The following is a 57,671-nucleotide window of genomic DNA, read 5'->3' as shown; positions in this document are numbered from 1 at the left end:
GTACCGCCTTCTGGCTGATCTTCGTCTCGATGATGTTGCCGATCGAGGTTCGCATCGTGCCGACGTATGAATCGGCGGCGAATATGGCATTGCCGCTGAACATCGTCTCTGAGTGGCTCGGCGTCGGCGTAGAGCTGAATTGGAATATGGTGAATACCTATTCCGGATTGATCTTGCCGATCATTGCGTCCGCGACGGCCACTTTCCTGTTCCGGCAATTCTTTCTGACCGTTCCAGATGAGCTATGCGAGGCGGCGCGCATCGACGGCGCTCGCCCGATTCAGTTTTTCCTGCGCATCCTGCTTCCGCTGTCCCGATCCAATATCGTGGCCTTGTCCATCATTCTGTTTCTGATGGGATGGAACCAATATCTGTGGCCGTTGGTCATGACCACCGACCCAAACATGACCACTGCAGTGGTCGGCCTGAAGAAGGTGATGCCGCAGCCTGACGGGCTGCCGACCTGGCACCTCCTCATGAACGCCTCGCTTCTGACGATGCTTCCGCCTGTCCTTGTCATCACCGTCCTGCAGCGCTGGTTCGTAAAAGGTCTTGTCGACAGCGGTAAGTGACAAATCGGAGATTTCTCGGATGATGAAGATTATTGGTCATCGCGGCGGTCGTGACCTCTGGCCTGAAAATAGCCTCGGCGGGTTCCGCAATGTGCTGACATTGGGCGTGGATGCGGTCGAACTCGATGTTCACCTCAGTTCCGACGGTGTTCCGGTGGTCATTCACGATCCCCTTCTCGACCGCACCACGAACGGTCGCGGCCCGGTGCAAGCCCAAAGCGCCGACGCTCTGGGGAAAATCGTGTTGAAAGACAGCAGAGGCGAGACAGTGCCGACGTTGGCGGCGGTCTTGGATATATTAGCGCCCTCCAGACTCGAGCTCGAACTGGAGATCAAGACCGACGAGCGCGGCTTTCCCTATCCCGATATGCCTGAAAAGATCATTGCTCTGGCGGAAGAGCGTGGCATGCTCGATCGGGTTTTCCTCACCTGTTTCGTTCCGGAGATTCTGGAGGATGTTCGGCGCAAGCACCCTGCTCAGCGGCTGCTCATGCCGATTGACCGTCGTTCCGCGGAGTTCTTCGGCGGCTTCAACAAGGTTCTTCAGCGGGGTATCGACGTCGCGAATGTGGTGGCCATCGAGAAGAGCCTGCTCGAAGAGGTGCTTGATCAATGTATCGCAGAGGCCGGCACGTCACGCGTGGGGTGTTGGGTGCCGAACACTGAATTGGAACTCGAGTACTGGTTGTCAAAGCCGATCGGCCAATTGACGACGGACCGCCCCGATCTGGCCCTGCTCGTAGCCGGCCGGCAGGGTCCCTTTGCAGTGCAGCAGAAAGGTTGAATTGATGGCGTCGGTTGAACTCCGTGCAATCCGCAAATGTTACGGCGCTACCGAAGTTGTGCCCAATATTGATCTGGCAGTCGCCGATGCGGAATTCGTAGCCCTTGTCGGTCCCTCGGGATGCGGCAAGTCAACTCTGCTCCGGATGATCGCGGGCCTTGAGGAGATGACCTCGGGCGATCTCTTCATTGGCGGGGAAAAAGTCAACCGGCTGAACCCAAGCGAACGCGATATTGCGATGGTGTTCCAGAATTATGCGCTTTACCCGCACATGTCCGTGTTCGACAACATTGCCTTCAATCTTCAACTCGCCGGTCGCCCCAAGGCGGAGATCAAAGAGCGGGTGGGCGAAGCCGCACGGATGCTGGATCTGACGGCTCTGCTCGATCGCAGGCCGCATCAACTGTCGGGGGGACAGCGCCAGCGCGTGGCGATGGGGCGCGCCATCGTTCGAAAGCCCGCGGTCTTTCTCTTCGACGAACCGCTGTCGAATCTCGATGCGAAGCTCCGAGTGCAGATGCGCGCGGAGATCAAGGAGTTGCATCAGAAGGTGCGCACCACCTCGATTTACGTCACACATGACCAGATAGAGGCGATGACCCTTGCGGATCGGGTGGTGGTTCTGAATAAGGGCAAGATCGAGCAGCAGGGTACACCTCTGGAACTTTACACACGACCCGGAAATGTCTTCGTCGCCGGCTTTATCGGCTCACCCGCAATGAATTTCCTGGACGCGGAGATTGACAACAACGAATCCGGTCCTGTTGTCCGGCTGCAGGGCGGAGCGGCGTTGCCCCTGCCGGACGCGGGCAATCTGCATCCTGGGAGCAAGATCATCCTGGGACTGCGTCCCGAACATTTGGAAACGCGCGCGGAAGGCTGTCTCCCTGGCAGAGTTCGGCTGGTCGAGCCGACGGGGGCCCAGACGCATGTGGCGCTCGACGTCGGCGGTACCACAGTGATGGCCGTCGTCGATGGCGAGCGACGCATCGCGGTAGGGGACAGCGTATCCCTGTCCATCGCGCCCGAGCGGATGCATATTTTTGAACGTTCCAGCGGCATCAGGCTCAATTGAAACCAACGGCCATTGCCTTCCATTGCCGTCGAGCGTCCGGCGAGACCCTATTCGCGGCAGACGAGCCTGTCCCAAGGCTGTGAATTCCGGGCGCGCGAGCATGGCGGATGGCGTCGGAACCAGCTCTCGGATCTTCAAACGAAAGGCACCCTGATGAGCGTAAATCTCTCCCTCTCAAACTTGGAGAGACTGCCGCCGGAGATGGCCCGACCTGCCTATGCCAGATCTGATCTCAAGGCAGGGATCCTGCATTTTGGGCTTGGGAACTTCCACCGCGCGCATCAGGCCGTTTACCTCGACGATCTCTTCAATTCCGGCAGCGACCGTGAATGGGCGATTGTCGGCGCGGGTGCCCTGGATGCCGAGAAGCCTGGCAGACAGCGCCTCAGGGAGCAGGACTGGTTAACTACTGTGGTTGAGCAGGATTCCGGGCATTCGAAGGCGCGGGTCATCGGTTCAATGGTCGATTTCATTGAACCGGGCAATGCGGAGGCCTTGATTGCGAAACTTGCGGATCCGGCCATCCGGATCGTCTCGATGACCATCACCGAAGGTGGCTATTTCATTGATCCCGCAACGCAGAATTTCGATGCCGGTCATCCTGACATCATCGCCGACGCAGCCCGTCCCGATCAAGCGAGAACCGTGTTCGGCCTGATCCTCGCCGGTCTGAAAACGCGGCGGAAGGCCGGGATACCGCCATTCACAGTCATGTGCTGCGATAACATACCGCACAACGGCCATGTCACCTCAAATGTCCTTGTCGGTTTAGCTGCGCTCTCCGACCCGGAGTTCGCGGCGTGGATCAAGGCCAACGTCGCGTTCCCGAACTCAATGGTCGATCGCATCACACCTGCCACGACCGATCGGGAACGCGCGGCCGTGCGGGACAATTTCGGGATCGAAGACAATTGGCCGGTGACGTGCGAACCATTCCGGCAATGGGTGTTGGAAGACAGGTTTTCGAGCGGGCGTCCTGGGCTGGAGAATGTCGGCGTCCAGTTCGTCCCGGATGTTGCGCCGTTCGAGTTGATGAAGGTTCGAATTCTCAATGGCGGCCACGCCGCCATTGCCTATCCTGCCGGTTTGCTGGATATCGATTTTGTGCACGAGGCGATGGCTCATCCGTTGATTGGAGGCTATCTCGCCAAGCTTGAAAGAAGTGAGATCATACCGACGGTCCCATCGGTCCCGGGAACAGATCTAAATGCCTACTTCGCCCTGATCGAGAAGCGCTTTTCCAATCCGACGATCAGAGACACCGTCCGACGTCTCTGTTTCGACGGCTCGAACCGCCAGCCGAAGTTCATCATTCCAAGCATTATGGACCGGCTCTCCGCCGGTCAGAGTGTGGACGGCTTCGCGCTCGTATCTGCGCTCTGGTGTCGTTACTGCTACGGCGTCTCGGACAGCGGCAAGATGATCGAACCGAATGATCCGAACTGGGCCAGGCTGACGTCAACGGCGAGACGTTCCAAAGACGATCCAACGGTGTGGCTTGCGATGCCCGATATCTATGGCGATGTTGGAACTTCGCCCGTCTTCACCGCGGCCTTCGCAACAGCCTTGCGTAACCTTTGGGCAAATGGAACGGGTGCCACGCTGAGTGCTTACATTCATTCTCCATTGCTTGCGTAGAGGCTCGCGTATTCGTAAGCAGGCCTCAACTCGCCTCGAACTCGTCGCAAATGCTTTGCTCCAGAGTTTCAACGATGGCTCCCTCGGTGCAGAAACGGAGGGTGGTTCGCTTCCTGAGCAGCATTGGATCGGAAGAGCAGGCTCCTTTGATACGGCTAATCTGAGCTTACGGGACAGGAGCAACCCTTCAGCGTTTTCACACAGCCTCCACCCGCAGTGGACCTCACGAGCGGGTAACAATCGTCAGATTTTGAGCACTGGTTCCATAGATGGCCTTACCCGAAATTTTGACCGCAAGCCATTGATGGATATAGCACGCATCGGGCGCCAAGCTCGGAAGGTCTCAAAATGGCACGAGGCAGACGAAAGTCGAGCTTCCGTAGTCATAAGGTAAGCTGACCTTCATAAGCTCATAACCAACGGCTCAGATTGGCCTCAGGCGGTCCTCCGCACGCAACCTCTCGTCATAATTGACGGCGCCTTAACACGCGACGCCGAACGTTCGGTTGCTGCGCGCGGCACTAATGGCGCGCAGCGGGGCGGCTGGGCTTAACCTCGTTGCTGGAGCTTCGTGCGCAGCTCCTGCATAGAGTGGTAGACCTCCTCAAGGTCTGCCACGTCGAAGCCCTCTGCCAATGCAGGTGAATGCTGAGCCAGGCGCTCGCGCAGGACGCCCGTGTAGCGCACGCGCCGATCTGGGCCAATGACGAGGCCGCTCTTGTCCTCGAAGCGTCTGTTCCATGCTACCGCTTCCACCTGCGACACGGACGATGGCAGGTTCAGAGATAGAACACCGTCGACAAGCTGCACTGGATAGCCTCCCGGCAGGCCGAAAGGCCCCGGAACATGGCCTGTCCATGAACGCCCTTCCGCGAGGGCGAGGATCATCGGAACGCCGCTGGCTCCCGAGATGTCGATCACCGGTTCCGGCGTCAGCTTCACATCGCGGAAGGTTCCGAACACATCGCCTATCTCCTCATCATCGATCCAGACCCGCGGGGCCGACCCGGTGCGCGTTTCGGGTGGCTGGCGCCATGCAGCGAGATGCTGGTAATGGGCAAGGACCTTGATGCGGTTCCTGTCGGACAAATTGTAGTCGGCTGCGAAGACATTGGACAAGATCGCGACATTGCCCATGCCGCAGATGACCTGATATCCGAGCGCGCTAATCAACCCGTTCACTACATCCGGGAAGCTGCAATTGATCAGGGGGGCGGTGATCCCCAAGCGCATCATGGCTTCTGCTACGCGGGAGCTGAGGACCGCCTGAAAGACGGCGGTCGCGCTTAGTCCCCCCTCCTGGACGAGCCTGCTCCATGCGTCATGCGATCCGGCAATCACGGATGAAGTTTGCACGGAAGCAGCCTGCACTACGACTGTTGGCCTCGATTCTTCCAGCAACTTGACAGCAGCATCCTCCGCAAGCAGATCCGCTTCAAGCACAACGACCGTTACAGGTGTGTTGAAGATCGCGGCCCGTGCGCCAGCTGCGACTTTCAACCATTGCAGGCGCTCCCGGTTGCGGCCCGCAAGAACCACGCGAGTGGGGGCGCTCGCCGTGGCTGCGATGTCAAACAGGATACGGGCGGCGAATGCGCCGGTTCCTGTCAGGAGAATGGTCGATTCCGTCGTCATCTCAGGTTCCTTTCGCGAGCCTGTCCCAACAATCGTCAAGGCTCTTGGAGAGCTTGTGCTTCATGATGCGCTGGCTCGGGGTGCGCTCGAACTCGTCAACGACGGCAATGTAGCGCGGGTTCTGGTAGCTCGCGAGGCGAGTCGACAGCCACGCGGAGATCTCCGCAGGTTGAACGCTTGCACCGGCCTTCGGCTTGATGAAGAGCTTGATATCTTGTTCGCCGATATCTGCCGCAACGCCGATCATGGCACAATCCTCTACGGACGGGTGGTCGGATGCGATGCGCTCGACTTCCCAGGCAGAGACGTTTTCGCCGCGAGAGCGGACGCTGTCGGTCATGCGGCCGTGGAAGATGAGATTACCTTCCGAATCGTACATGCCGAGATCGCCCGTGTACAAGGCGCCGTTCCGAAGCGTCTTCGCGGTCGCAGATGGATTGTCGAAATACCCTGACGAGATTGCACCCGGCAGCGACGTGCTAACCACGATTTCTCCACGCTCACCCTGAGGTACGGGCCTACCATCGGCATCGAGAAGTTCCACTGTGAACCACGGTACGGGATGTCCGACCGAGCCGACGACACCCTTATCGTTGAAGGTCGTGATGCTGGAAGCCTCAGTCATACCATAGCATTCACGGATCTGAACGCCAAAGCGGTTCTGGAATGCCTCCCAGATATCGCCGGGGCAGCCTCCGCCCCAGGCGATCCTTACGGCATGGTCACGGTCCAGCGGAGATTCAGGCTGCTTGAGAAGGATCTGCAAGATGCCGCCGAGATAGTGAATGTGCGTTGCATTGTATTCGCGTACCTGATTCCAGAAGCGGCTCGCGCTGAAGCGATCCACCATCGCAAGCACCACGCCGTGGGTCATCGGCAGGCTCAGAAGCTGGGCTCCGCCGATATGGTAGAGCGGCTCCCACACGAACATCACGTCGCCTGGACGAGAGGCTGCAACGAGGCTGACACCTTCTCCGGCCAACCGGATCATGCGGTTGGAGACGATCACGCCCTTTGGCTGTCCGGTCGTGCCGGAGGTATACATGATGGCGAAGGGCGCATCCAGGGCAGGTCCAGCTTCCGTGAAGGGGGCTCCGGTGCTCAGAGCCTGAGCCAGGCGCGGATGGCTCTCTGCTTCCCCATGAATGAGGAAGCCTTCGCGCGGATGCTTCGCTTCGCATTCGGCGATCGTCGGCAAGAGCTCGGCATCGGCGATCACGAGAGCCGGTCTCGAGTGATCGATGATGTACTGGAGGCCTGGACCGCGCTGCTGGGCGTTGAGGGGTACCCAGACAAGGCCAGCCTTGGCGAGACCGAAGACCACAGCAAGAGTTTCCACGCTGTTGCGCATCATTACGGCAACATGTTCCCCGGACTCCAAGCCGCGGGAGCGCAGCCAGGCAGCCAGGGCGGATGACTGGGAATCCAGCATGGCAAAGGTGACGGGATCGCCATTGAACCGAGCGAAGGTTCCATCAGGATTCTTGTCGGCATGCTGCCGCAGTAGATCGGTGAGACAGATATTATCGAGTGACATCGAAAGTACTCGGCTTGTGAGTTCTAAGTTGTACGACGGAAACGTTCCGCGAGGAGGAGGAGGATGGTGACGATCACGAAGACCACGACGGACACCGCAGCGAGCGTCGGATTGAGCTGCAGGATCATGTCGTCCCACATCTGCTTGGGCAGCGTCGTCTTAATGCCGCCGCTGACGAAGATCGCAATCGTGAGCTCGTCGAAGGAAGTGATGAAGGCAAACAGCAAGGCCGCGACCAACCCCCCCTTCACGAGAGGCACCGTGACGAGGAGCAGGGTCTTGAGCCGGTTGGCTCCAAGCACTGCCGCCGCCTGATCGAGACGCCAGTCGTAGTTCTTCAGGATCGCCGTGATGGTCACGAAGGCGAAGGGAAGGGCCAGGACGGTGTGACCGATCACGAGGCCGAGGTCCGTCGCGACGAGACCAATCTGGGCGAAGAGATAGAACAGGCCGACCGCTATGATGATGCGCGGGACGATCAAGGGAGCAAGGAACGTCGCGAAGACGAGGCCACCCCAACGAGTGTTGGCGCGGGCCAGCGCCAGTGCCGCAAGGCCACCGAGGAGGGTCGCGCAGATCGCTGTCGCGGCAGCCACGCCGAAGGAGCGCAAGGTGGCGGAGATCCAAACAGGCGACGAGAAATAGGTCTCGAACCACTGCAGGCTGTAACCCGGAGGCGGAAACTCCAGGAACTGCGAACTCGTGAAGCCTATCGGGATCACAAGCAGGGTCGGCAGTACCAGAAACATCAGGGCCAGTGTGCAGTAGATCGGCAGCAGCCGGCTCGTTCCACGCGTTCCGATCACCCGCCGGACCGCATCCGCCAACACGGCGCTTACCTTCGCGACGGCCCTGAGGATGCTGAGACCGAGCAGGCGTAGACGCCCGGCTCCGCCGTTCTGTGCCGAGATGTCGCCCGAGAGCGACGAGAGTCCGAACAGACGGTCATAGATCCAGACCGTGACGAGCGCTGCCACCAGCATCATCGCCGCAAGCGCGCCTGCGAATGCCCAGTTGAGGAGCTCCTGCACCTGCGTGATGATGAGCTGCGCCAGCATCGTTTCGCGTCGTCCGCCAAGGAGGGCTGGCACGATGAAGAAACCGAGAGACGAGATGAAGACGAGCAGGCCACCGGCGGTCACACCGGGCAGGGAGAGCTTGAAATAAACGAGCCAGAAGGATTGAGCCGGTGCTGCGCCCAGTGCTTGCGCAGCCTGGATCAAACGCCGGTCGATGCCGATCATGACAGGCAGCATGGTGAGCACGGCAAGCGGAACCATGGCATGAACCATGCCGACCATCACGCCGAACTCGTTGTAGGCGAGGGAAAGCGGCTGCGAGACGAGGCCGCTTCCGGTGAGCATGCTGTTGATCACGCCGGTGCGTCCAAGCACGACCATCCAGGCGAAGGTCTTTACCAGATAGCTCGTCCAGAATGGTACCATCACGAGCAGTACCATGCGCTCCCGCAATCCCCCCTTCAGTCCGGCGAGCCAATAGGCGAGGGGATATCCGAGCAGCACGGAGAACAGCGCCGTATTGGCGGCGATCTTGAACGTAATCCCCAGTACCTGAAGATAGACGTCCGTGTTCGCAATGCGGGCATAGGTTGCAACGCTGAGAGCGCCACTCGCCGGATCCTGCACGCTCAGGGCCAGAAGGCGCAGGACCGGGTACAGGAAGAAGATGGCCAGGAACGCTATTCCCGGCGCGGCGAGCCAAAGTGCATTGGGACGAAGAAGTCGCTGTCGGAGAGGGACTGCGGGAGCGGTGATTGCTGTCATGCTTGCGGTTCCCTTACCGTTCATGGCACCAGAACCGCCGCGTCCGGGTTCCAGCCTAAAGTTGCGCGCTCTCCATAGGCAGGAGCTGGCTGGCCCGGCGGCAGGCGCACGATCACCGTTTCGCCCTCGTCGAGATTGACGATGAGACGCGTCTCGGAGCCGGCGTAAACCGCATCGGAGACGCGGCCCGTTACGGTGTTGCCTTTGTCGCCTCCGAGGCTGATCTGCTCAGGACGGATCACGATGGCGGCCTCGGAGCCGGAATACGCGGCGCCCGCGGGCAGGCGGAATGTCCCATGCGGCGTCGCGAGACGGGTCTCTCCGTTGGAGGTATCGACCTGTCCACGGAAGATGTTCGAGATTCCGATGAAGTCCGCGGCGAAGGCTGTAGCCGGGCGCGCATAGATCTCGTGGGGAGAGCCGAGCTGCTCGATCCGGGCATGGTTCATCAGGCAGATACGGTCGGAGAGGGCGAGCGCCTCCTCCTGGTCATGGGTCACGTAGATGATGGTGGCGCCCGTCTCGCGATGCAGCTGCTTGATCTCGATCTGCATGTGTTCGCGCAGCTTCTTGTCGAGAGCGCCGAGAGGCTCGTCCATGAGGATGATCGATGGCTGATAGACGAAGGAGCGTGCGAGCGCGACACGCTGCTGCTGGCCACCGGAAAGCTCACGCGGGAAGCGGGCCGCAAGATGGTCGAGCTGCACCATCGTCAACACGTCTTTGACACGCCGCTTGATTTCCGAAGCGGACAAAGCTCGCATGCGCAGCGGGAACTCGATGTTCTCGGCGACGGTCAGGTGGGGAAACAGCGCATAGTGCTGGAACACGAGGCCGATATCGCGCTGGTGGACCGGAGTCTGCGTCTGGTCGTTTCCGTCGATGAGGATGCGCCCCGAGGTCGGCTCGACGAGGCCGCAGACCATCTGCAGCAGCGTCGTCTTTCCGGATCCGGACGGCCCAAGCAGGGTGAGGAACTCCCCAGTCGGAACGACCAGGTTCGTCGGTTCCAGCGCCGTTACGGAACCATATTGCTTTGACAGACCTTCAATGATCAGCTTCGGCGTGGTCACGCCAGTCTTCGCCACCGGTGTCATCGTAGCGTGTTCCTTCCTTCGTCTCGAAGCCGAGTGCGCGCGGTCTTGAACGGAGCCACGGCATCCGCCCAGTCGAGAAATGCGATAAAAATTCGCCCGGCAGGCCAAGGGGCAGCCGGAGACCATAGGCCGCGCAGGCGAACCATCGGCATCAGCGAAAGCTCACGCGCAACCGGCTGGTGGATCCCACCTCAGCCTTGCCGGAATGCGCCGCCGCCTCCGGCTTCACGGACCGAAGCGGCGGCGCTCGTCGTCAGGTCAGAAGCCAGCTGTTGAAGCGCTCGGTCACCGCGGCGCGGTTCTCGCTCCACCAGTCCTCGTTGGCGACGCGCATCTTCTTCAGGTTTTCGGGCGATGTCGGCAGGACTTTCGCGCGATCCGGGGAGATGCTCTTGTAGGCATCGAGGTTGGTCGGGCCGTAGGCCAGAACATCCGTAAAGGCAGCTTGACGATCAGGTGCAGAGCAGAACTTGATGAACTGCTTCGCGGCGTCCGCACGCGGGCAGCCCTTCGGAATAGCCCATCCTTCGATGGAATAGAGACCCTGATCCCAGACAATCGTCGCTGCAGTGCCGCCGTCGATGGCCGACTGCAGGCGTGCGTTCCAACCGCTGATGATGTCGACTTCACCGCTTTGCAGAAGTTGGGTCGATTGCGCGCCGCCCGTCCACCACACAGCGATGTGCTGCTTGATCTTGTCCAGGCTCTTGAAGGCGCGGTCGACATCCAGCGGGTAAAGCTGATCGATGCTCACGCCGTCTGCCATCAGGGCTTGCTCAAGGGAGTCGATGGGGTTCTTGCGCAGGGAACGGCGACCGGGAAACTTCTCAACGTTCCAGAAGTCAGCCCAGCTCTTCGGCCCGTTGTCCTTGAAGCGATCGTTCCGGTAAGCAAAGACCGTGGAATACACGTCCGTGCCCATCCAGTAATCGGTAATGGCTTCCGGCATCAGGCCTGGCGCGGCATCGCGGGTGAAGCCGATGGGCTCGAGAAGATTCTGCTTGACCAGGATGTCCCGCGCCGAGAGCGTCAGCGTGCAGACGTCCCAGGTGTAGGACTTCGTTTCGACGATGGCCTTGAACTGAGCCGTGGGCTCAGCCTCGCGGGCCACGTTGACGACCTTGATGCCGGTCGCCTTCTCGAACGGGTCGTAGAAGGCTTTACGGAATGCAGGGCCGAAGGGGCCGCCGGGATCGGCGACGGTAATCGTCGTCGCCGCGAAAGCCCGGCCGGTGAGCCCGGGCATTCCGAGGACCAGGGCTGCGCCACCTGCGGTTTTGAGCAGGTGTCTCCGATTGATGGTCAGATTGGTGTTGCTCATGTTCGTCCTCCAGTTTCGCAGATCGGTGACCTGCATTCCCTCGTGGTGTGGTGGGGCTTCAGCCCTTCTTTGCTGCGGCCTTGCGGGCCAGGAATTGTTCCATCATTCGCGCCGGTTCCCCGGATGCATAGGCTTCGCGCTGAATACGGATGCCGGCTGAAAGACAGTCACGGAACCCTTCCTCGGTCATTTCGCGGAAGCGCTGGCGATCCAGGCGCATTGCGACGGGAGGCTTGCTCGCGAGGAGTTCTGCCAGCGCAAGCGATTCGCTCATTACCTTGTCTTGCGGCACCAGACGGTTGATGACGCCGATGCGGTAACACTCATCCGCATCCATCATGCGGCCGGTGAGCGTGAGATCAATGGTTCTTGCGAGTCCGATGTGCTCGCGCATGATCCAGGGGCCGGTGGTGCTGGCAATTCCGGAGTTGATCTCCGGCTGGCCCATGGTCACGCCGGCGTGGCCGACGCGGAGGTCGCAGAGAAGGGCCACCTGAAAGGCCGAGCCGGCTGCGACGCCGTTCAAGGCTGCAATGATCGGCTTCGAGAGCGACCGGATCCGGTCGTAGAGGCGCTCCCACTCGCCCATCCACTGCTCGGCGCGGTCGGGATCGAAGGTCTTCGTCTCGTTGAGGTCCTGGCCCGCGCCGAAGGCGCGGTCGCCTGCGCCGGTGAGGATAATGGCGCGAATGTCCGCGTCCTCCTCCATGGCCATCAGGGTGGCGGTTAGCTCATCCCGCATGGCGGTGTTCCAGGCGTTCAGGACCTGGGGACGATTCAAGGTGATGATGCCGATGGCACCCCGCTTCTCATTCAAGACAAACTCAGCCATGGCCCGGAACCTCCTGATGTTTTATTGCTATGCAATAGTTATTATTGTATGTTCCGCCCAACTTACCATTATTGTCAACACCCATTGAGATTTTTATCGGGGCTGTTCAGATGCGAGAGAATTCAAGAATGGCAGCGAGCGGAATGAAGAACGTTGAAGATGAGGAGCCTGCGAAGCGCGGCCGTGCCACAGATCCGCTGATGGTGATGTCGGTGGAAAAGGCTTTCCGTGTGCTTTCGGTTTTCGATCAGCACGCCACGAGCCTCAGCCTTTCTCAGATCGCCGCCGCAACGGAAATGGATGTGAGCGCGGCGCAACGTTTCACGCACACGCTGGCCAAGCTGGGCTACCTGCGTAAGGACCGTGATACGAAGCGGTTCGAGCTGACCGCCAAGACCCTGCAACTGGGTTCCTACTACCTGCGCAGCAATCGCCTTGTGGAACGGGCGATGCCCTACCTGTTGCACCTGTCCAAAGAGACGGAGGAGACGGTCAACATGACTGTGCTCGATGACACGGAGATCATCTTCATCTCCCGCTTCATGAGCCGGCACATGCTGAACACGAACGTGATCATCGGCTCCCGAATGCCGGCCTATTGCACCGCTCCCGGCATGGCGATCCTCTCGCGCCTGCCCGAGGACGAGGCCGTCGCGATTCTCGAACGCTCAGACCGGAAGGCGTACACGCCTTCAACGACGTGGCAGCTCGACGATCTCGTAAAGAAGCTGCGCATTTCGCGCGAGCAGGGCTATGCCACTGCCTTCGACGAGTTTTATCGAGGCGATGCCTCCATCGCAGCTGCGGTCGTCGCGGCAAACAATCGCCCGGAAGGCGCAATCAACATCGCGGTTCCACTCTCGCGTTTCTCGCCCGAGTCAGTCGTGGAGCGCTTCGCGATGCACATCATTTCCGGAGCGCATTCGATCTCTTCCACATGAGGCGCGATCTCTGAGGGCTCGCATTTGAGCGCATTGCCCTAAAGATCTAATGGCTTTTTCTTGACAGCGGTTTTCCGACAATCTTACCATTCCACAAAAGTTATTGCATCGCGATAGAAACGTGGCGGTCAGAGATGTCGGGCGAGCCAAAGAAGGCGCATAGGGGACAGTTTGTAAGATCCGTTCCCCGTCACGGCGCGACGCTGCGCCTGACGATTGACGGGGATGCGGCCGAGGCCGTCGAAGGCGATAGTCTGCTCGCGGTGCTCCTTCTGAATGGAGGATCTGTCCGACATCTCGAATTCGGTGGCGCGCCGCGCGCCGGTTTCTGCCTCATGGGAGCCTGCCAGGACTGCTGGGTCACGCTCGGAGACGGCGATCGCGTGCGAGCATGCACGACCCTCGCGGCCGACGGCATGGTCATTTGGACCGACCCTCAGAAGGCTCACGCCGATGCATAATGTGGTGATCGTCGGCGGGGGACCGGCTGGCATACGCGCTGCATCCGTTCTGGCCGAGGCGGGCTTGAAGCCGGTTCTCGTGAACGAGGCAGGGGAGGTAGGGGGCCAGGGCTACCGTGCGCCGGCCAAGAGCCTTGCTCTGGACATCAAGTCTTTGATGGGCTCGGAGGCAGAGAAGTATCAGAGGCTGCATTCACTGTTCGCATCTCTCCGAGACAAGATCGATTATCGGCCCGGCACTCTGGTCTGGGGCGTCCATGAGAACGTCCTTCACACCTTGTGCGATGGTGTAGCGGGTACGATTTCATATGATGCGCTGATCCTCGCAACCGGCGCTACGGATCGGATCATGCCTCTGCCGGGATGGACATTGCCCGGCGTCTTCACCTTGGGTGGCGCACAGGTGATCCTCAAGGATCAGGGGTGCCTGATCGGCAGCCGCATCGTCTTTCTCGGAAGCTCTCCGTTGCTGTTTCTGGCGGCGCTGCAATACCATAAGTGCGGCGCATCGATTGCAGCTGTCGTGGATACGTCTCCGCTTTCCGCGAAATGGGCGGCCATACGGGACCTTGCGGCGAGCCCACGCACGCTGGCGCGAGGCATCATGTACCGTGCGGCGCTCCACAGGGCCGGTATTCCCGTCATCGATGGCGCAACGCCCCGTGGAATTGAGGGGGAGAGTCATGTCGAGGGCGTGCGGATCACAGATGGCCGAGGACGGGAAAGGCTCATCCTCTGCGATGCCGTCGCATATGGACATGGCCTCAAGCCGGAGACTCAACTGGCCGAGCTGGCCGGCGCCCGCTTCCGGTTCGACCCGATCTTCCGCCTATGGCTGCCGGAGACGGATGCCGACGGACGGGCGGGGGGCGACCTCTATCTCGCCGGTGATGGCGCAGCAATCGGCGGAGCGGACGCCGCAGAAGCCAGTGGTGCGCTCGCAGCCTACGCGCTGCTCGCAGACATGGGCCGGACCCAGCCGGAGGCCGAGCTGGCCCGACTGCGGCGGGACGTCGAACGCCTGCGACAGTTCCAACGAGGGCTCGCTAGAGCATTCGCATGGCCGGTCTCGCAATCGACGACACTTTCCGACGAAACCATCGCCTGCCGATGTGAGGCAGTGACGGTGGGAGAAATCCGAGCCGCCGTTCGTGCGCAGCTGGGACCACGTGAGGTCAATCGCGTCAAGGCCATCACGCGTTGCGGCATGGGCCGATGCCAAGGCCGCTTCTGTGGTCCGGCCCTGCAGGAGATCGTGGCGGGAGCCTGCGACGCGCCAATCGCTGAAGCCGGTCGATTGCGTATGCAGGCCCCGGTGAAGCCGATTCCTCTTCATGCCGCAGCGGAGCTGGAGCCATGACGACGAAGATGCGTGTTGTCGTTGTGGGGGGCGGACTCATCGGCACCTGGACATCTCTCTTCCTCGCGAGACGCGGCGTGGATGTGATCCTGATCGAGAAAGGCATCGTCGGCGCCCAATCGAGCGGAGTGAACTTTGGGAACCTGCGCCTTCAGGGACGTCATCCGGGGCAGTATCCGTTGTCTCTCAGATCCCAAGCGCTCTGGGAAGATATCGAGGAATTGATCGGCGACAGGTGCGAGTTCGAGAAGACCGGCCATCTCTATATCGCAATGAACGATGCCGAGCAGGAGAAGCTGGAACAGCATGCACGCGTCGCCGAGAGCCATGGCCTCGTGATCGAGCGGATCGGCCGTGACGAGCTTCGCCGCCGTTGGCCCTGGGTGGGAGAAGCACCACGGACGGCAACCTACTCGGCGCGAGATGCCACGGCCAACCCTCGTCTCGTGTCGGTGGCTGTCGCGCGAGCCGCGCAGCGCCTCGGCGTGGAAGTTGTCGAGCATAGCCGTGTGACCGAGGTGCATCGGAAAGGTGCCTGCTTTACTCTACAGACCGATACTGGTCGCGTGGTGGATTGCGATGCTGTGGTGAACTCCGCCGGGGCTTGGGCGCTGGCCATTGCGGAAGCCTTTGGCGAGACGGCCCCGATGTTTGCGGCCGGTCCTCCGCAATTCGTGACCGAACCCATTCCCTATCAGGTCACGCCTTCCGTGCAGGCTGTGGACGGTTCAGCGATCTTTCGACAGATCCCGCGCGGCAATGTGATTTTCGCAGGCTATCCGCGGACGGTGGCCGATCCGGTGCTCAATCGAGCTCCCGTGCCGCCGGTCAAGACGCTCAACGGCATGCGCAGCCTAGCGAAGATTGCCCCGTTCCTGAAATCAGCGCAGGTCATTCGGGTCTGGTCGGGCATCGAGGGCTATCTGCCCGATATGCTGCCGGTTATCGGCGAGAGCGAGACGACCCCCGGCCTCTTCCATGCCTTCGGGTTCTGCGGGCATGGTTTCCAGGTGGGTCCCGGAGTTGCTGCGGTGCTCACAGATCTCATCGTCGACGGTAGAACCGAGACACCGATCGATCTTTTCTCTATCGATCGCTTCAAAAATGCAGTTCAGGTCTCGGACAAGATCGCTCGTGAATTCGATGTCCCTGCTGCGCCCAGGAGTCGAGCAGGGTGAGGGCAATGAGCAAGCTGCTTTATCTTTCCAGCGCGGACATTGCCGCACTCGATATAAAGCCCAAGGCAGCACGGGAAGCGATTGCACGTGCCTTTCGCCTGCATGCTGAGGGTAGGGTCCACGTTCAGCCGAAGCTCACCGTGCCGGTCGGCCCCGGGCACTTTTTTCAATCACTCTGCGCTGCCATGCCCGACCCTCCATTCGCGACGACGAAATGGGTGGGCGTTGCCGCCGATAACGGCGAGCGCGGTCTGCCGAATGTCAACGGTCTGATTGTGGTGAGCGATTTTACGACGGGAGTTCCGGTAGCGGTTCTCGACGGAACGAGTCTCACGGTGCTACGTACGGCTGCCATGTCAGCGCTGGCGGCTTCCTATCTCGCACACCCAGAGAGTTCCACCATCGGCTTCATCGGATGTGGTGCCCAAGCCTACGGACATCTCGCCAGCCTTCGGGATGTGCTGTCCGGACTTCGCACGGTTGTGTGCAACTCGCGTGGACGCTCATCCGCTGAAAAGCTCGCGGCCTATGCACGTGAAAGCGGCCTCGATGCCGTGGTAACGGATACGCCGGATGAGGTGCTCGCCTGCGACGTAGTCATCTCGACGGTTCCCGCACAGCCCGGCCTCGAGCCGTTCCTTGATGCCTCGCTCCTGAGGCCCGGCTGCTTCGTCGCCGCGGTCGATCTGGGCCGTCCCTGGCGCGGCGAGGGGCTGCGCTCTCTCGATATTCTCGCCACCGACGATCATGTTCAGGCCGCGGATCCGTCGAACCGTGCCAAGCTCCGCTATCCGGGTCCTTTCGATGCGGACCTGGCGTCCCTCGTGGCTGGGACCGCTCCCGGCCGCACGGATGAGAAGCAGCGCGCCATGTTCCTGTTCCCTGGCTTCGCTCTCGGCGATCTCGCCATTGCAGCCGAGGTGATCGCCGAAGCCGGCCGTACCGGTTGCGGACTACGTCTTCCACTGTGAGGGAGAAGAGCCTTGGCTAACATCGCTATCGTCGGAGCAGGCGTCATCGGAGTTTCATGTGCAGCCTTTCTCCAGCGGGACGGACACTCCGTTACGATTTACGATCCCTTGCCGCCGGGAGAGGGATGCTCCTTCGGCAATGCCGGAAGCATCGGCCCGGGCTCCGTGGTGCCGCTGTCCACACCGGGCATCGTGCGACAGGCCGCATCCTGGATCACCGATCCTGATAGTCCCTTGTGGATAGACTGGCGCTATCTGCCTCGCGCCATGCCTTGGCTCGCTAGATTCATCGCGGCGGGAGCAGGCCCGCGCATCGACGGCATTGCAAGGGCGCTTCGTTCGCTCCATGCCGATAGCTTCACACACTACCGGACGCTTCTAGGTGTCGATGCTGGAAGCCTGCTCAATGTCTCCGGTCAGCTCTACCTCTATGAGAGCGATGCAGCTTTCGCCAAGGATGCGCTCGGTCGAGAGCTCAGGGCTTCGCTCGGAGTTCGGTCGGAGACTTTGAATCCCGACGAAATCCGCCAGTTGGAGCCTTCGCTGAAACCTCGGTTTGCGAAGGCTGTCTACCTTCCTGATTCCGGCCATTGCAGCAATCCGCATCGCCTCGTAGCAACCATTGCCGAAGGTGTCGCGCGGAACGGGGGACGCTTCGTTCGGGCGTCGGTCAAGGACTTCGAGCAGGGTGCCGGACAGGTCCACGCTATCGTAACGGATGCCGGACGCATGGCGTGCGACATGGTGGTCATTGCCGCCGGCGCGTGGTCTCAGCGGTTGGCTGGCCGGATCGGTCTCAGGATCCCGCTTGAAAGCCTGCGCGGCTACCATGTGATGCTGCCCATGCCGGCGACGGCACCAAAGCGCCCACTCTATCCACTGGCCGCAAAGATCATGATGACGCCGATGGAGCATGGCCTTCGTATCGCTGGAACGGCGGAGATCGCAGGCCTCGACGCACCGATGAACGAGCGGCGTGCCGCCGCCCTCGGAAAGATTGCGAAACGCTATTTTCCCGACATGACCGGCGAACCCATCTCCGTTTGGATGGGGCACCGCCCCGCGACACCTGACTCCCTGCCGGTTATCGGGCCGTCATCCCGGCACAGGAACGTCATGCTTGCGTTCGGCCACGGTCAAACGGGACTGATTGGGGGCTCAACGACAGGCCTCCTGGTCTCTGACTTAGTTGCGAGCAGGAAACCAACAATCGATCCTACTCCTTACCGGGCAAGCCGTTTCTAACGTACGCCTGATCTGTGCTTAGACCTAACCGGAAATCCGGTCGCCTGTGTGGACAGGCCGCACAGCCACAGGCAGGCCCTCGGGGCTTAGTTCTATGGTGCCCTATGAGCTCAAGGCAAGGTCTGCAGTTGGCACGCCTGGGAAGCAGATCGAATGTCCGCCTAAGGCGGGAACAGCGGACATTGGTGGAGGGCCGGGGATCGTTAGTGCGTGACCTAGAGTGGTCCTTCGGACGCAAGCAGCCGAGAAAGGCACACCGACACGACATGTCACTAGAGCATCAGACGAGAAGTCTGATCCGATGCGTTCCGCATTTCAGTCTCCCACTCCCCCGGCAGGTCAGGGCAAAAGACCGCCGATGGTCATAACCAGCTGCGGGGCACCTCAGCGACTTCCTTGCCGCCTACAATGTTGCTCGTAGGCTTCAAACCCTGCGCGGCATCACCCCGGACGAGTGCATCTGCAGGATCTGGACAGCCGAGCCCCAACGCTTCAGGCTCGACCCGCTCCGCCAAATGTCGGGGCTAAACATCCAGTGCGTCTCCTCGGCACCATGCTGCAACGACCTTCGTGGAGACCTATGGCGCCTGGCGCTTAACCCACCTCATCGGAACTTTCTGGCACCTCGTCATCACCACCGACGGATCGGGAAGGCGCGAGAACCCGACATCAGCGGACGGTGGAAGGACGAATGAGTGCTGAAATATGAACGGTTCCGGTGGAAAAATGGGCGCCGCCAAAAAACCGACCTGTACAATGGGTAGAATGCCCCATCGTAGCCCCAGTAACCCGGGTCGTCCCCATAATCCGGGTATGCCGTCCCGTAATTCATCTGATTGATTGTGATCGATATCGGCGGCAGCGGCGGCGCGACGAAAACTGGGGCCGGTGACGGCTTGGGACTCCAAACCCGAACGCCGTTGATGGCCTGCGGATCGTCCGGTTCAGCGGCGGGCGATTCCGTTGTTTCCGGATCTCGCAACTCGGCCGCAATTGGTGCTTGTTGTGGAGGCTTGGGACTCCAGACCCGTACCCGGTTGACAGTGCGAATGTCAAACCCCTGGGCGATGGCAGGCACTCCGACGACGCAAAGGGCACAAACGAGCAGGAACCGCATGAGGCACCTCGTTTCTGGCCATGAAGGCGCGTCAGCCCTTTTGGGTTGAGAATAGCATTGTTTGGTGCGCTTGCCCTCACAAATTCCTGTACTCCCGTCGGCGATTGCCGCCGGGCATGGGACCTTTCTTTATGAATGGGCTTCTGCGACTTAGGCGGCGTGCTTCGTGCGCACGGATGGTCCATCGGGAGATGTCACGCGCACTTGGGACAGTGCAAGATGTGTTCATGATTGAGCGTTGGCATTATCAACACAGCATGCACTTACGCTGCCGTGTAGAATTCTGATTCAGTGGCTGACGATCAGGAGATCCTGCGACTGAGGTAATCCTTCGGTAGCAGGATCAGAATAGCCGCCCGATGTTGAGGCGCGTTCAGAAGACCGGAGAGCGGGAGACTCTCGGCTAGAGAGGCAGAGATCCTGGGTTATCCCTTCGAGAGAGCGCCTAATACGTTTTCTGTCCAGGATCTGATGTCTCCGGGGGTAAAGCTCATTTCAAAGCTGTCCTTGAGAAAGATCGCCGTCGCTAACCGGACGCGGGCTGCGATCTGGCGAGAGATCATCTGCCGGTCTGATTAGAGGCTGAACCAAACTCCGCTCCTTATCATTCTACAGCCTTGCGGAAATTATTTGTGTTTCCTGCGTAAATATTGCTGAGCAATGTCGAGGAGAAGATACACGGGCCATGTGAGCAAGAATGCGACGGCCGGAGCTACGCCCTTATCCTTCACGTCATTCGGCGGAGTGGTCATCAGAAGCACGCCTCCGATAGCGATCGACGTATAGAGCTGCCACATGAGTAAAATCTCTCCTTTGCTTCGTGCCTTCGGGTTTGGCATTCCCCCAAGCCGGCCGACAGCAAGCCTTCGCACTCTGGCTCAAAGCATTTTGAGGACCCTCCCGCGCGGTCGGATGGGCATGGGCCATCGTGATGGTGTTCCGCAAATCTGGACGATGGGAGGGATCCGCCCCCTATGGATCGGGTGGATTGGGGTAGAGTTGAACGATGTGATGGAGCTTGCCCTCGTCGTCACTCATGGTGATCCTTTTGACGAACTCGAGGTAAATTTCCTGCCCTCTTTCCGTCGGTTCCGTCAGGAAGAATTGGCCGATGTCCGCGTTTCGGATAGGGGATCTTGTAGAGTTCCCTTTAAGCCAATCGGCATTCGCCTCGCAGTCGATCATGGCCGCGTAGATGACGCGCCGCTCCCAGGTGCCGACGCCGGTGATCCCCTTCTCGGCAGCGCAGACAGGTCCCATTCTTGCTTTCTCGGGATCGGAGCCGTTGGCGGCCGGAGCCGTTCCAATGGGTAGCGGATTGCCGTCCGTATCGAGACCCAACTCTGCCATGTACATGGCGAAGCGTGTCGCAAAGCCGGGATACGGGGTTGAGTGATGGGTCGTCCAGTATGTCGCTGCTCCCGCCTGCCAGTCGCCATTCCCATAGGGGCCGCCACATCCATAGGGGAAACAGCTATCACGTGGCATGCGGCCGTTGGGAGGCGGGCTGGACCATGTAAAAGGAACTTTCACACATTGCGATTTATTCGCTAACTCCAGATCCCCTTTGAAATTATTCGGACCAGGGGGAATTTTGACGACTGCGTCTGGATTGTTGTCGAAAATATCAAAGCGTGCGTTGAGTCCCTCTCTCACCTGTCCTGCTTTACTGCCTTGCGCCGGGGTCAGTGCATTGACGTAGCAGACGTCTGGGGAGCTTTGAGCAAGGTTTTTCTTGATCGTTGTATCCTTTGCGTTCCCGTTCAGACCTGAATATGGCGGATCGAGAAGGCCGAAGTTTCCAGGTCCCCACGCATTGCCTGGTTGCTCCATGACCCGAACCATCATGCCAGGCTGTAGAGTTGATCCGCCGGTCGGAAGGCACATGAACAACGGCTGGACGGCGCAGGCGACGGTCGTCGAGCCTGCAGTGGCGCGTGCCGTCGTCTCGAAGTCAGGGTCGCTGGAAAAAAGGGCCCGGATTAAAGAGGTCGGTGCGGTGGCGGTCGCCGTTCGCGCCTGCACGATGGACGCCTTCTTGCTGTCAGAGTGGCCGGGCGTTTCGTCGAGGTATTTCCCCGCCGCGAGGTCGCTCCAACTGGCGGCATAAACAAGATCGATGATCTTATTGTCGGCGGACCACGTATCGGCGAACTTGGCGTCATTGATCACGGCGCGCGCGGCACTGGTGGCGCGTTCAATTGCAGTGTCGGTGCCGTCGAGTTCCCTGGCAGCCGCCAAGGCCGCAGCATCTGCCAGGGACTGCAGCTCGGTATGCATGCCCGTGTAACGCCCGAGATCGATGGAGAGACCAAAGATGCCGATCATGACAGGCAGGGCAATGGCGAAGTAGATCGCTGCCATGCCATGTTCGTCCGATCCGAAGCGACGCAAGAAGCAAAAGAATCTCTGCTGGCCTGTCCGCATGTCCGCCCCCATCCGCAGGGGACAAAAAGCCTGTCCCCGCCTATGAGTGCGGAGTTTGCAATATTCTCCTATCCGACCGATCTGAGAAGAAGGAGTACTCCAAGTGGGTAGCTTGGAGGTCAGGCGTCCGAAGTTTAGGATTATTAAGAAAATATGGCCAAACCCGACAGGGCCGGAGGGGGAATGGGAAAGCAACGGTTCCGACTTGTGCGCGCCAGGGACGTGCTCGAGTGCGAGTCTGGTGCAGCCCTCGTCGAGATGACAGTGATCCTCCCGGTTCTTCTCATTCTCTTTACGGGCGGTGTCGAGTTCGCGAGGGCGCTCGCCTATCATCACGCGATTGAAAAGGCAGTCCGGGATACGGGCCGATATCTCGGTCGTCTTCCCGATGCTCTCGCATTCGACGAAACGCGCGCCAAGAACTACTTTCTCTACGGACTCTTCACGTCACAATTACCCAGTTCTCCGCCAGCGGCGGTTACGACGCCAGGGCGGCTCGACAGCTTCACTGTCGAGAGGGTGACCCGCTTGTCTCAGACCAATGTCATCGTGCGGGCGGACGTGCGCTACACTTTTGATTTTCTGCCATTCGTCGGCTTGGGGCCGGAACTGACGTTCAGGGTGAATCATGAGCAGCCGCTCATCGAAGAGTAGATTTCTGAAGGACACGGGTGGCGCTGCGCTGGTCGAAGCCACGCTCATCATGCCGTTGCTCCTTCTGCTTTCGCTGGGGACCGCAGAGTTCGGGCTTTACCTGTATCAATGGAATGCGACATCCAAGGCAACACAGGTCGGAGCGCGGTGGGCTGTGGTCAATCCGCCGATTTCCGCAGGCATGAATGCCGCCCTGCAGGATACTGCGTGGTGGCCTGACGGTAGTCTCGGGAAGAGCTGCCGGGACGTGCTTTGCCAGCCCACGGCCTCATACCCGTATGTGTGCAATTCCGGAAATCAAGATTGCAATATGGCTCCCATCCTCACGCAGATGCGACGGGTGTTCCCCAGCCTCCACGACGAGGATGTTCAAGTGACATACGACCGGTTCCCGCAAGCAGGGGCTTTAGGGTTCGTCGGCCGGCCCGGTGGTGTGCCTGTGTCGGTAACGGTCAGCATCAGATGCAGAGAGTTTGAATTCGCGTTCTTGTCATCGTGGTTTCCCGGCAAGTGGGTGACAACCACACCGACTGATGCCGGATGCACCGCCCAGACGGGCCTTCGGATTCCGGAATCGGCGACGCAATTGTCCAGTGAATCGTTCGGATCGACAATATTCTGACTGGGGGCGAGCACCGTCAGCGCGAAGCGGGAGTCACTTCGAGTTTGCCATAAGCTGATGGTTTTATGAGTAATTGTTGCGCGAGCGTCGTTCGACACCGAAATCGGCGCCCGAATTGTTGAGCACCCGCATCAATTGCGAAGGCTCAGGCGCCCCTGTGAAATGTCAAACCCGCCGAGCCGACTGAGAAAGCTCATTCCCAGAAGACTCACTTCGAGACTTCCCTTCGGCAGGACGATTGCCTCCACATCGCGGACGATCAGGGCCTTGATCTTGATCTCGCTGATCCGGAATGGCGCTCCTTCCACGATGCCGTTGGCCGTCGATATCTTGAGGGTGAAATCCCGGGGCGCCAGTCTGGCGCCCACACGCTCCGCATCTTCATAGGTGAGAGCCACGAAACTCGCACCGGTGTCCACCACCATGCGAACTGGTTGATCGTCCAGGAGCGGTTGAAGATAGAAATGGCCCCTCGGATCGGCATCAACGGTGACAGGCTGGTCGTCCGCCCGGGAGAACTTCACGCCGCGCTGTCTCGCCTCGAATTCTTGAACGGTCTCTCCAATGCGCGGTGTCAATTCAGGTGCCTCCGTCGCATGGGCGGGAGCGGAGGAGCCGGCCGATAGCAAGGCAGCGAGCAGAAGCGGATAGTATCTGTGGATCATGACCACCTCGATGCCTGAATACAGCGAAGAAATGCTTGCAGCGCAATCCCTCCCGTCCGGGAATTAGGATGAATCAGGGTGCGTCTCTTGCGAAACGCGTAGAAACGATCCGGGTCGATTGCTGCTGTTGGATTGGAGGGAAGACGACGCGGAAGAAACACATAGTGGTTTTGCCGATTGATCCCGGCGCCTGAGGGCGACGGAAGCCTGCTCGTTTAAAAGGAGACTCGGAGAACCGTTGCCGCTTCTCGCGGAAACGGTACATCCGCGAGAAGCAAGCGCCGTCAGAATTACCAGCATCGGTGCACACGCACCTGACGATCCAATGTTTCGCCTACCATATAGGTTGTGGTGGTGCATCCGCTCCAGGGCAGGCCCTGCGGCGGCGGAGCGGCGAGTTGGGACTCGGTGACGATTGGCGGAGCCGGGCGAACGGAGCCTGTCGTGCCGATATCGGGGACGGAGAGCGGCGTGCTGGGTGGGATCTCCCGAGGCGGGTCGATATAATGCCTGCGTACTTGTGCCTGCACCCCGAAGGAGGTCAGGCTCAGGCCTGCCGCAAGCACGAGAAGTAAACGTGAAAATGACATTGTTCTTCTCTCGAGGTTCTGCTTTTACTTTAAGCGAGAACGCGGATTGTTGGTTCCGGGGCGGCCTATACCTATCAAGGCAACTTTTCCTTGCCTCCGTGATATTCTTTCATATCAGAGTTTTAGTCAGCGTTGCCGCAGGATATGCAGTGTCCTGTTTAGGCACTGGGATGTAGCGAAATGGATTGGAAGCACCAGCAGATGTTTGGTTGCTTCTGCAGATATGCCCTGAAAAGCACACGCCTAAAGTAGTGCGTGCAGTTCGCGCTTTAAGATTTCAGGGGCGAGGCTGCCATTAGTATATTCAACAAAAATGAGGGCGTTCGCCCGTGGGAGGCGAGTGCTGCCCTTGATGAATCGGGGGCGGCAGTTGTGTCATTTTCGCCTCACTTCTTCAGTTCTCAGATCTATTTTTACTAAGTCTGGTTCTTAAGCTTGCCGTGTCGATATCTGGCATTTATTCAGTTAAGTAACTGGGCATGACAGATAATGTGGCGAGGGGGCGATGGCCAGACGGATGGGGCTAAGGCAGGTAGTTGCCGGCATTGCTGCGCTGGGGGTGCTGATCTCGGCCGCATCGGATTTCGGCGTTGTGGCTCCCGCGCAGGCCCAGGCGCAATCTAAAGAGGCGCCCACGCGCGCGAAGTTGCTCCGCGTTCGGCTCGCGAACAACAAGTCCCAGGCGCTTCGCATCGACTTTCCGTTCTCCGACGTGCTGGTCGGGTCTGCCGAGATTGCCGACGTCATCCCTTTGAGCGACCAGACGCTCTACATTCTCGGCAAGAAGACGGGCACGACGAACGTTTCCATCCTCGACAGCTCGCGGCGTGTGATCGGAGTGGTCGATGTCGAGGTCGGGCCTGACACAGGAAGTGTTGCGGAAAAGATCTCGGCCGGTTCGGGCGCAAGCGGCATCAGGGTTCGCAGCAATGGGGACCAGCTCGTTCTGGAGGGAACGGCGGCCGATGCGGTGACAGTCGACAAGGCGGTCGAAATCGCCAAGGCCCTTGCCCCAGGAGGCGTGGTCAACGCGACGCGCGTGGCCTCGCCGCAGCAGGTGATGCTGAAGGTGCGCTTCATCGAGGTGAACCGCAATGCGGGCCGGGAGCTTGGCATAAGGTCTGAGTATTTGGGGAAGACGCGGGCAGCCGTCATAGGTCGAGGCGGCACAACGCCTGACGGTACGGTTTTGGACAGTCTGCTCGGATCTTCAGTCCCGTTTGCAACGGTTCTCGCACGCTTCGCAAACAACTCCCGCATGCTCGACGTGACGATTGATGCCCTGGAGTCGAAGGGCCTCATCCGCCGTCTCGCTGAGCCGAACCTCGTTGCCGTATCCGGCGGAACCGCGACCTTTCATGCCGGCGGCAGGATCCCGGTTCCGGTTGCCCAGACCACACAGGGGGGCGTTCCTACGATTACCGTCTCGTGGGAGAAATTCGGTGTGCAGTTGAACTTCACTCCGACCGTCTTGGCCAATGGCCTGATCAATCTGGATCTTGCACCCGAAGTAAGTGACATTGATCCAACCCTGTCGGTAGTGACGTCGGGAATCGCCATTCCGGGCATTATCTCGCGCAGTGCAAGAACCACAGTCGAACTGCGCGACGGGCAGAGTTTTGCCATGGCGGGACTGCTGCAGAACATTACTGAACGCAACATCGAGCAGCTTCCATGGCTGGGATCCATCCCTGTATTGGGAACACTGTTCCGCAGTACGGAGTTCCGATCCCGTGAGACGGAACTCGTCGTTATCGTGACCCCACATCTCGTGAAGCCCGGCAGGCCCAGTGATCTGCTGTCGACACCCCTCGATTCGACGCTGCCGGCCAACGACGCAGACCTGTTCCTGACAGGCAAGCTGGAGGTCGAGAAGCCGGGTGATCCGTCTGCTGTTTCTCCGACTCAGGAGTGGATCCTGGCAAACCGTGAGAAGATCACGGGACCATACGGCCATATCCTGACGTCTCCCGATGTTGCGCCCGTTGCGGCCGTCAAAACCGTGCCTGTGAGGTCCAACGTCGTGAGGGCAAAGAACTAGCAAAAGCCATTCCGATGCTGGGCATGCCGATGGCGCGCAACTGGCCGTCGAAGCAAACAAGGGACTGAACGATGATCGCTTATGCAGGGATGGGGCGGGCGGCACTGGCTGTCGCGGTTGCGGCGAGCAGCCTCACCGCATGTTCGGAATACATGGACCGCAAGAACACGATCGCATTCAGCGCCGGAAATGCGGTTCAGACGAACATCGTGACGCATGTCACTGATCCATGGCCTGCACATGCGGCCAACAAGGACATTGCCTTCAGTGGCGAGCGGATGGCTCGCGCCGTTCGATGCTACCAGACTGGACCGCAAACCGATTCCTCCGGGGGCGGAGTTGGCGGGGTGACGATCAATGTCAACGCCGGAGCAGCAAGCGCATCCGGAGGCGGATCGTCCCCTCAATGTTGAAGTTGAGAGCGTCCGTCTGACTTTGGCGTTCAGGAAGAACGATGGCGAGGAACTCAACGCACCCCTGGTGGCAGCGGGCGGGGTGCAGGGAGCTTGATCGAGGCTTCCGACGTAACGCTCGATCCGATAGCGGGTCCTGTTGCCGAGCCCGTGTCTCCTGTCTGGGATGCACCTTCCAGTCTGCAATCATCTCGCTGGCCGGCAACGAGGCCGTCCGTTGCGGCTCTTTTTGCGGGCACGGCCTTTCAGCGCACTCACTCGGTTCGAGCCGCAGGCGGATGAATCATGAAACAGCCCGGTTCGTGAACACCTGTCGCTTCCGGTTGAAAGCAAAAGCGCTCGTCGGGCGCCATATCGGACAGGCGCTCTTTGGAAGAACATGCGGAGCCAGGCTGCGAGAGCCGCGGATCACATAACGATGCTCGCGAGTGCGGCGCCGGTCCAGGCCAGTGAAATCGTCGGTCCGTAGGGCACCTTCACCCGGCCGTTGTCAGTGCGGTAGGGGAGCAAATGAAATCTGGCGCCCGACGCATAGGCCAGAGCGAGCATGCCGAGCAGCATCGCGAAGACCGTCGAATTCTCGATGCCCATCCAGAGAAAGGCGACTGCGAGGAGCTTGACGTCACCGCCGCCCATCATTCCGAACCTGTACATCACAAGACACAGGCCGAACATGGCAAGGCCGAAGAGCAGGTGCGATGTGAACGTAGCCAAGTCTCCGTTCACGATGTAGAAAGCGCCGAATAACGCCAGGAGAGCAAGCACCACCTGGTTGCGAATCCGAAAGTTGCGAAGGTCGTCGATAACGACAAGCACGAGGACCGGCATGACGACCGCCAGACCCTGGATCTGATGAAGCGACGCAATCTTCGAAAGCATTCGGGGTCCGCACGGCAAATGTGATCTGGTGCTTCAAGTATAGGCAGCAATTCACAGCACGCACAAGAGCGCCACGGACGATGCAACACCACGCGTGATACTCGCATATGGATTGTCATTCGCCTGAAGGTAGCGACCAGAATGGATGATGATCGCGGTACCAGATCGCGATGCGCAACTCCTCTCAACGCCTGAGAAAGCAGGCAGATGGGAGCGTTTGGCAGCCGATTGGGTCGAGGCTTTGCTGCGCATTGTCGATCCCTTCGCAAAATTCCCGATTGGATGCCTCGCATCAAAATACTCTAAAGAGGTAGCCCTTCGAGATTACCTAGATGGCCTTAATATCAATACAAGCCTAATAATCAAGCGTAACTAATCCGTCAGAGATACGATACGAGCGAAACCTTTTGTTGACTGTGAATACATTCTGAATGTTCAATGTTTCTGCTGGGGGATGGCAGTATCTGCATGAAGATCCCCAGGTAAATCTCAGGCAGTACTTTCTGCCGGCACAAGGGGAATATCAAACATGACTCAGTTCCTGACGCGTTTCCTGCGCGATGAAGAAGGTGCGTCCCTCGTCGAGTACAGCGTACTCATCGGCCTCGTCACGGCTGCGGTGATCGGTACTATTAGCACCGTCGGCACTAAGGTACTTGGAGCTTGGCAGGGTCTGGAGACGGCCATGACGAAGATGCCAGCTGGGACCCCATAATTTCAAGTTATACAAGAAATAAGCTGCGAAGCGCACTTAATATAAAATGCGCTTCGCACCATTTCGTTTCTGATTTCAAAAACATATCGAGAGTAGTCTCACGGACCAAGCGATCTAGTGGCTAGGGAACCGGGACGCTTGTTCGGTGCGCGCATCTTTAACAGGGGGGCGAGACAATGAGAGCGGGCAGTGCAATTGCGCTATTGGTTGCCATCCTCTTCGGAGGGGCCGCAGCTTTTCTCTCGAGAGAGTACCTCCTAGGATTGGCGACGCCACCGGCGCCGCAGAAGATCGGCACGATCGTCGTCGCAGGACAGCCGCTCGAGTTCGGCGCGAACCTGACCCCTGACAATCTGCGCGAGATCGAATGGCCTGGCGTGCCTTTGGAAGGCTCGTTCAAGACCGTCAAAGACCTGCTGAAGGACGGGCGCCGCCTCACGCTGGTGTCCATGCAGAAGAACGAGCCGATCCTCGGGTCTAAGGTGACTGGCCCGAACCAGCGGGCGACCCTTTCCACTCTGATCGACGAGGGCATGCGCGCCGTGTCCGTGAACGTGGACGAGGTCCGCGGCGTCGCGGGCTTCATCCTCCCCGGTGACCGCGTCGACGTGGTTCTGACCCGTGGCGACCGCAATGGCGGCAGCGCCAACCCCGCCGCCGCCGATGTGCTTTTGCAGAACGTGAAGGTCCTGGCCATCGATCAGGTCGCCAACGAGCGGACCGACAAGCCGACCCTCGCCAAGGCTGTTACCTTGGAACTCAACCTCCAGCAGTCGCAGAAGGTCATTCTGGCCCAGGGTGTTGGCAGGCTTTCCCTGGTTCTGCGCCAAGCGGGCGAGGCGGAGAGCGCCGACGCACGCCGCGTGACCTTGGCCGATCTCGGCCTGTCCGAGGCCATCGAAGAGAAAACCAACAAGGACGATGATCGGTTTGCCAAGCTGGAGGCGCAGCTGGACGAAATGCGCAGGGCTGCTTCCGCCCCGCAGCCGACCCCTATTGCCACGCTGGCGAAGCGGGATAACCGGGTGATCGTCAACGTCATCAGAGGCGTCTCAAAGCGGGACGAGTACACGGTCATGACGGAAGCGCGGTGAACCCGCTGCATACGAGCCCTGAAGACAAAGAGGCTGCGCGCTGGTTCTCTCCCGGAGACGCGACGCGCAGCGGGTGGATCCGACGCGAACGACAAAACCTGGCAATCCAGCTTCCATCTCATCGTTAGAACCGCATCAGTAGGGTCAACTCCGTGGCTACCTTCGTTATCCAGCCCAATTCCAGCGCCTCTCAGGGCCATCGCCTCGTCGAGCATCTGGCGGGGCTCGGCCGCAAGGCCAACGTCGTGCAGTCTCTCGATAATGTGCGCAAGCACACGGAGTACGGCAGGGGCAAGAGCTTCGTCTTCGTGCCGAACGAGGCCAGCGATATTTCATTGGCCGACGCGGTCATCCGCTTCGCAGAGGCTGAAAACCACGATGCCTTCGTGGTCTATGTCGCTGATACCATGTCGGCCGACGCCTATAAGCGCCTCGTCCGGACGAACGCGGGTGAATGGATCAAGTGGGATAATGTCTCCCAGGAACTCAAGGATGTCTTCCAGGCCGCGGGCGGAACGCAGACGGGCTCGGCGGGCGAGAGCGCGACGATCATCAGTTTCCTCCCGGCCAAGGGAGGCGTGGGGAATACGACCATCGCGCTCGAGACAGGCGTCTATCTGGCCTCCAACCGAAAACGGGACACGCGAGTGGCCGTTCTCGATCTCAACTTTCAAAGCAGCACGCTCGCCGATTATGTCGATCTCGAGGCCCGTTTCGACATCGCCGAGTTCATCGACAGGCCGGAGCGCCTCGATGCACAGCTCGTCGAGATCTTGTCGAACAGGCACTCCAGCCAGGTCGATATTTTCTCGTGCCCGCCCCGGCGCGAACTTAGTCACACCATTCAGGCGGAGGTCATCTTCATGTTGCTGGATGAGCTCAGCAAGAAATACACCTATGTCCTGCTGGACCTGCCCAATCACTGGCAGCCCTGGTTTGACAATGTGCTGCGGGGCGCGAGCGCTGTCGTTGTGACGGGTGAGGCGACAGTCCCTTCCGTCAGACAGATCACGAACAAGCAGAAGCATCTGGATGATCTCTCGATCGGGCCCGACCGTGCGGCCATCGTCATTAATGGCTGCGAGACGAATTTCCTGGGACGCGTCGCACGCAAATCCGAGATCGAGCGAGCCTTCGGTGGATGGCAGGTCTTCTTCGTGCGGCGGGACACGAACGCGGCGACCGAAGCCGCCAACACTGGCCGCCCCATGATGCAGACCTCACCAAAGAGCGCCATTGGAAAGAACATCCGGCGCATTGGCGACTGGATCGTGTCCACACGATCCCGTTCCCTGAGTGCGTCCTGACGCCGGTCTAAAAGAAGAGTTGCCAAGGAGATAACAATGCGTATCAGCATCTCGGACAGATGGCGGCAGACTGCTCCCCAGATAAAACTCGTCGAACCGGAGAAGCAGCCGGAGCCCAGCACGGAAAACAAGCTCTATGAAGAGCTCGTCGCAGTCAAACCCGCCCTGATCGATCAGAAGGTCGAACTGCACGGGAGGATCATCGACGAGTTCAACCTTGCGCTCCTGGACAAGATCGCGCCCGAGGAACTGGCACGGCAGGTCAAGCGCTTCGTCAGCGATTATGTCCTGAACGAGCGCATCGCTCTGAACCAGAAAGAGCTCGAGTCCTTTACGGAAGAGGTTCTGGACGAGATTCTCGGGCTGGGACCAATCGAGCCGCTTCTCAAGGACCCGACGGTCAACGATATCCTGATCAATACGCATGCTTCGGTCTATGTGGAGCGCTACGGCCAGCTCGAGCCCACGCGGGTCCGGTTCAAGGACGAGGCCCATCTCCTGCGGATCGTCAACAAGATCGTCGCTTTCGTCGGCCGACGGATCGACGAATCCTCGCCGATGGTCGACGCGCGCCTGCCCGATGGGTCTCGCGTCAACGCCGCGGTGCGGCCAATCGCCGTCGACGGGCCGCTCGTCTCCATCCGTAAATTCTCCAAGCGTCCCTTCTCACTGGATCGTCTGGTCGATATAGGCGCGCTCAAGCCCCCCATTGCCGAGGTGCTGAAAGCTGCGGTCAAGGGAAGAATGTCGGTCATCGTGTCCGGCGGAACGGGCTCCGGCAAGACGACGATGTTGAACGCTCTGTCGAGCTTCATCTCTCCCAAGGAACGCCTTCTTACGATCGAGGACGCGGCGGAACTGCAGTTGCAGCAGCCCCATGTTGGTCGTCTGGAAACACGCCCGCCGAACGCAGAGGGGCGTGGGGAAATCAGACAGCGTGAACTCGTCAAGAATGCGCTGCGCATGAGACCCGACCGGATCATCCTCGGCGAGTGCCGCGGTGAGGAAGCCTTCGACATGCTTCAGGCGATGAACACCGGCCATGAAGGCTCCATGACGACTATTCACGCGAACACGCCGCGTGATGCTGTTCGCCGTATGGAGCAGATGGTCGGCATGGCCGGCATGCCGATGTCGAATAACGCGATCCGTGGTCAGATCGCATCCGCGATTCAGCTGATCGTCCAGCTGCAGCGCCTGAGCGACGGCAAGCGGCGCCTGATGAGCGTCACGGAGATCACCGGAATGGAAGGCGATGTGATCCAGATGCAGGAGATCTTCCGCTTCGTTCGGGAAGGCATGGACGAGCAGGGCAACATCATCGGATCGTTCCGCGCGACGGGCGTCCGTCCCAAGTTCCTCCACGAACTGCGGTCGCACGGCATCGAATTGCCGGGCAGCTATTTCGACCCCAATGCCGCTTTGTGAGGCAAGACGATGGTTGAGCCTTGGCTGATCTACTTCTCGATTTTCGCGGCGTGCTTCCTGCTCGTGCAGTTTGCCTATGTCTTCTTGACCGGCGACTTGGTGGCGCGTCGGCGCACCAGTCAGCGCTTCTCATCCATGAGCGGCTCGGGATCCCGGCATGACGAACGTAGGCTCGAAGTGGCCAAGCAGCGAAAGCTGGGAAACTTACTGGCCTTGGAGCCGTCGGGCAGGCTTCAGCTTCTCCTGCAGCAATCCGGGATGAGCCAGCGCCTGCCACAGATCGGGTTGGCTTTCATCGTTATCTGGGTAGCACTTTACATGGTGCTCCAGCTCCTGCTCTGGCGGTCTCTCGGAGTTGCCCTGGGCGGCGCAGGGGCGGCTCTGTCCATCCTGGGGTTGCTGCTCTTCATGCGAGCCCGTCGCATCGGGCGGTTCGCCGAGCAGCTCCCCGATATTCTCGATATTATCGTGCGGAGCTTGCGGGCCGGCCATCCTCTGCCCGTTTCATTGTCGCTCGTTGCGAGAGAAATGCCCGACCCGGCCGGGACTGAATTCGCGCTTGTCTTCGACGAGGTGACGTATGGCCGGGACATTCGCGAGGCTCTCGGCAACCTCTACCAGCGTGTCGGGTATGAGGACCTCGGCTTTCTGGTGACCTCGATCTCGGTCTCGTATCAGACGGGTGGCAACCTGGGAGACATATTGGCCCGCCTGGCAAAGATGCTCCGCGAGCGGTTTAGGATGAAGCGGAAGATCAAGGCCCTGTCCTCGGAAGGGCGGTTCAGCGCCGTGGCCCTCTCCCTGTTCCCGTTCGTGATGTACGGCATCATCAACCTGATCAATCCGAAATATTACGGTGCTGTAGCGGGGCATCCGCTCTTGAGCCTTGCTGCCGCCGCCGGAGCCTTGCTCCTGATTGCCGGCAACATCGTCATGTACAAAATGGTGAACTTCAAGTTCTGAGGCGGCAATGTCCAGTCAAATGCTCCTGTATTGGGCGATCTTAGGCCTCATCTTCGCCTGTGTTTCACTCGCATCTTTCGGCGGCGTCACGTTTGTTTTGCGCCGGAGCCGGCTTCGTCAGCGCTTCGGAGGCGTCGGGGCAGGCGGTGGAGTTGGAGGTGCGTCGCCTCCCGGCTCGCTCTCCAGGACCATTCAGGCCAAATTGGAGCCGGGCAAAATCGGCGTCGATGCCGAGGAGCAAAGAAGGCTCCGGACGGAGCTGATCAAGGCGGGGTATTTTTCACAGAATGCAGTGGCGGTCTTCATTGCTGCCAGGCTGCTGATCGTCATCGGCGCTCCCGCAATTTTCTATATTGCTACGTTCAATGCGCTGAGCCAATGGGCCCCCTTGGAGAAGTTCGGCGTCCTCGCCGGTGTCTTCATTCTTGCCTATTACCTGCCTAAGGCCTTTCTGGATCGCAGGCAGAGAATACTTCAGGAACGGTACCGTCTGGCGTTCCCCGACTTCCTGGATCTGCTGGTGGTCTGCGTCGATGCCGGTCTGAGCCTCGAGGCCGCATTGGAACGCGTTACGACGGAACTGGGCTCAAAACAGCCTGAGCTTCGGACCAATCTCGCACTCATGGCGGGAGAGACCCGGGCAGGACGTGGAACGATCGAGGCTCTCCATGGCTTCGCCGGTCGCCTGAACCTGGAAGAAGCCCGTTCGCTCGTCACTCTCCTGCAGCAGTCCCTTGAACTCGGTACAGACATTTCGCAAGCATTGACCACTTACAGCGAGGAAATGCGTGACAAGCGCATGGCCCGCGCCGAACAGAAGGCTTACGCGCTTCCCGTGAAGCTCGTGTTGCCATTAGGACTCTTTATCTTCCCTGTAATTATGATAGTCATTATGACGCCTGTGATCATAAGGCTTCTTCGAGTGGCAGATGCGTTCTAATGGCGGGGGGCGATGTATCGTTCAAGTATAGTGGCTGTAGTGCTGTCTGGGGCACTGCTGGCGGGCTGTCAATCTGTTGACGGCTCTGGAGGGAGCGTCTCTCTGAACGGGACAACTGTCGAGGAGGCGTTTGTCGCCACAGACCAACCCGAACGGGTCGGCAGGGAGCAGTTCGCCCGCGGGAACTATGCGTTGGCTGAACGCTATTTCCAAAGTGCGGTAGAGGCGGAGCCGCGGAATGGGGATGCGTGGCTCGGGCTCGCGGCAAGTTATGACCAGCTTGGCCGCTTCGATCTTGCTGACCGAGCATACGGTCAGGCAGTCAAAATCAAGGGCCCAACCCCTCAGGTGCTCAATAATCGGGGATACTCATATCTCCTGAGAGGAGATAGGGTTCAGGCTGAGCGGTATTTCCAAAGAGCCCGCTCGATCAATCCTCATGATCCTACAATCAATAATAATGTTACCCTAACGAGACTTGCCCCGGCTACCCTATAGCTTGATTTGGCGGTATCGTAAGTATCCTCTGTTACGCGGTCCCTCGCACAAGGCTGGCCGTCGATTGATGTTCGAACATTGTCGCTTATGCGTGTACTGCTATTACCCAATAGGCTTCCTGGCACAGACAGGGTGATTCTAATGCCGTGCTTCTTCCGATAGGCCTCGGAAGCTGTCGCGAAGTATTGGCTGCCGCTGTTCGCGTGACGGATCAGCCCCGATCCCCGATCGCCAGAAGCCTTGCATGATGGCTTGAGCGCCGGATTCTTATTGAGGCTGTCACTCGCCGCACAGCCAAGCACCGGCCGGGCGAGGGGGGAGAGGTCACGCCAAGATACAGCCGGCCCTCGCTTGCCCACACATACAAGATTACTGGGGTCCCATTTCTGGTTTGGGCGCCATCAGAACGGGCGGGGTGGCTGTTAGTAGTGAAGGAACGCTTCTAGCCGGCCCTGAGGCTATTCGCGCGCATCAGCCGATGTCCATCTCGTATCGCCCCCTGTCAGTCCCTTATCCTGAAACTCTTTGCAAAGTGTGGGGGCATGGAGATCCTCCTGTGTCATAATAATGCTTTCCATTGCTCCAAAGCAGGACGCGGTGGCCCTGGTCACGAAATCGGCGAGAGACTGCCCCGCGAACGGTGGATGGGCTCGCCGTGCCAACAGAGGCGCCGGAAACATCGTCCCGTGCGAAGTGGTCCGTGTCACGGCCCCATCAGCCTTGGCAGACAACAAGATGGATTATGCCTCCATCACCCGGATGTTCGAGCATGAGTAGCTGATGGCATAGCAGGCGACGCTTGCTCTTTCCGAAATGGAGCCCATTCAGGCCACGACCGCGCATTGACAATTGGTAAGAGCTTCCCCCGTATCATCCACCCGAGCCGGATCTCACGAACGATCATACCAAGATGAGAGGTTGGGAGCGGATGAAACGGTACCTGCTGATGCTTCTCAGCCTGCTGCTGACGCAGCCGGCAGCAGCCCAAAGTTTCGTGGTCGGGGAGGGGGGGTGGCAGCTTGAGCGCTTGGCGGATGATTTCGTGCTCCTGCGCACGGATATTCAGCAATTCGATGCGACTGGTCGGCTCTCCCGCCAGGGTCTCCTGATGCTCTCCTGCGAGCGGCAGGCCCGCCGCATCCGGTTTCAAATCGGCAATGCAGCACGTCTGGCCAGCACTCAGACATCAGAACTCGGGCGCGCCCTCGTGCGCGGCGAGCGTGAGGGCAAATCGCTGATGTTGAAGGCAGTGCGTCCGCAGGTGCGATCCTTTCAGGACGGCAGCTTTGAGTTCGTAGAGGCGGTGGGATTCAGCGACGCCATAATGCGCGACTTTCTAGGCCTGTTACAGGGGTTGCCGACGCAGCTTGAGGTCGTGCTGTTCAAGGGCGCAGAAACGAAGGCGTTCCTGCGCGGCACGGCACTCCGCTTCCACCTGGTGCGCCTCAAGGACGGATTAGGAGATGTCTATGGCTTTGAGGGATTGTGCTTTCGTGGGTTAAGATGAAGATCATTGAGAGCCACTATGTGATACGCTGCGTTCAGAGCTGCCTGAGTTGAGCACCTTCAGCCCTCGTTAGGCTGGGGCATTACCTAGGGCTCTGTTGGGACGACCAATGTAGCGAGCGTTCTGAGTTTCTAAGCGGTCGCTGCCGGCAGGGACTCATCCTGAGCCCCGCAAGGACCGCGCAGCCGCAGACAGCCCATCTTCAGGATCCGCTTGTTTCGGCTCAAGAGCGGGATGCCGGGCTTTCTCCGACGGTGGGGAAACAACTCGTATAATTGGATGAGCATTGTCCTAAGATTGATGATCCCGCCCTTGCTATCGCCACATGCCTCGCATCTTCGCACCAACATCAACCCGAATGTTTCTCGGTGTCGCGGATACGGCAGTTGAATCCGGTACAGCCAGGGGCCACGACACGCGCTCGAACAGTTTCAGAAGCGCGCTGGGAATGAAGCGGGTGCGGGCGGCATAGACATGACGGTCGCCCGTGGCGGATTGCTGGTGCGTGAAGAACCGCTGCGGCACGATGAGATGAAGGTGATCCTTGGCGCGGGTCATCGCGACGTATAGCAGCCGGCGCTCCTCCTCGATTTCGGCCGTGGTGCCGGTGCCGAGATCGGACGGGATGCAGCCATCGACCACGTTCAGGACGAACACCGACTTCCACTCCTGTCCTTTGGCGGAATGGATCGTCGACAGGATCAGATAGTCCTCATCGCGCAGAGGCACGCCGGCCTGATCGCTCGTGGCATCCGGCGGATCGAGCGTGAGCTCCGTGAGGAAACGCTCGCGCGACGGATAGCCGGCCGCGATCTGCTCCAGCTGGATCAGGTCGGCTTTGCGTGTTGTGGCATCCTCATGCATGCGATCGAGGTGCGGCTCGTACCAGGTCCGCGCGCGCTCAAATTCCGCCGGCCAGCCTGCCGTGCCGGCGCGTAGCTGTGCAATCACGTCGACAAAGGCATGCCACGCGTCGCCTGCCCGGGGCGGGGCAGGGGCTTCCATCAGGGCTTGGATCGGATCGGCGGCATTATGCATGTAATCGAGCACCCGCTGGGCCGAGGTCGGGCCGACGCCGGGCAGAAGCTGCATCAGGCGGAACCCGGCAACCCGGTCATGCGGGTTCTGAGCGAACCGCAGCAGAGCGAGCAGGTCCTTGACGTGAGCGGCGTCGAGGAACTTGAGGCCGCCGAACTTCACGAAGGGAATGTTGCGCCGGGTGAGCTCCACCTCCAGCGGACCGGAGTGGTGCGAGGTCCGGAACAGCACCGCCTGCTGCTTGAGGCTCATGCCGCTCTCGCGGTTCGCCAGCACCTGCTCAACCACGTAGCGGGCCTGGTCGGCCTCATCGCGCACGGCCACCAGTTGCGGGCGCTCGGCGGAAGCCCGGTCGCTCCAGAGATTCTTCGTGAAGCGTTCGGAAGCCAGCTCGATCACCGCATTGGCGGCGGCCAGGATCGGCTGGCTCGAACGATAATTGCGGTCGAGGGTAACAATCTCGGCCGGCGGGCTGAACCGGGCGGGAAAGTCGAGGATGTTGCGGACCGTCGCCGCCCGGAAGGAATAGATCGATTGGGCATCGTCCCCGACGACCGTGAGGCCCTGACCGCTTGGCTTGAGGGCAAGCAGGATCGAGGATTGGAGCCGGTTGGTGTCCTGGTATTCGTCGACGAGGACATGGTCGAAGCGCCCGCCGAGTTCGGCGGCGATCGAGGGCTCGGCCACCATTTGGGCCCAGTAGAGCAGAAGGTCGTCGTAATCGAGGACGTTCTGGCGCTGCTTGGCCTCGACATAGGCGGCAAAGAGCTGGCGCAGCTCGGCGGCCCAGCCGGCGCACCACGGGTAAGCCGTTCTCAGCACCTCATCGATGGTCGTCTCGGCATTCACGCAGCGTGAGTAGATCGCGAGACAGGTGCCCTTGGCAGGAAAGCGGTTCTCCGTTGTGGAGAAACCGAGGTCGTGCCGGACGAGGTTCATCAGATCCGCTGAGTCCTCCCGGTCATGGATGGAGAAGGCGGGGTCCAGGCCGATTTCAGGCGCATAGTCGCGCAGGAGCCTGGCGCCGATGCCGTGGAACGTGCCGGCCCAGGTGAGGGCGTCGGTCATCACACCTGCGCTCTGGCCTAGAACCTGTCCGGCGATCCGCTCGACCCGGCGCGCCATCTCGGCCGCGGCCCGGCGGGAGAAGGTCAGGAGGAGGATGCGGCGCGGATCGGCGCCGTTGACGATCAGATGGGCCACACGGTGGGCGAGGGTGTTGGTCTTGCCTGATCCCGCCCCGGCAATGACCAGCAGCGGCGCAGCCGAATGTGAGCCATTGGCCGAGACGCCGTGCTCCACCGCCTGACGCTGCCGGGGATTGAGCTGATCGAGATAGGCAGGGTTCGCGGACACGGTCGAATCATTCCTTTGAGCCACTATAGATCCCATTCCCCGCTTTGTTCGCAACGACCGGCTCGTCGCGCCCGAGGGCTCGGCGTGACCACCGGCTGGTCGTCATCAACGAAAGTTTCGCGTCGCCACCTTGATCACGGTCCCATGGTCGAGATCTGTCTCGCCGGCCCCGGGCTTTTGAATGGCTTCATGTGGTCGGCTGCGGACCCAATCACGTGTGCCGATCCTTGCCTCGTCCCCGCGTCCGCTCCGCAGCCGCAATTCGCCATCGCGATCGGCGACCGAGCGCAGGAGGTCCGACAGGTCGATGAAGTGCTCGGCGACGAGATGCGTGACGCCGCCTTCGCGCTGGAGCCGACCCCGGCAGCCGATCATCCCGGAGGACAGGATCAGCCGCCGGTGCTTTTCGAACACGGCGGACCAGATCACGATGTTCGCCACCTCGGCCTCGTCCTCGATGGTCATGAAGGTCACGCCCTTGGCCGATCCCGGCTTCTGGCGCACCAGCACGAGCCCTGCCACCGTGACCCTCTGGCCGTCCCTGACGTGCTGGAGATCGGCGCAGGAGCGGATGCGTCGTTCCGTCAATTCCTGACGCAGGAAAGCGAGGGGATGCCGGCGCAGGGTCACGCCCTTCGAGCGGTAATCCTCCACGACCTCGCGGCCCTCCGTCATGGGCGCGAGATCGACGGCAGGCTCCGCCGCCTCGGACCGGATGACCCGGTCCCGCTCGTCGGCAGCGGCAAACAGCGGCATGACCTCGTCCGACAATCCCTTGATGGTCCAGAGCGCGTCGCGACGGTTCACCCCGATGGAGCCGTAGGCATCGGCGTCGGCGAGGCGCTCGAGAGCGGAGACCGGAATGCCGGCTCGTCGCCACAGGTCCTCGATGGACGTGTAGAGGTGCTCTGCCCGGGCGAGCGGGATCAGGCCGCCATCGACGTTCGCCAGACCATGCACCATCCGGAAGCCGAGCCGGACGGCGAAACATCTCGGGTTTCCGGTCGGCTCCAGAGTGCAATCCCAGCGGGAATGGTTGATGTCGACAGGGCGCACCTCGATCCCGTGCGCTTTTGCATCCCGCACCAGCTGGGCGGGCGCATAGAAGCCCATCGGCTGCGCGTTCAGGATGGCGCAGCAGAACACGTCCGGGTGGTGGCACTTCAGCCAGGACGAGGCATAGGCGATCTTGGCGAAGCTCGCTGCGTGGCTTTCCGGAAAGCCATAAGAGCCGAAGCCCTCCAACTGTTTGAAGGTACGCTCGGCAAAGGCCGCATCGTAGCCGCGAGAGACCATTCCCGTGATCAGCTTCTCGCGGAACTTCGAGACGCCGGCCGTGAGCTTGAAGGTCGCCATGGCGCGCCTGAGCTGGTCGGCTTCCGAGGGTGAGAACCCGGCGCATTCGATCGCCACCCGCATCGCCTGCTCCTGGAAAAGCGGCACCCCAAGCGTCTTCTCCAGCACGCGCCTGAGCTCCTGGCGCGGGTATTCGACCTCCTCACGCTTCTCACGCCTGCGGAGATACGGATGCACCATGTCGCCTTGGATCGGACCGGGGCGGACGATCGCCACCTGAATGACGATGTCGTAGAAGGTCTTCGGCTTCATCCTCGGCAGCATCGCCATCTGGGCGCGGCTCTCGATCTGGAATGTGCCCACCGTGTCGGCCTTCCGGATCATGGCGTATGTGGCCTTGTCCTCGCCCGGGATCGTGGCGATGTCGTAGCTCTCGCCCTTGTGCTCGCGCAGGAGATCGAAGGCGCGGCGCATGCAGCCGAGCATGCCGAGACCAAGCACATCGACCTTCATGAATTTGAGGGTGTCGATGTCGTTCTTGTCCCACTCGATCACCTGCCGGTTTTCCATCGCGGCCGGCTCAATGGGGACCAGTTCATCGAGGCGGTCTTGTGTGAGCACGAAGCCGCCCGGATGCTGCGAGAGATGGCGCGGGGCGCCAATGAGTTCGCTGGCGAGTTCCAGCGTCATCCGCAGGCGCGGATCGTCGAGGTTGAGATTGAGTTCCTTCGCCTCCTTACCCGACACGCCATCATTGCCCCAGCCCCAGACGAGACCGGCCAATCCCGCCGTTACGTCCTCGGGCACGCCGAGCGCCTTGCCGACCTCGCGCACCGCGCCCCTGGCGCGGTAGCAGGACACGACGGCGGTGAGCGCCGCGCGATGGCGGCCATAGGTGTCGTAGATCCACTGGATCACCTCCTCGCGCCGCTCGTGCTCGAAATCGACGTCGATATCCGGCGGCTCGCGTCGCTCCTGGCTGACGAAGCGTTCGAAGAGCAGATCGTGCTCAGTCGGGTTGATCGAGGTGATGCCGAGGACGAAGCATACGGCGGAGTTCGCCGCCGAGCCACGCCCTTGGCACAGGATGCTGCGAGACCTGGCGAACGACACGATGGCATGCACGGTGAGGAAGTAGGGGGCGTATCCGAGTTCCTCGATCAGACGCAGCTCATGACAGCAGGTCGCAGCGACCACATCCGGAACGCCGTCTGGGTAGCTGTGCCGGGCTCCCTCCCAGGTCAGCCGCTCCAGCTTCTCCTGCGCGGTCTCGCTGCCTTCCGTTTCGGATGGGTACTGGTAGCGCAGTTCGTCGAGCGAGAAAGTGCAGTGCTCAAGGATCTCGCGGATGCGCCTGAACGCTTCGGCATGGCGCTCGAAGAGCCGCTCCATCTCGACGGGATCCTTGAGGTGGCGGTCGGCATGACGCTCAAGACGATAGCCCGCCTCGTCGATGGTGCAGCCTTGCCGGATGCAGGAGACCACATCCTGCAAGCGACGGCGGTCGGGATGGTGATAGAGAATATCCCCCATGGCGATGGCCGGCACCCGGGCCGCCTGCGCCGCTTGCTCGATGTCATGGAGGCGCAGGTGCTCGTTGGGAGCAAAACGCCGGATCAGGGCCATGTAGGCGCGGTTGCCGAATGTGCTTCTGAGACGGACGAGATTGGCCCTGAGTGTGTCGTCAGCGTGGTCGCCCAGCAGAACAGCGAGAAACCCCTCGTTCCAGGCTATCACATCATCCCACGTGAGATGGCACTGCCCCTTGCCGCCGCGGCTCTTGCCGAGGCTGAGCAGCCGGCACAGGCGGGAATAGGCGCTCCGATCCGTGGGATAGACGAGGAGCGACGTGCCATCGTTAAGATCGAGACGACAACCGACGATCAGCCGCACGCCCGTGTCCCGCGAGGCCTCGTAGGCGCGCACGATCCCGGCCAGCGAGTTGCGGTCGGTGATGCCGAGCGCTGATAGGCCGAGGAGCTTGGCCTGCTCGAACAGCTCCTGCGGGCTCGATGCGCCGCGCAGGAACGAAAAGTGGGTGGTGACCTGAAGCTCGGCGTAGATGGGATCAGCAGAGTGCTCACTCATGCGAAGAACCCATGCATCCACCAGCGCCCACCTTCGGCGGTGGGCGCATCGCGGAAGACCCAGAAGCGGCCGCCCTGTTCGGTCTCGACGCGATAATAATCGCGGGCGGCTGAACCCTTGTCGCCGTTCCACCATTCCGGCGTGATGCGCTCGGGACCGTCGGCCTTGGCAACCGTGTGCCGAACCTTTCGCCAGATGAAGAAACGCGGCGGATGATCGGGCAAGAGGGCGGTTGCCACCACGGGCTCCGGTGGATCGAGAAGGCGCGTGGGGCGTGGAAGGTTCTCGGGCCAGACCGAGCCTGTCGGTGGCGCGAGCGCCGGGATCTTGCGCGCCATGCGTTCGGGGACGAGGCTTTGCACGGGCGAGAGCCGATAAACTTTCTTCATGCCGATACGGGCGCCGAGCCGATCGACGAGCTGGCCCATGTCCGCTTCGCCCATCTCGTCGCCAAGACCGCGCGCCTGGACCTGTGTCTCCGTCAGAGGCTCGACCTTGCTCGCGACGAGCACGATCTCCTCGATGCCGAAGCCGGGATCGACGGTTTGCAGCCGCTCGTCGAAGAGTTTCGCGAGATGCGCCGCATCCCGGTTGGCTTTCGCGGTTCCGATCCGCAGACAAGCGCTCTTCTGGTCGATTCGTTGGCACAAGAGATCGAGACGGCGCACGCCTTCTCCGCGCCGCTCCAGTTGTCGGCACAGGTCCTGGACCAGGCGCAGCACCACGGCCTTGAGATCCTCAAGCCTGCCGATCGGCTCCGCGAAGACACGAGCTGCTGTCGGCATTTCCTTGGGAACGAGCGGTGTGATCGGCTCGAAGACATGGCCCATGGCCTGATCGAGCCGCAGCGCCACATCCCGTCCGAAGCGACGGACCAGAGGCGCGCGCGGCATGGCGGCAAGCTGGCTGACCCTCTCGATGCCGAGCCGGTGCAGGGCACTGAGCTTGTCGACAGGGATCCTCAGAGCGCGAATCGACAGAGCCGCCACAGCATCTACGGTGCGGCCCGTCGGCACGACGCCAGCGGTTCCATAGCGGGCCATCGCCCACGCCGCTCCCGGCGCATCCGCGACGGCCGCTTTGGCTGTGATGCCCTGCCGCGTCAGGCGGCCAGTGAGGTCATCGACCAATGCCTCCTCGCCGCCGAAGAGATGCGCGGCGCCCGCAATGTCGATCCAGAGCCCGTCCGGCAGGTCGGGCGCCACCACAGGCGAGTAGTTGATCGCCCAGCGGGCGAGCTCGCGTAAGGATGCCTCATCCTCGTCTGGAGTGGCCTCGACGGCATGCAGGTTCGGCACCAGAGCCTGCGCCTGGGCGAGCGGCATGCCGACATGCAGGCCCGCCTCCTGGGCTGCCGCACAGGCCGAGCGGATCATGCGGCGCGATCCGACCGTGTGCACGGTCACGAGCGGCTCATGACGCGGCGGCTCTCCGGTCCGCCGCCTGATCCGATCGGTCGGCCAGGTCGGCAGGTAGAGCGAGACGACCCTTCGCATCGCAGGCCTCCAGAATCCAGGTACGGGGTTCAGCGCCACGGCAGCGCAGGAGTTCGACTTGCCAGCGTTCCCGTCCGAGACCGGGAGCCGGCATGAGTTCGGACGGGGCAGGGGCGATGCGCCAGCGCGTCACGGCTGCCGTTGGCAGATGAACCAGATCCTTCTCGGCGACGGTCCACCAGCGTCGAATGACCAGGGCGGTCACACCCGTGGCTTCAGCCGCCAGCTGCAAACGGCGCGAGGCGGTGAGCCCCATATGCGTGACCTCGCCCACGACGGCTGCCAACCCCTTCTCGCGCAACCCTTCCTCGATCAGGGGCAGGATTTCCCGCTCGCGCTCTGCTTCGGCATAGATCACACGGTCGGGATGCAGACCGGCGCGCAGGAGACCGGGAGCGAACAGGTCCCGACGCGTCAGGCACCAGAGGACAGGGCCCTTGAGACGGGCGACGATCCCTGCGGTGAAAAGTGTCGTGCAGCCTGCGAACTCCGAAGCAAGTCCCGCCTCGATCATCTCGTGCAGAGCGCCCCGCGCGAGGCCGCCGCCGGGAAGATGGCCGTCGATCTCAAGGAGACCGAAGGGCAGGGGCTTGGTTCTGTTGAAGCTGCCTTCGTACCGGGCAATCCGAAGCCGTAATTCGGTAAGCCTGTCCTGTTGCCCGGCATGCATGGCCCCGTGCCCGTTCGTGTTCGCGTTGAGAATGTTCCCATTATGTTCTCGTTACGTCATGAGTCAAATACACGCACCAGTCGTTGTGAATTTTGGGGAGAAGGGTGTTACGAGAAGCTGGTCAACAGGCCTGAGCACGGGCGCGAAGCGGTATGATTTGCCGCCATAACAAGAGCGGGGCACGGATGCTGTTTTCATGGATGAAACTGGCCGTTGAGACGAACAGGCTGGCTCTGGAGTCTCAGATCGTCATCTGGACCCGACTGACCCAGATCGCCCGCGGCCAGGGCACGCCTGCCGAGTCCATGCTGATGGTGACGGAGAAGATGGCCGCCTTTGCCGAGGCTTCTGCAACGATGGCGACAGGCGGTTCGGCCCGCAAGGTGGTCAAGGGCTATCGCAAGCGTGTGCGGGCGAATGTGAAGCGTCTCAGGCGCTGACAGCGGCGGACATCCTCATTCGGCTCCTGTGTAGCCGTGCAAGGTCAGAGAAAATCCAGGCGATTGTCGGCCGCAGGAGGGCATTGAAGCCCTGAATGCCCTCATGGCGCACCGAGAAGGCGTTAGGTGGCAGCGCGAAACCGCTCGAAGGCGGTGATCCGCTGGCTGAACGGCTCTACGTCCCGGCGATAGATCTCCTGCCGCAGGAACGTCAGTTCAGCCTCATACGCTTCCTCGGTGATTTCAATGAACCAGGACTTGGGCCGGCCGTCTGCGCCGTCATTCCAGCGATAGCCGCGCTTCTTGAGCGCGTCCTTCATCTCGAAGGGGCTGCCTTCCGCCCAGATCCGCAGCACGGCTTTGCGCGCCGACGTCAGAAGATGAGACATGGCGCAGCCCGCATCGCCAGGCAGGGGAGCAGCCAGCACCTCCAGAAGGGCATGGCAGTCCTCGACCGCGCGATGACCCTGATGAAACCAGCCGCATTGAGACAGGAGGTAACCAAGCTTCGAGCCCTCGAAGCCGAAGTCCGACCAGGATATCTCCGCATGGGAGCAGGCCCACGCCTTCTGGGAAAAGCCCGAAACCAAACGCTCGCAGAAGGGCCGATCAAAGCGGGCATTATGGGCGATCACCAGATCGGCCGGTTGGATGAACGCTTCGACGGCAGCCAAATCGATCGTCTGCCCCTTCACCATGTCGGGAGTGATCCCGGTCAGGCGCGTGATCTCGGGTGTGATCGGGACCGAGGGCTCCCGCAGCGCATTGAATGTGCCGGTGACATGACCGATGCGGCCGTCCTGGTCATACGAGAATGCCACGATGCCGATTTCGATGACTTCGTCTCGAGTGTGGTCCAGACCCGTGGTTTCGGTATCCACAATGATGGCGAGCCTTTCGCCCGGCGCTGCGATGCGGGATGCGATCACAGGCCGGGGCAGAAGGCGGCGCAGGATGCGATACTGCCCGCTTGCCTCCAGGGCATTGGCTGCCGTCTCGAAGTCGACAGGGGCAAGATGGAAGGGACGCTTGTGCCCCTGCGGCTTGACTTGAATGTCAGAGGTACTGAGCTTTCGGATCGGCGCCGCCGCCTCGTCCAATCCAGGAAACAGATCAGCCTGTCTCTGCATTCAGCCCCACTCCTGCAGCACTCATTCTGGTGCGATGTCGATGAATGCTGGAAACCGTAGAACGGCACTGGTCTCCGTTAGGTTAAGGAGACGAAACGAGGCCTGCCAGTATGACGGGAATCTGCATCGATGATCGGGATCGGGTGTCTGGCGCCCCTTGTATTGTTCGTGCTGGGAGCCCTCGTCGGGCATTATGCGCTGGGCTCTTCCGGTGTGGCCTGGGGGGCTGGCATCGGGTTCGCTTTGGGAGTGGCTGTGCTGGGGCTCTTGGGTTGGGCTCTCAGCAAGGCGAGGAAGCGGTGAGCTGGCTATGCTGCGCAGCAGCGTCGCCTTTGGGTTCACCTGGATAGGTATCGTCGGTGCGCGGACAGCGATTCACAGCAGATGGCTGATCCAGGATGTCCAGTGGGCGAGATGAGAAGAATCAGAGGGCATGCGCTCTGGCTCATGCGCTTCGCCAGCCGCTGATCCCGCCGACACGCGCAGAGCTGTCGAGCCATTTTGACGGCATTTCCCCACAGCAGTGCAGATCGTGCGGGTGACGCACAGACCAAATGAGGAATCAGTGTGGTCCTCAGTGCTCCTGCTCGGTCTGTAATGGAATTGCTAAAATCGGATCGATGTCGAGCTTCATGTGAACGGGCTCCAGGACAGGCCCTGGAACGAAGAATGCAATGTTCGAGATCAGAGGCATGGTGGCCTCTCAGGAATCCACAAGGAACCTATAGCAAAGCCTGGAGGATCGGCAGAGCCGTCCAGCATGAGCGTGGAGGCTCATCGAACCTGCGACCCTTGTCCTCGCAGTGACATGGCGGTGACATAGCCGGCCCGCCAAGTGACATTGCTTGTAAATTTCTCAGAGAAGTCAGTCGCTTAGAGTGGCTGGGGGACCTGGATTCGAACCAAGACTAACGGAGTCAGAGTCCGCTGTTCTACCATTAAACTATCCCCCACCGAAGGTCTCGTGCCGTTTGAAACTCCGGAAGACGAAGGCTCCGGGCCGTGCGGCGAACTCAGCGAGTGCCGGTCAGATAGGCTGCTTTTTCCGGGGCGTCAACCCCATTTGGCGGCTTTCTGACATCCGAATGACAAGCTCGCGAAGCTTGGCGCTTGAGAGGGGGTCAATCGTCCAGCGCGCCGCTCTCCGGAGGCGCGTCGAGACCCGAATCCGACCGGTATTCGGCCTCGTCCTCCGCCGCTTCCGCATCCGCCATGATCCGCTCGTAGCGGTCGAGCGCTCCCTGCAGGATGTAGGCGGCCGCCATCTTGTCCACCGCGTCGGCGCGCTTGGCGCGGGAGGTGTCCGCGTCCAGGAGCGTGCGGGTGACCACCATGGTGGACATGCGCTCGTCCCAAAACAGCACCGGCAGCGGGAGGAGGGGCTTCAGGTTGCGCGTGAAGGCCCGGGTTGCCTGCGAGCGGGGCCCCTCTGACCCGTCCATGTTGAGGGGAAGGCCGAACACGAGCCCGCCGACCTCGAAGCGCTCCACCAGCGCCTTGATCTGCTGCGCGTCGGGGGTGAACTTCACCCGCTTGATCGTCTCCAGCGGCGTCGCGATCCGCCTCTCCACATCCGAGAGAGCAAGGCCGATGGTCTTGGTGCCGAGATCGACGCCCATCAGGCGCGCCCGGGGGCTTAAGGCCTCCATGAAGGCGTTCAGCTCGTCGTCCTTCGAGATCATGGGCGCCTCCTCGCGTCGCAGCCTTGAGACAGCCAGTATAGAGGAACTCGGCCCGCGTCGAGACGGGCGGTTCACGGCGCTCGCCGTCACCCTGCGGGGAGAGGCTCATCAAAGGAGGCGGACGCGTCTCTCCCGCTTGCGCAGGGAGATAAAGGTGAGAGGAATGCGACCGCGCAAACCTCAAATCGAATGGCTCTCCGTCATCCCCGGGCTTGTTCCGGGGATCCACGTCTGATGACGTGACGGCTCCTTAAGACGTGGATGGCCGGGTCAAGCCCGGCCATGACGGTCCAGGTGATGCGTCGGGCGCCGACTTTGCACCCCTGCCTGTCCCTGCAGGAAGAGGGAACTGCTTGCGCATGTCATCTCCGGTCGGAGACGACATTGATCGTCAAGGTCAGGCAGCCTTGCTGCTCACGCCGGGAGAGGGGGGCGCGGGGTCCCTGTTCTCCGTCAGGAACGGCAGAGCCTCGCCCGATTCCTTGAACAGGTGGCAGGATTGAGGGGCAAGCGCGAGGGAGATCTCCTGGCCGACCTGATGATGGGCGTCACCCGGTTCGCGGACGGTCAGGTGTCGCTCCTTGCCGAGATCCACATAGAGCAGGTGGTTCTCGCCCAGTTCCTCCACCAGCGCGACGCGGCCGGCAAGGGCGCCGTGCGGCGACACCTTCACGTGATCCGGGCGGATGCCGAGCGTCACGGCTTCGCCCGCGCGCACACCCTCGGATGAGACCGGAACGGTGATCGTGCCGGCATCAGGCAACTGGACCTGCACGCCGTCCGCGCCCATATGCGAGACAACGCATCGGATGAAGTTCATCTGCGGCGAGCCGAGAAACCCCGCCACGAAGAGGTTGGCGGGGCGGTGATAGAGTTCGAGCGGCGTCCCCACCTGCTCGATGCGCCCCGCGTTGAGCACCACGATCCGGTCGGCGAGCGTCATCGCCTCCACCTGATCGTGGGTGACGTAGATCATCGTGGCGTGGGTATCCGCGTGCAGCTTCGCAATCTCGATGCGGGTCTGCACGCGAAGCGCCGCGTCGAGGTTCGACAGCGGCTCGTCGAAGAGAAAGACCTTCGGGTCGCGCACGATGGCCCGGCCGATGGCGACGCGCTGGCGCTGCCCGCCGGAGAGTTGCCGGGGCTTGCGGTCGAGCAGATTCTCGATCTGCAGCATGCGCGCGGCCTCGCGCACTTTCGCGTCGATCTCAGCCTTGGAGGATTTCGCAAGCTCCAGCCCGAAGGCCATGTTGTCGTAGACGTTCATATGCGGATAGAGCGCATAGGACTGGAACACCATCGCGATGCCGCGCTTGGCGGGCGCGAGATCGTTCACCCGCTCTCCGCCGATGAAGAGATCGCCCGATGTGATGTCCTCGAGCCCTGCGATCAGGCGCAAAAGGGTGGATTTTCCGCAGCCCGAGGGGCCGACGAAGACGATGAACTCGCCGTCTCTGATCTCCAGGTCGACGCCGTGGATCACATGGGCCCTGCCGAAGGATTTGCGGACGTTCTTGAGAGCGACATCAGCCATTGCGATACTTCCTCGAAACCAGAGCCGTTTCCCCTTGCGTGGAATCAGCTCTTTTCTTTGCCTTGCCGCATTTTGAGGCGGCGAACCGGATCCACTTCGCCGAAAAATGCTCTATCCCTTGACCGCGCCCGCGGTGAGCCCCGCCACGATCTTGCGCTGGAAGACGAGCACCAGCGCGACGATGGGCAGCGTCACGATGACCGAGGCCGCCATGATGGTGCCCCAGGGCAGTTCGTAGGCCGTCGAGCCGCTCATGAGCGCGATGGCGGGGGGCACCGTGCGCTGTTCGTTCGTCAGGGTGAAGGTGAGGGCGAAGAGGAACTCGTTCCAGGAGACAATGAAGGCGAGAAGGCCCGTAGTCACGGCGGCCGGCATCATGAGCGGCAGGAAGACCCGGCGCACCACGATCCAGGGCGTCGCGCCGTCGACGAAGGCCGCCTCCTCGATCTCCTTCGGCAATTCGCGCATGAAGGTGGTGAGCACCCAGACCGTGAAGGGCAGGGTGAGCATGAGATTGGCGAGGATCAGGCCGGGCAGCGTGTTGTAGAGGCCGAAGCTTCTGATCAGCTCGAACATGCCGGACAAAACCGCCACCTGCGGGAACATGGAGACCGCGAGGATGGTCATGAGCAGCAGCGAACGGCCCTGGAAGCGGATACGCCCGAACGCATAGGCCGCCGTAATCCCGAGCGCGAGCGACAGGGCCACCACGGACGCTGCCACGATGACGGAGTTGAGGATATTGGTGCCGAAGGGCTGGCGCTCGAACACGGCGACGTAGTTGGAGACATCCAGCCGCTCCGGGAGATAGGCGACCGTGAACAGATCCGAGCCCGATCGGAAGGACGAGATCACCGCGTAATAGAACGGAAAGATCGAGAACAGGCCGATGACGGCGACGAGCAGCCAGAAGCCGATGCGGGTGAGGATCTTCAACGGGTTTCTCCTCCCAGCCGGACCCGTCCCGCCACCATGGTGACGACGATGAGAAGGGCGATGATGAGGAAGATGAGGGTGGAGGCCGCCGAGCCGAGGCCCACCTCCTGGAAGTCCACGAGCTGCTGGCGCGCATAGACCGACATGGACATGGTGTCTCGCGAATTGGCGGTGAGCACGTAGATCAGGTCGAAGACTCGTAGTGCATCGAGCGCGCGGAAGATCACCGCGACGAGAAGGGCGGGCCTGATGAGCGGCAGCGTCACCCGGAAGAACACCTTGACGGGATGGATCCCGTCCACCTTCGCGGCTTCGTAGATGTCGCCCGGCAGCATCTGGAGCGCGGCGAGGATGAGCAGCGCCATGAAAGGCGTGGTCTTCCACACGTCCACCATGACCACGGTCCACAACGCGGTGTCCGGGTCGGCGGTCCAGGTGATCGGCGCGGCGATCAGCCCGATACGCAGGAGCATGTCGTTGATCACGCCGAACTGGTCGTGCAGCATCCAGTTCCACATCTTGGCCGAGACCACGGTCGGGATCGCCCAGGGGATGAGGATGACCGCGCGCATGATGCCGCGTCCCGGGAAGGACGCGTTGAGGATCAGCGCCACGATTGTGCCGAGCACGGTCTCGATCGACACGGAGACGGCCGTGAACCACACCGTGTTCCACACCGAACGCCACCAGTCGGGATCGGTCAGAAGGCCGAGCCACTCGCCGTCGTAATTGGCGATGTAGTTCTCGAAGCCGATGAATTGATAGTCGTTGAGGCTGTTGAGGTTGGCGTCCGTGAAGCTGAACCAGATGGTCCGCGCGAGCGGCCAGCCCGCGATGAGGGCGAGCACGATCAGGGTCGGCGCAATGAAGAGCCACGCCGCCCTCACGCGCGAGCGGGTCAGGGCAGAGCGGCTCGCCCGCGCGGGGCCATGCGCCGGACTGGTTGCGGGGAGCGCGGCGCGGGACATGCTTACTGCCAGCCATTGCGCTTGATCCGCTTCAGGTCGCGATCGAGGCGGTTTAGCGCCTGTTCGGGCTGGGCACGCTTGGAGAGCACCTGATGGACCGCGTTGAAGAACTCGGTCGAGACCTTGTTGTAGTTCTGGCCCGTGACGGTCGCAGGGCGGGCGACCGCGTTCGAGAAGACGTCCGCCAGCTCGCCGATGAACGGATTCGCCTTGGCGATGTCGGGGTCGCCGTAGAGCGAGACGATGGTGGGGTTGAACGATCCCTGAATTGCCCGGCGCTTCTGCTCCTGCTGGCCCGTCAGGTACATGACGAGGTCGATGGCCGCGTCGGCGTTCTTCGAATACTTGGACACGGCGAGCAGCTGGCCGCCCAGCGTGCCCGCATGGTGTCCGTCAGCGCCGCCCTTCGGCAGCGGCGCGATGCCGACCTTGTCCTTGATGGTGCTGTCCCCGCCCTGCGCCAGCGCCCAGGCATAGGGCCAGTTGCGCATGAAGACGGCATTGCCCGCCTGGAAGACGCCGCGAGCCTCCTCTTCCGTATAGTTGAGCACGCCCTCCGGCGTGATGGCGCCGACCCAGCCCGCCGCAATTTTGAGGGCCTCGGCGGCCTTCGGATTCTCGACGGTGATCTCGCCCTTCTCGTCGATGATGGTGCCGCCGTTGAAGGAGGCGATCCATTCGAGGGCGTTGGTGGTCAGGCCCTCATAGGCGCGACCCTGCCAGACATAGCCCCAGAAGTCGCTCTTGCCCTCCTTGCGCTCGCCTTCCTGGACGATGCGCGCGGTCTCGGTCAGGTCGGCCCAGGTCTGCGGCACGGGGCGCTTGTACTTGTCGAGCAGGTCCCGGCGGTAATAGAGCAGGCCCGCATCGGCGAACCAGGGCATGGCCATGAGCTTGCCGTTCACCTGGCTCGTTTCCGCCATCGCGGGCAGATGCTGGCCGATCTCGCCCTGGGCCTTCGCGGTGAGGTCCTGCAGGTGCTGGCCGAGAATGCCCGTCCACACCACGTCGATCTGGAACACGTCGATGTCGCCCGCGCCGGCGGCGAGCAATTGCTGGTACAGCGCCAGGCGCTCCGTGGCGGAGTTGGGCGTCGACACGATCTTGACCGTGTTGCCGGTCTTGCTCGCCCAGGCGTCGACGCCTTGCTTGCAGATCTCGTATTCCTGGCCCAGCGCGCTGCACGAAATGGAAATCTCGACGGCGGAAGCGCTCCCCGCGGCGAACAGGCCGGCCGTGACGGCGAGGCTGGCGATCAGGCGTGACATGGCTATCCTCCAACAGGCTTGGCGGTTATTGCTTAGCTTCTTAAGCTCAGGGGCCTGTGTTTTGTTCCTCCGGAACGTGGCCGGCCGACGGCCTTGCCCCATCTTCATGCTCGTTTCAGCGAAGGTGCCCACATGAAAATCACTTGGTATGGACATTCCGCCTTCCGGCTCGATTTCGCCGACAAGGCCGTGCTCATCGACCCGTTCTTCACCGGCAACCCCGCTTTCGAGGGCGACCGGGCGAAGATCACCGAAGGGGTCAGCCACATCCTCATCACCCACGGCCACGGCGATCACGTCGGTGACACCGTGGAGATCGCGAAGGCGACGGGCGCGAAGGTCGTCACCAATTTCGAACTGTGCATGTACCTGACGAAGCAGGGCGTCCAGAACGTCGATCCCATGAACACGGGCGGGGCCACGGACCAGGGCGGCTTCACCGTCACCCTGGTGCGGGCGGACCACTCGTCCGGCCTCGTGGAGATGGACGTGAACTTCCCCTTGGGTTCCGCCAACGGGATCATCGTGAAGGCTCCGGGGGAGCCGACAATCTACCATATGGGCGATACGGATATTTTCGGCGACATGGCCCTGATCGCCGAGATCCACCAGCCGGACATCGCCATGGTGCCGATCGGCGACCGCTTCACCATGGGGCCGGAGGTGGCGGCGCTCGCCGTCGAGCGCTACTTCGGTAACCTGAAGGCGGCGATCCCCTGCCACTACGCCTCCTTCCCGCCGCTCGTGCCCGATGCGGACCGTTTCGTGGCGGCCCTGGAGGGCAAAGGCGTTCAGGTCGTGGTGCCGCACAAGACCGTGGCGGTGAGGATTTGAGGGCCTCTGTCTTTCCCCGTCATGGCCGGGCTTGACCCGGCCATGCACGCCTGTGCAGCGTGAGAAGACGTGGATGCCCGCAACAAGTGCGGGCATGACGATATCGAGTGGACAATTGGCGTTCAATATCCGCCGTTGCCCCCCGAGGCGGGCGGGTGCTATAGCCCGCGGACGCTATTTCCAAGGGGTATGACCATTCATGTCGGTCGATGAGAAAACGGTCCGCCGCATCGCCCATCTGGCGCGCATTGCCGTGACGGATGAGGAGGTGCCTCACCTCCAGGGTGAACTCAACGCGATTCTCGCCTTCGTCGAGCAGCTCAACGAGGTGAACGTGGACGGCGTCGAGCCCATGACCTCCGTGACGCCCATGACCATGAAGAAGCGCCAGGACGGCGTGACCGACGGCGGCTATCCGGAAAAGATCGTCCAGAACGCCCCCGCCACGGAGGACAGCTTCTTCCTGGTGCCGAAGGTGGTTGAATAAGGCGGCAGCCTTCTTCAGCCATCCCCGGGCAAGCGAAGAGCGCCCCGGGGAGCTCCCGCAGAACAAGGCGTGGATGGCCGGGACGAGCCCGGCCATGACGTCGAGATTAAGAGATCCAGTCCCGTGACCGAACTGACCCATCTCACGATTGCCGAGGCCCGTGACGGCCTGAAGGCCAAGACCTTCTCGGCTACCGAGCTCGCGCAGGCCCATATCGCCGCCGTCGAGAAGGCGAGGGCGCTCAACGCCTATGTGCTCGAGACGCCCGAGAAGGCGCTCGCCATGGCCAAGGCCTCCGACGAGACGATCGCCAAGGGCGAGGCCCGTCCGATGGAAGGCATTCCGCTGGGCATCAAGGACCTGTTCTGCACGGAGGGCGTGGTGTCCACCGCGGCTTCCAAGATCCTGGGCAATTTCAACCCTCCTTATGAATCCACCGTCACCCGGAACCTCTGGAACGACGGCGCGGTGATGCTCGGCAAGCTCAACATGGACGAGTTCGCCATGGGCTCCTCCAACGAGACCAGCGCCTTCGGGCCGGTCGTGTCGCCCTGGCGGCGCGAGGGCTCGAACGTGAGCGCGGGCGCTTCCGGTGCGATCGAGGGCACGCATCTGGTGCCCGGCGGCTCATCCGGCGGCTCGGCGGCGGCCGTGGCCGCGCATCTCTGCCTCGGCGCGACCGCGACCGATACCGGCGGTTCGATCCGCCAGCCCGCCGCCTTCACCGGCACGGTCGGCATCAAGCCGACCTATGGCCGCGTCTCCCGCTGGGGCACGGTGGCCTTCGCCTCGTCCCTCGACCAGGCGGGCCCGATCACCCGCACGGTGCGCGACGCTGCCATCATGCTGCGCTCCATGGCCGGTCCCGACGCCAAGGACACCACCTGCGTGGACCTGCCGGTTCCGGATTTCGAGGCCGCCGTCTCGCGCGGCGTGAAGGGCCTGAAGATCGGCATTCCGAAGGAATACCGGGTCGACGGCATGTCGCCGGAGATCGAGAAGCTCTGGCAGCAGGGCACCGAATGGCTGCGCGCCGCGGGCGCCGAGATCGTCGAGGTCTCCCTGCCGCACACCCAATACGCGCTGCCCGCCTATTACATCGTGGCTCCTGCCGAGGCGTCCTCGAACCTCGCCCGCTACGACGGCGTGCGCTACGGCCTGCGCGAGAACGGCAAGGACATCGTCGAGATGTACGAGAAGACCCGCGCCGCCGGTTTCGGCCGCGAGGTCAAGCGCCGCATCATGATCGGCACCTATGTGCTCTCGGCGGGCTATTACGACGCCTATTACGTGCGCGCCCAGAAGATCCGCACGCTGATCAAGCGCGACTTCGAGGAGGTCTACGCTCAGGGCGTCCACGCGATCCTGACGCCCGCCACGCCGTCCGCCGCCTTCGGCATCGGCGAGAAAGGCTCGGGCGATCCGGTCGAGATGTACCTCAACGACATCTTCACGGTGACCGTGAACATGGCGGGCCTTCCGGGCCTCGCGGTTCCGGCCGGCCTCGACTCGCAGGGCCTGCCCCTCGGCCTCCAGCTCATCGGCCGCGCCTTCGACGAGGAGACCCTCTTCGCCGTCGGTCAGGTGATCGAAGAGGCCGCCGGCCGCATCGCACTGCCCCGGCCCTGGTGGGCTTGAGCCCCGTGGGTCCGACCGTCCCCGTCATCCACCTCTGGGACTGGCTGCCCGCAGCGTTCGACCCGGTGCTGATCCTGGTCGCCGTATGGCTGGGCTGGAAGGCCGACCAGTTCGGCAAGGTCGCGATCGCCGCCTTCGCGGCGCTCGGCCTGTCGATCCTCGTGTCGTGGGCCATCAGCAGCCTTGGCATCCCCTGGATCGCGCCGGTCCGCGCCGATGCGCTGACGCTCTTTCCCGTGCGCTTCATCGCCGCCGTCCTCTGGGCGGCCGGAGCTTACGCCTCGCAGCGGATCCTCAAACGGTAGAGCGATTTCGAAGAGACCGCCCGGTCCAAGAAGCAAAGGCAAAGTCGACGGTCTTGTGCCGGGTTCGACATCCATGAGGCGTGTCTAGGGACACGAAGCGTCGATGAAGGCGATCAACTCGCCATCGGCTGCGATGATGGTCGGCCTCCGCCGCACGGTTCTCACCGCAGCCATTGCGGAGGATCCGTCTGCGCCGAATTAAATAGAAATATTGGCAACATAATAGGAATTTTTATGTGAATCTATGCACCTTTGGTTGTATTGTTATTGCGTATATAAATTCATAGGAATTAATTGCTTATATAGATACAGCTACGGGCGCCAATAAGGGGGAAAAATGACGACTTCGACGGAAACATTGCGTGATGCTTTCGATCGGCTCATGCAGCTGGCAACGGGTGGAACCTCGTCCCCAGACGGCAGCGGATGGGGTACCGGCGATGATCCGCGCGTAGGCGGTGGGTCTGACGGCGGCTCCGGTGAGGCAGGCTCTTGCACAGGCGGCTCTGGCGCAGGCGGCTCCGGTACAGGCGACTCTGGCACCGGCTTGCCGTCGACCCAGGTTGGCGGTGGTTATTACGACGAAAATGGGGTGTATATCGATGCGGTGTACGCGCCACGGGAATCAACATCGACAGAGCCTCCTCAAGCAATTTTATTGCCGAAGTACCCGGAGCAGCTAGAAGTCGGCCAATACGATGCCTGGATAATTCATTCCCAATTCTTTGGCGGAGATAGGCCTAGTTACTTTGGTGAGACGATATCGCCCGATTCAGCTCCTCCACCTGCCACAACCCCACACTATACGGGCAATCGGCAATGGGCTGACCCCAAACCTTGGCTTTTTGGTACCACTCAAGACGGTAGGCCAATATACATATGGGATAATCTCGTTACTCCAGCCGATGTAGAAATCGTTCAATTGGAGGGAGGGTGGATCGCAAGAGTCTTTCTCACTGGGGATGGTAAAATCCTCAAAATAGATTACAACCTGCTTCAGACTACGAACGGGACAACTTATCGATATCATGTTGAAGACAATGAGCCTGATGAATGGCTCCCGAGGGATACTTACGAAATTGAAGTAATCAATGATGCGGGACATTACAGGCATAATCCCGACGATTGGCATCTCACCGACCGCACCCCGGTGATCGATATGCTCGGGGAAGCCTTGGGAGTGTGGGGAGCCACTGCTCCCGCTGAGGCCCGAAACGAACTCATCGATGCCGCGATCCATGGCTCTACCGATCCGTTGGTAAATGCAGCCCTCGATCTGGAATGGCTCATGTATGGAACGGCCGCCTTTCCGGATGGCCGTTATGGCGGTGTTTTCGTGGATTGGGAAAACGTTGTCCGGACAGGTGATGGACCGATCGAGGCGCCTTCGGAAGGATCGGTGAATCAGCAAGGCCAGATTCTCATTAGAATGAGAGGAACCGATGTCGACGATCTGCTCCAGGGTGCCAATATCATGGCGGGCATGGGCGGCAATGATATCCTGATCGGCACCGCCAGAGCCGATATCCTGGATGGCGGCGACGGGAATGATGTTCTGGCGGGCGGTGCAGGAGCGGACATCCTTTCCGGTGGTTCGGGCGTTGACACGGTGAGCTATGCCACGAGCCAGCCCGGCATCAACGGTGAAGGCATCCGGATCAATCTGGCGACGGGCGTGGGCACCAACGGCGATGCCCATCTGGACCTTCTTCGGGACATCGAGAACGTGGTCGGCAGCGCCGGCAACGACTTCATCAGCGTCGGCAACGATGTCTACGCCGATTTCGACGGCGCCGATTACATGGCCCAGAACCCGGATCTCGCCGCCTATGCGGCGCAGAACGGCCTCGATCCGCAGGCCTGGGGCTTCCATCACTGGCGCTATTTCGGCAGCGTCGAGGGCCGCAGCGGCGGCTGGCACGGGCAGAGCCAGGGGCCCGGCGCGGATTGGGGCACCAGCTTCGATGCGCAAGGCTATCTCGCGGCCAATCCCGACATCAAGGCCTATATGGACGCCAACCAGCTCGACATCGGCTTTGCCTATCACCACTGGGTCGCCTGCGGCCGCGACGAGGGCCGCACCGGCGCGCGCAAGGCCGCGGGCGCGGTGATCGACGGCGGCGCGGGCAGCGACGTGATCGTCGGCGGCCTCGCCAGCGACGTGCTCTATGGCGGCACCGGCGCCGACACGCTCGACGGCCACGATGGCCAGGA

Annotated in this window: 48 protein-coding genes, 1 tRNA gene and 1 pseudogene (1 of these 50 running past the window's edge); 29 read left to right on the top strand and 21 right to left on the bottom strand. The window is 61.3% G+C overall.

Annotated elements, in window-relative coordinates; translation table 11 throughout:
* The 4 genes from ugpE to ACS5Q0_RS19810 all read left to right on the top strand — a co-directional run.
* A protein-coding gene (gene ugpE / locus ACS5Q0_RS19825; protein WP_473128371.1) for a sn-glycerol-3-phosphate ABC transporter permease UgpE crosses the window boundary here: on the top strand, positions 1 to 572 show its 3' portion. Its footprint begins 313 nt before the window's first position; only the last 572 of its 885 coding nucleotides appear in the window; its start codon lies beyond the left edge, outside the window; its stop codon occupies positions 570 to 572.
* 19 nt (positions 573 to 591) lie between these two features.
* Positions 592 to 1,356: a glycerophosphodiester phosphodiesterase family protein gene (locus tag ACS5Q0_RS19820; RefSeq protein ID WP_473128370.1), complete on the top strand. Its 765-nt coding sequence runs from the start codon at positions 592 to 594 to the stop codon at positions 1,354 to 1,356.
* Positions 1,357 to 1,360: 4 nt separating this feature from the next.
* Positions 1,361 to 2,431, top strand: a complete 1,071-nt coding sequence (locus tag ACS5Q0_RS19815) for an ABC transporter ATP-binding protein (RefSeq protein WP_473128369.1) — start codon at positions 1,361 to 1,363, stop codon at positions 2,429 to 2,431.
* A 153-nt stretch (positions 2,432 to 2,584) separates the two neighbouring features.
* A complete protein-coding gene (locus ACS5Q0_RS19810; RefSeq protein ID WP_473128368.1) occupies positions 2,585 to 4,069 on the top strand; it encodes a mannitol dehydrogenase family protein in 1,485 nt (494 codons plus the stop codon).
* Positions 4,070 to 4,618: 549 nt separating this feature from the next.
* Here the strand turns inward: ACS5Q0_RS19810 and ACS5Q0_RS19805 are convergent.
* From ACS5Q0_RS19805 to ACS5Q0_RS19780, 6 genes are all read right to left on the bottom strand, one after another.
* Positions 4,619 to 5,704: a hypothetical protein gene (locus ACS5Q0_RS19805; protein ID WP_473128367.1), complete on the bottom strand. Its 1,086-nt coding sequence runs from the start codon at positions 5,702 to 5,704 to the stop codon at positions 4,619 to 4,621.
* Position 5,705: 1 nt separating this feature from the next.
* Positions 5,706 to 7,241 carry an AMP-binding protein gene (locus tag ACS5Q0_RS19800; RefSeq protein ID WP_473128366.1) on the bottom strand — a complete coding sequence of 512 codons (1,536 nt, stop codon included), beginning with the start codon at positions 7,239 to 7,241 and terminating at the stop codon, positions 5,706 to 5,708.
* A 23-nt stretch (positions 7,242 to 7,264) separates the two neighbouring features.
* The gene (locus ACS5Q0_RS19795) at positions 7,265 to 9,025 is read right to left on the bottom strand and encodes an ABC transporter permease subunit (protein WP_473128365.1); all 1,761 of its coding nucleotides are present in this window, start codon (positions 9,023 to 9,025) and stop codon (positions 7,265 to 7,267) included.
* A gap of 20 nt (positions 9,026 to 9,045) precedes the next feature.
* The gene (locus ACS5Q0_RS19790; protein WP_473128364.1) at positions 9,046 to 10,122 is read right to left on the bottom strand and encodes an ABC transporter ATP-binding protein; all 1,077 of its coding nucleotides are present in this window, start codon (positions 10,120 to 10,122) and stop codon (positions 9,046 to 9,048) included.
* Positions 10,123 to 10,375: 253 nt separating this feature from the next.
* A complete protein-coding gene (locus ACS5Q0_RS19785) occupies positions 10,376 to 11,443 on the bottom strand; it encodes an ABC transporter substrate-binding protein (RefSeq protein WP_473128363.1) in 1,068 nt (355 codons plus the stop codon).
* Between the two features lie 58 nt (positions 11,444 to 11,501).
* Positions 11,502 to 12,275, bottom strand: coding sequence for an enoyl-CoA hydratase/isomerase family protein (locus ACS5Q0_RS19780; RefSeq protein WP_473128362.1), 774 nt, complete (start codon positions 12,273 to 12,275; stop codon positions 11,502 to 11,504).
* A gap of 44 nt (positions 12,276 to 12,319) precedes the next feature.
* Here ACS5Q0_RS19780 and ACS5Q0_RS19775 point away from each other — a divergent pair, with 44 nt between their 5' ends.
* The 7 genes and pseudogenes from ACS5Q0_RS19775 to ACS5Q0_RS19745 all read left to right on the top strand — a co-directional run.
* Positions 12,320 to 13,216 carry an IclR family transcriptional regulator gene (locus ACS5Q0_RS19775; protein ID WP_473128361.1) on the top strand — a complete coding sequence of 299 codons (897 nt, stop codon included), beginning with the start codon at positions 12,320 to 12,322 and terminating at the stop codon, positions 13,214 to 13,216.
* A 134-nt stretch (positions 13,217 to 13,350) separates the two neighbouring features.
* Positions 13,351 to 13,677, top strand: coding sequence for a (2Fe-2S)-binding protein (locus ACS5Q0_RS19770; protein WP_473128360.1), 327 nt, complete (start codon positions 13,351 to 13,353; stop codon positions 13,675 to 13,677).
* Positions 13,670 to 15,037, top strand: a complete 1,368-nt coding sequence (locus ACS5Q0_RS19765) for an FAD/NAD(P)-dependent oxidoreductase (protein WP_473128359.1) — start codon at positions 13,670 to 13,672, stop codon at positions 15,035 to 15,037. Before ACS5Q0_RS19770 ends, ACS5Q0_RS19765 begins: the two co-directional genes overlap by 8 nt.
* A complete protein-coding gene (locus ACS5Q0_RS19760; RefSeq protein WP_473128358.1) occupies positions 15,034 to 16,215 on the top strand; it encodes an NAD(P)/FAD-dependent oxidoreductase in 1,182 nt (393 codons plus the stop codon). Before ACS5Q0_RS19765 ends, ACS5Q0_RS19760 begins: the two co-directional genes overlap by 4 nt.
* Before the next feature lie 5 nt (positions 16,216 to 16,220).
* The gene (locus ACS5Q0_RS19755; protein WP_473128357.1) at positions 16,221 to 17,186 is read left to right on the top strand and encodes an ornithine cyclodeaminase family protein; all 966 of its coding nucleotides are present in this window, start codon (positions 16,221 to 16,223) and stop codon (positions 17,184 to 17,186) included.
* A 12-nt stretch (positions 17,187 to 17,198) separates the two neighbouring features.
* Positions 17,199 to 18,431: an NAD(P)/FAD-dependent oxidoreductase gene (locus tag ACS5Q0_RS19750; RefSeq protein WP_473128356.1), complete on the top strand. Its 1,233-nt coding sequence runs from the start codon at positions 17,199 to 17,201 to the stop codon at positions 18,429 to 18,431.
* A 380-nt stretch (positions 18,432 to 18,811) separates the two neighbouring features.
* Positions 18,812 to 18,955: pseudogene (locus ACS5Q0_RS19745) on the top strand (IS481 family transposase); the annotation flags it as partial.
* A 1,565-nt stretch (positions 18,956 to 20,520) separates the two neighbouring features.
* On the opposite strand, the gene ACS5Q0_RS19740 reads toward ACS5Q0_RS19745, so the two are convergent.
* Positions 20,521 to 21,912: a TadE/TadG family type IV pilus assembly protein gene (locus ACS5Q0_RS19740; RefSeq protein ID WP_473128355.1), complete on the bottom strand. Its 1,392-nt coding sequence runs from the start codon at positions 21,910 to 21,912 to the stop codon at positions 20,521 to 20,523.
* 246 nt (positions 21,913 to 22,158) lie between these two features.
* Between ACS5Q0_RS19740 and ACS5Q0_RS19735 the strand changes: the two genes are divergently transcribed.
* Together ACS5Q0_RS19735 and ACS5Q0_RS19730 are read left to right on the top strand one after the other, a co-directional pair.
* The gene (locus tag ACS5Q0_RS19735; protein ID WP_473128354.1) at positions 22,159 to 22,629 is read left to right on the top strand and encodes a TadE/TadG family type IV pilus assembly protein; all 471 of its coding nucleotides are present in this window, start codon (positions 22,159 to 22,161) and stop codon (positions 22,627 to 22,629) included.
* On the top strand, positions 22,604 to 23,251 hold the full coding sequence (locus ACS5Q0_RS19730; protein ID WP_473128353.1) for a TadE/TadG family type IV pilus assembly protein: 648 nt from the start codon (positions 22,604 to 22,606) through the stop codon (positions 23,249 to 23,251). Before ACS5Q0_RS19735 ends, ACS5Q0_RS19730 begins: the two co-directional genes overlap by 26 nt.
* 131 nt (positions 23,252 to 23,382) lie before the next feature.
* Here ACS5Q0_RS19730 and ACS5Q0_RS19725 read toward each other — a convergent pair whose 3' ends face one another.
* Both ACS5Q0_RS19725 and ACS5Q0_RS19720 read right to left on the bottom strand, forming a co-directional pair.
* Positions 23,383 to 23,916, bottom strand: coding sequence for a retropepsin-like aspartic protease family protein (locus ACS5Q0_RS19725; protein ID WP_473128352.1), 534 nt, complete (start codon positions 23,914 to 23,916; stop codon positions 23,383 to 23,385).
* 290 nt (positions 23,917 to 24,206) lie between these two features.
* On the bottom strand, positions 24,207 to 24,506 hold the full coding sequence (locus ACS5Q0_RS19720) for a hypothetical protein (RefSeq protein ID WP_473128351.1): 300 nt from the start codon (positions 24,504 to 24,506) through the stop codon (positions 24,207 to 24,209).
* Positions 24,507 to 25,011: 505 nt separating this feature from the next.
* Between ACS5Q0_RS19720 and ACS5Q0_RS19715 the strand changes: the two genes are divergently transcribed.
* Both ACS5Q0_RS19715 and ACS5Q0_RS19710 read left to right on the top strand, forming a co-directional pair.
* Entirely contained in the window at positions 25,012 to 26,547 is a 1,536-nt protein-coding gene (locus ACS5Q0_RS19715; RefSeq protein WP_473128350.1) for a type II and III secretion system protein family protein, read from the top strand.
* 71 nt (positions 26,548 to 26,618) lie between these two features.
* On the top strand, positions 26,619 to 26,960 hold the full coding sequence (locus tag ACS5Q0_RS19710) for a hypothetical protein (RefSeq protein WP_473128349.1): 342 nt from the start codon (positions 26,619 to 26,621) through the stop codon (positions 26,958 to 26,960).
* Between the two features lie 408 nt (positions 26,961 to 27,368).
* Here ACS5Q0_RS19710 and ACS5Q0_RS19705 read toward each other — a convergent pair whose 3' ends face one another.
* On the bottom strand, positions 27,369 to 27,839 hold the full coding sequence (locus ACS5Q0_RS19705) for an A24 family peptidase (protein ID WP_473128348.1): 471 nt from the start codon (positions 27,837 to 27,839) through the stop codon (positions 27,369 to 27,371).
* A 529-nt stretch (positions 27,840 to 28,368) separates the two neighbouring features.
* On the opposite strand from ACS5Q0_RS19705, the gene ACS5Q0_RS19700 reads away from it, so the two are divergent.
* The 8 genes from ACS5Q0_RS19700 to ACS5Q0_RS19665 all read left to right on the top strand — a co-directional run bounded on the left by ACS5Q0_RS19700 (position 28,369) and on the right by ACS5Q0_RS19665 (position 36,291).
* A complete protein-coding gene (locus tag ACS5Q0_RS19700) occupies positions 28,369 to 28,554 on the top strand; it encodes a Flp family type IVb pilin (protein WP_473128347.1) in 186 nt (61 codons plus the stop codon).
* A gap of 176 nt (positions 28,555 to 28,730) precedes the next feature.
* Complete coding sequence (gene cpaB / locus ACS5Q0_RS19695; protein WP_473128346.1) at positions 28,731 to 29,648, top strand: Flp pilus assembly protein CpaB; 918 nt, start codon at positions 28,731 to 28,733, stop codon at positions 29,646 to 29,648.
* A gap of 152 nt (positions 29,649 to 29,800) precedes the next feature.
* Positions 29,801 to 30,955, top strand: coding sequence for a CpaE/TadZ family protein (locus ACS5Q0_RS19690; protein ID WP_473128345.1), 1,155 nt, complete (start codon positions 29,801 to 29,803; stop codon positions 30,953 to 30,955).
* A gap of 36 nt (positions 30,956 to 30,991) precedes the next feature.
* Positions 30,992 to 32,383, top strand: coding sequence for a CpaF family protein (locus ACS5Q0_RS19685; protein WP_473128344.1), 1,392 nt, complete (start codon positions 30,992 to 30,994; stop codon positions 32,381 to 32,383).
* 9 nt (positions 32,384 to 32,392) lie between these two features.
* A complete protein-coding gene (locus tag ACS5Q0_RS19680; RefSeq protein WP_473128343.1) occupies positions 32,393 to 33,346 on the top strand; it encodes a type II secretion system F family protein in 954 nt (317 codons plus the stop codon).
* A gap of 7 nt (positions 33,347 to 33,353) precedes the next feature.
* Positions 33,354 to 34,286 carry a type II secretion system F family protein gene (locus tag ACS5Q0_RS19675; RefSeq protein WP_473128342.1) on the top strand — a complete coding sequence of 311 codons (933 nt, stop codon included), beginning with the start codon at positions 33,354 to 33,356 and terminating at the stop codon, positions 34,284 to 34,286.
* Positions 34,287 to 34,298: 12 nt separating this feature from the next.
* Entirely contained in the window at positions 34,299 to 34,784 is a 486-nt protein-coding gene (locus tag ACS5Q0_RS19670; RefSeq protein ID WP_473128341.1) for a tetratricopeptide repeat protein, read from the top strand.
* A 946-nt stretch (positions 34,785 to 35,730) separates the two neighbouring features.
* Positions 35,731 to 36,291, top strand: a complete 561-nt coding sequence (locus tag ACS5Q0_RS19665) for a hypothetical protein (protein ID WP_473128340.1) — start codon at positions 35,731 to 35,733, stop codon at positions 36,289 to 36,291.
* 315 nt (positions 36,292 to 36,606) lie between these two features.
* Here ACS5Q0_RS19665 and ACS5Q0_RS19660 read toward each other — a convergent pair whose 3' ends face one another.
* From ACS5Q0_RS19660 to ACS5Q0_RS19645, 4 genes are all read right to left on the bottom strand, one after another.
* A complete protein-coding gene (locus tag ACS5Q0_RS19660; RefSeq protein ID WP_473128339.1) occupies positions 36,607 to 38,721 on the bottom strand; it encodes an ATP-dependent helicase in 2,115 nt (704 codons plus the stop codon).
* 69 nt (positions 38,722 to 38,790) lie between these two features.
* Positions 38,791 to 42,069 (bottom strand): error-prone DNA polymerase, encoded by a 3,279-nt coding sequence (locus ACS5Q0_RS19655; RefSeq protein WP_473128338.1) that lies wholly within the window; start codon positions 42,067 to 42,069, stop codon positions 38,791 to 38,793.
* Positions 42,066 to 43,565 carry a DUF6504 family protein gene (locus ACS5Q0_RS19650; protein WP_473128337.1) on the bottom strand — a complete coding sequence of 500 codons (1,500 nt, stop codon included), beginning with the start codon at positions 43,563 to 43,565 and terminating at the stop codon, positions 42,066 to 42,068. The genes ACS5Q0_RS19655 and ACS5Q0_RS19650 overlap by 4 nt, the downstream gene beginning before the upstream one ends.
* Positions 43,483 to 44,235 (bottom strand): ImuA family protein, encoded by a 753-nt coding sequence (locus ACS5Q0_RS19645; RefSeq protein WP_473128336.1) that lies wholly within the window; start codon positions 44,233 to 44,235, stop codon positions 43,483 to 43,485. The genes ACS5Q0_RS19650 and ACS5Q0_RS19645 overlap by 83 nt, the downstream gene beginning before the upstream one ends.
* 200 nt (positions 44,236 to 44,435) lie before the next feature.
* Between ACS5Q0_RS19645 and ACS5Q0_RS19640 the strand changes: the two genes are divergently transcribed.
* A complete protein-coding gene (locus ACS5Q0_RS19640) occupies positions 44,436 to 44,675 on the top strand; it encodes a hypothetical protein (protein ID WP_473128335.1) in 240 nt (79 codons plus the stop codon).
* Between the two features lie 122 nt (positions 44,676 to 44,797).
* On the opposite strand, the gene ACS5Q0_RS19635 is transcribed toward ACS5Q0_RS19640, so the two are convergent.
* The 7 genes from ACS5Q0_RS19635 to ACS5Q0_RS19605 form a co-directional block, all read right to left on the bottom strand.
* Positions 44,798 to 45,805, bottom strand: a complete 1,008-nt coding sequence (locus ACS5Q0_RS19635; RefSeq protein ID WP_473128334.1) for a 3'-5' exonuclease — start codon at positions 45,803 to 45,805, stop codon at positions 44,798 to 44,800.
* 879 nt (positions 45,806 to 46,684) lie between these two features.
* Positions 46,685 to 46,758, bottom strand: a tRNA-Gln gene (locus tag ACS5Q0_RS19630).
* Between the two features lie 168 nt (positions 46,759 to 46,926).
* Positions 46,927 to 47,487 carry a Holliday junction resolvase RuvX gene (gene ruvX, locus ACS5Q0_RS19625; protein WP_473128333.1) on the bottom strand — a complete coding sequence of 187 codons (561 nt, stop codon included), beginning with the start codon at positions 47,485 to 47,487 and terminating at the stop codon, positions 46,927 to 46,929.
* A 397-nt stretch (positions 47,488 to 47,884) separates the two neighbouring features.
* Positions 47,885 to 49,021 carry an ABC transporter ATP-binding protein gene (locus ACS5Q0_RS19620; RefSeq protein WP_473128332.1) on the bottom strand — a complete coding sequence of 379 codons (1,137 nt, stop codon included), beginning with the start codon at positions 49,019 to 49,021 and terminating at the stop codon, positions 47,885 to 47,887.
* A gap of 111 nt (positions 49,022 to 49,132) precedes the next feature.
* Positions 49,133 to 49,957 carry a carbohydrate ABC transporter permease gene (locus ACS5Q0_RS19615; RefSeq protein WP_473128331.1) on the bottom strand — a complete coding sequence of 275 codons (825 nt, stop codon included), beginning with the start codon at positions 49,955 to 49,957 and terminating at the stop codon, positions 49,133 to 49,135.
* Complete coding sequence (locus tag ACS5Q0_RS19610) at positions 49,954 to 50,925, bottom strand: carbohydrate ABC transporter permease (protein ID WP_473128330.1); 972 nt, start codon at positions 50,923 to 50,925, stop codon at positions 49,954 to 49,956. The genes ACS5Q0_RS19615 and ACS5Q0_RS19610 overlap by 4 nt, the downstream gene beginning before the upstream one ends.
* Before the next feature lie 2 nt (positions 50,926 to 50,927).
* Positions 50,928 to 52,193, bottom strand: a complete 1,266-nt coding sequence (locus tag ACS5Q0_RS19605; RefSeq protein ID WP_473128329.1) for an ABC transporter substrate-binding protein — start codon at positions 52,191 to 52,193, stop codon at positions 50,928 to 50,930.
* Positions 52,194 to 52,325: 132 nt separating this feature from the next.
* On the opposite strand from ACS5Q0_RS19605, the gene ACS5Q0_RS19600 reads away from it, so the two are divergent.
* The 5 genes from ACS5Q0_RS19600 to ACS5Q0_RS19580 all read left to right on the top strand — a co-directional run.
* A complete protein-coding gene (locus ACS5Q0_RS19600; protein WP_473128328.1) occupies positions 52,326 to 53,027 on the top strand; it encodes a metal-dependent hydrolase in 702 nt (233 codons plus the stop codon).
* A 199-nt stretch (positions 53,028 to 53,226) separates the two neighbouring features.
* Positions 53,227 to 53,514 carry an Asp-tRNA(Asn)/Glu-tRNA(Gln) amidotransferase subunit GatC gene (gatC, locus tag ACS5Q0_RS19595; RefSeq protein WP_473128327.1) on the top strand — a complete coding sequence of 96 codons (288 nt, stop codon included), beginning with the start codon at positions 53,227 to 53,229 and terminating at the stop codon, positions 53,512 to 53,514.
* A 123-nt stretch (positions 53,515 to 53,637) separates the two neighbouring features.
* The gene (gene gatA / locus ACS5Q0_RS19590) at positions 53,638 to 55,152 is read left to right on the top strand and encodes an Asp-tRNA(Asn)/Glu-tRNA(Gln) amidotransferase subunit GatA (RefSeq protein ID WP_473128326.1); all 1,515 of its coding nucleotides are present in this window, start codon (positions 53,638 to 53,640) and stop codon (positions 55,150 to 55,152) included.
* A gap of 5 nt (positions 55,153 to 55,157) precedes the next feature.
* Positions 55,158 to 55,457 (top strand): hypothetical protein, encoded by a 300-nt coding sequence (locus ACS5Q0_RS19585; protein WP_473128325.1) that lies wholly within the window; start codon positions 55,158 to 55,160, stop codon positions 55,455 to 55,457.
* Positions 55,458 to 56,004: 547 nt separating this feature from the next.
* Positions 56,005 to 57,671, top strand: a 1,667-nt coding sequence (locus ACS5Q0_RS19580; protein ID WP_473128324.1) for a calcium-binding protein, incomplete at its 3' end; no start/stop codon positions are given.

The sequence above is a fragment of the Microvirga sp. HS2 genome, assembly GCF_055792805.1.
Note: the sequence above shows the minus strand (reverse complement) of the source record. Positions and strands in the feature narration are given on the sequence as shown.

Coding starts and splice junctions, on each gene's coding strand:
- ACS5Q0_RS19605 (WP_473128329.1), bottom strand. CDS start 52,193: ATGTCACGCCTGATCGCCAGCCTCGCCGTCACGGCCGGCCTGTTCGCC.
- ACS5Q0_RS19800 (WP_473128366.1), bottom strand. CDS start 7,241: ATGTCACTCGATAATATCTGTCTCACCGATCTACTGCGGCAGCATGCC.
- ACS5Q0_RS19665 (WP_473128340.1), top strand. CDS start 35,731: ATGCTTCTCAGCCTGCTGCTGACGCAGCCGGCAGCAGCCCAAAGTTTC.
- ACS5Q0_RS19725 (WP_473128352.1), bottom strand. CDS start 23,916: ATGATCCACAGATACTATCCGCTTCTGCTCGCTGCCTTGCTATCGGCC.
- ACS5Q0_RS19760 (WP_473128358.1), top strand. CDS start 15,034: ATGACGACGAAGATGCGTGTTGTCGTTGTGGGGGGCGGACTCATCGGC.
- ACS5Q0_RS19740 (WP_473128355.1), bottom strand. CDS start 21,912: ATGGCAGCGATCTACTTCGCCATTGCCCTGCCTGTCATGATCGGCATC.
- ACS5Q0_RS19645 (WP_473128336.1), bottom strand. CDS start 44,235: ATGCATGCCGGGCAACAGGACAGGCTTACCGAATTACGGCTTCGGATT.
- ACS5Q0_RS19680 (WP_473128343.1), top strand. CDS start 32,393: ATGGTTGAGCCTTGGCTGATCTACTTCTCGATTTTCGCGGCGTGCTTC.
- ACS5Q0_RS19715 (WP_473128350.1), top strand. CDS start 25,012: ATGGCCAGACGGATGGGGCTAAGGCAGGTAGTTGCCGGCATTGCTGCG.
- ACS5Q0_RS19705 (WP_473128348.1), bottom strand. CDS start 27,839: ATGCTTTCGAAGATTGCGTCGCTTCATCAGATCCAGGGTCTGGCGGTC.
- ACS5Q0_RS19640 (WP_473128335.1), top strand. CDS start 44,436: ATGAAACTGGCCGTTGAGACGAACAGGCTGGCTCTGGAGTCTCAGATC.
- ACS5Q0_RS19780 (WP_473128362.1), bottom strand. CDS start 12,275: ATGGCTGAGTTTGTCTTGAATGAGAAGCGGGGTGCCATCGGCATCATC.
- ACS5Q0_RS19765 (WP_473128359.1), top strand. CDS start 13,670: ATGCATAATGTGGTGATCGTCGGCGGGGGACCGGCTGGCATACGCGCT.
- ACS5Q0_RS19670 (WP_473128341.1), top strand. CDS start 34,299: ATGTATCGTTCAAGTATAGTGGCTGTAGTGCTGTCTGGGGCACTGCTG.
- ACS5Q0_RS19720 (WP_473128351.1), bottom strand. CDS start 24,506: ATGTCATTTTCACGTTTACTTCTCGTGCTTGCGGCAGGCCTGAGCCTG.
- ACS5Q0_RS19805 (WP_473128367.1), bottom strand. CDS start 5,704: ATGACGACGGAATCGACCATTCTCCTGACAGGAACCGGCGCATTCGCC.
- cpaB (WP_473128346.1), top strand. CDS start 28,731: ATGAGAGCGGGCAGTGCAATTGCGCTATTGGTTGCCATCCTCTTCGGA.
- ACS5Q0_RS19710 (WP_473128349.1), top strand. CDS start 26,619: ATGATCGCTTATGCAGGGATGGGGCGGGCGGCACTGGCTGTCGCGGTT.
- ACS5Q0_RS19785 (WP_473128363.1), bottom strand. CDS start 11,443: ATGAGCAACACCAATCTGACCATCAATCGGAGACACCTGCTCAAAACC.
- ACS5Q0_RS19815 (WP_473128369.1), top strand. CDS start 1,361: ATGGCGTCGGTTGAACTCCGTGCAATCCGCAAATGTTACGGCGCTACC.
- ACS5Q0_RS19650 (WP_473128337.1), bottom strand. CDS start 43,565: ATGCGAAGGGTCGTCTCGCTCTACCTGCCGACCTGGCCGACCGATCGG.
- ACS5Q0_RS19810 (WP_473128368.1), top strand. CDS start 2,585: ATGAGCGTAAATCTCTCCCTCTCAAACTTGGAGAGACTGCCGCCGGAG.
- ACS5Q0_RS19600 (WP_473128328.1), top strand. CDS start 52,326: ATGAAAATCACTTGGTATGGACATTCCGCCTTCCGGCTCGATTTCGCC.
- ACS5Q0_RS19655 (WP_473128338.1), bottom strand. CDS start 42,069: ATGAGTGAGCACTCTGCTGATCCCATCTACGCCGAGCTTCAGGTCACC.
- ACS5Q0_RS19700 (WP_473128347.1), top strand. CDS start 28,369: ATGACTCAGTTCCTGACGCGTTTCCTGCGCGATGAAGAAGGTGCGTCC.
- ACS5Q0_RS19795 (WP_473128365.1), bottom strand. CDS start 9,025: ATGACAGCAATCACCGCTCCCGCAGTCCCTCTCCGACAGCGACTTCTT.
- ACS5Q0_RS19610 (WP_473128330.1), bottom strand. CDS start 50,925: ATGTCCCGCGCCGCGCTCCCCGCAACCAGTCCGGCGCATGGCCCCGCG.
- ACS5Q0_RS19620 (WP_473128332.1), bottom strand. CDS start 49,021: ATGGCTGATGTCGCTCTCAAGAACGTCCGCAAATCCTTCGGCAGGGCC.
- ACS5Q0_RS19820 (WP_473128370.1), top strand. CDS start 592: ATGATGAAGATTATTGGTCATCGCGGCGGTCGTGACCTCTGGCCTGAA.
- ACS5Q0_RS19735 (WP_473128354.1), top strand. CDS start 22,159: ATGGGAAAGCAACGGTTCCGACTTGTGCGCGCCAGGGACGTGCTCGAG.
- ACS5Q0_RS19685 (WP_473128344.1), top strand. CDS start 30,992: ATGCGTATCAGCATCTCGGACAGATGGCGGCAGACTGCTCCCCAGATA.
- ruvX (WP_473128333.1), bottom strand. CDS start 47,487: ATGATCTCGAAGGACGACGAGCTGAACGCCTTCATGGAGGCCTTAAGC.
- ACS5Q0_RS19730 (WP_473128353.1), top strand. CDS start 22,604: ATGAGCAGCCGCTCATCGAAGAGTAGATTTCTGAAGGACACGGGTGGC.
- ACS5Q0_RS19790 (WP_473128364.1), bottom strand. CDS start 10,122: ATGACACCGGTGGCGAAGACTGGCGTGACCACGCCGAAGCTGATCATT.
- gatC (WP_473128327.1), top strand. CDS start 53,227: ATGTCGGTCGATGAGAAAACGGTCCGCCGCATCGCCCATCTGGCGCGC.
- ACS5Q0_RS19755 (WP_473128357.1), top strand. CDS start 16,221: ATGAGCAAGCTGCTTTATCTTTCCAGCGCGGACATTGCCGCACTCGAT.
- ACS5Q0_RS19770 (WP_473128360.1), top strand. CDS start 13,351: ATGTCGGGCGAGCCAAAGAAGGCGCATAGGGGACAGTTTGTAAGATCC.
- ACS5Q0_RS19635 (WP_473128334.1), bottom strand. CDS start 45,805: ATGCAGAGACAGGCTGATCTGTTTCCTGGATTGGACGAGGCGGCGGCG.
- ACS5Q0_RS19675 (WP_473128342.1), top strand. CDS start 33,354: ATGTCCAGTCAAATGCTCCTGTATTGGGCGATCTTAGGCCTCATCTTC.
- ACS5Q0_RS19660 (WP_473128339.1), bottom strand. CDS start 38,721: ATGGGATCTATAGTGGCTCAAAGGAATGATTCGACCGTGTCCGCGAAC.